This is a genomic window from Pseudovibrio sp. W64 (assembly GCF_001623145.1).
In the GTDB taxonomy this organism is placed as follows: domain Bacteria; phylum Pseudomonadota; class Alphaproteobacteria; order Rhizobiales; family Stappiaceae; genus Pseudovibrio.
Genome location: NZ_LMCI01000008.1, coordinates 409886 through 467556, shown reverse-complemented (window position 1 = coordinate 467556; position 57671 = coordinate 409886). Strand labels below are relative to the sequence as shown.

General features: G+C 52.4%; 51 protein-coding genes (2 of these 51 running past the window's edge). 23 read left to right on the top strand and 28 right to left on the bottom strand.

The genetic code is table 11. The features are described from left to right. Positions 1-284, top strand: partial view of a hypothetical protein gene (locus tag PsW64_RS06450; RefSeq protein WP_063303085.1) — the 3' portion only. The gene continues 91 nt to the left of window position 1, outside the view; the window shows 284 of its 375 coding nt (coding positions 92-375); its start codon lies beyond the left edge, outside the window; its stop codon occupies positions 282-284. A 123-nt stretch (positions 285-407) separates the two neighbouring features. On the opposite strand, the gene PsW64_RS06445 is transcribed toward PsW64_RS06450, so the two are convergent. Next, on the bottom strand, positions 408-1916 hold the full coding sequence (locus PsW64_RS06445; protein ID WP_063303084.1) for a malonate--CoA ligase: 1509 nt from the start codon (positions 1914-1916) through the stop codon (positions 408-410). Positions 1917-2120: 204 nt separating this feature from the next. On the opposite strand from PsW64_RS06445, the gene PsW64_RS06440 reads away from it, so the two are divergent. Further along, the gene (locus tag PsW64_RS06440; RefSeq protein ID WP_063303083.1) at positions 2121-2861 is read left to right on the top strand and encodes a class I SAM-dependent methyltransferase; all 741 of its coding nucleotides are present in this window, start codon (positions 2121-2123) and stop codon (positions 2859-2861) included. A gap of 2 nt (positions 2862-2863) precedes the next feature. On the opposite strand, the gene PsW64_RS06435 is transcribed toward PsW64_RS06440, so the two are convergent. From PsW64_RS06435 to PsW64_RS06420, 4 genes are all read right to left on the bottom strand, one after another. Next, positions 2864-3478 carry a LysE family translocator gene (locus tag PsW64_RS06435; RefSeq protein ID WP_063303082.1) on the bottom strand — a complete coding sequence of 205 codons (615 nt, stop codon included), beginning with the start codon at positions 3476-3478 and terminating at the stop codon, positions 2864-2866. Between the two features lie 84 nt (positions 3479-3562). Beyond that, positions 3563-4438: an RNA polymerase sigma factor SigJ gene (sigJ, locus tag PsW64_RS06430; protein WP_063303081.1), complete on the bottom strand. Its 876-nt coding sequence runs from the start codon at positions 4436-4438 to the stop codon at positions 3563-3565. After that, positions 4438-4869, bottom strand: a complete 432-nt coding sequence (locus PsW64_RS06425; protein WP_063303080.1) for a carboxymuconolactone decarboxylase family protein — start codon at positions 4867-4869, stop codon at positions 4438-4440. The genes sigJ and PsW64_RS06425 overlap by 1 nt, the downstream gene beginning before the upstream one ends. Positions 4870-4974: 105 nt before the next feature. Beyond that, positions 4975-5478: a GNAT family N-acetyltransferase gene (locus PsW64_RS06420; RefSeq protein ID WP_082831029.1), complete on the bottom strand. Its 504-nt coding sequence runs from the start codon at positions 5476-5478 to the stop codon at positions 4975-4977. Positions 5479-5747: 269 nt separating this feature from the next. On the opposite strand from PsW64_RS06420, the gene yghU reads away from it, so the two are divergent. Further along, on the top strand, positions 5748-6614 hold the full coding sequence (gene yghU, locus PsW64_RS06415) for a glutathione-dependent disulfide-bond oxidoreductase (protein WP_063303078.1): 867 nt from the start codon (positions 5748-5750) through the stop codon (positions 6612-6614). A 212-nt stretch (positions 6615-6826) separates the two neighbouring features. Here the strand turns inward: yghU and PsW64_RS06410 are convergent, their stop codons facing one another. Then, positions 6827-7591 (bottom strand): DUF2971 domain-containing protein, encoded by a 765-nt coding sequence (locus tag PsW64_RS06410; protein WP_153042344.1) that lies wholly within the window; start codon positions 7589-7591, stop codon positions 6827-6829. A gap of 284 nt (positions 7592-7875) precedes the next feature. On the opposite strand from PsW64_RS06410, the gene PsW64_RS06405 reads away from it, so the two are divergent. Further along, positions 7876-9411: a YjjI family glycine radical enzyme gene (locus PsW64_RS06405; RefSeq protein ID WP_063303076.1), complete on the top strand. Its 1536-nt coding sequence runs from the start codon at positions 7876-7878 to the stop codon at positions 9409-9411. Then, complete coding sequence (locus PsW64_RS06400) at positions 9383-10249, top strand: YjjW family glycine radical enzyme activase (protein WP_063301317.1); 867 nt, start codon at positions 9383-9385, stop codon at positions 10247-10249. The genes PsW64_RS06405 and PsW64_RS06400 overlap by 29 nt, the downstream gene beginning before the upstream one ends. Here PsW64_RS06400 and PsW64_RS06395 read toward each other — a convergent pair. Further along, entirely contained in the window at positions 10246-11154 is a 909-nt protein-coding gene (locus PsW64_RS06395) for a helix-turn-helix domain-containing protein (protein ID WP_108819721.1), read from the bottom strand. The two genes, PsW64_RS06400 and PsW64_RS06395, sit on opposite strands and share 4 nt — an antisense overlap. A 125-nt stretch (positions 11155-11279) precedes the next feature. Between PsW64_RS06395 and PsW64_RS06390 the strand changes: the two genes are divergently transcribed. Continuing rightward, complete coding sequence (locus tag PsW64_RS06390) at positions 11280-12107, top strand: cysteine hydrolase (RefSeq protein ID WP_063303075.1); 828 nt, start codon at positions 11280-11282, stop codon at positions 12105-12107. 110 nt (positions 12108-12217) lie between these two features. Further along, positions 12218-12700 carry a hypothetical protein gene (locus PsW64_RS06385; protein WP_063303074.1) on the top strand — a complete coding sequence of 161 codons (483 nt, stop codon included), beginning with the start codon at positions 12218-12220 and terminating at the stop codon, positions 12698-12700. 37 nt (positions 12701-12737) lie between these two features. Here the strand turns inward: PsW64_RS06385 and PsW64_RS06380 are convergent, their stop codons facing one another. The 9 genes from PsW64_RS06380 to PsW64_RS06340 form a co-directional block, all read right to left on the bottom strand. Next, complete coding sequence (locus PsW64_RS06380) at positions 12738-13493, bottom strand: SDR family oxidoreductase (protein ID WP_063303073.1); 756 nt, start codon at positions 13491-13493, stop codon at positions 12738-12740. Positions 13494-13595: 102 nt separating this feature from the next. Next, a complete protein-coding gene (locus PsW64_RS06375) occupies positions 13596-14075 on the bottom strand; it encodes a type III secretion system chaperone (protein ID WP_063303072.1) in 480 nt (159 codons plus the stop codon). 164 nt (positions 14076-14239) lie between these two features. Next, positions 14240-14878, bottom strand: a complete 639-nt coding sequence (locus PsW64_RS06370; RefSeq protein WP_063303071.1) for a hypothetical protein — start codon at positions 14876-14878, stop codon at positions 14240-14242. Between the two features lie 96 nt (positions 14879-14974). Then, a complete protein-coding gene (locus PsW64_RS06365) occupies positions 14975-15826 on the bottom strand; it encodes an ABC transporter permease (RefSeq protein ID WP_208980596.1) in 852 nt (283 codons plus the stop codon). After that, complete coding sequence (locus PsW64_RS06360) at positions 15826-16746, bottom strand: ABC transporter permease (protein WP_063303070.1); 921 nt, start codon at positions 16744-16746, stop codon at positions 15826-15828. Before PsW64_RS06360 ends, PsW64_RS06365 begins: the two co-directional genes overlap by 1 nt. A gap of 53 nt (positions 16747-16799) precedes the next feature. Next, positions 16800-18167 carry an ABC transporter substrate-binding protein gene (locus PsW64_RS06355; protein ID WP_063303069.1) on the bottom strand — a complete coding sequence of 456 codons (1368 nt, stop codon included), beginning with the start codon at positions 18165-18167 and terminating at the stop codon, positions 16800-16802. 34 nt (positions 18168-18201) lie between these two features. Further along, entirely contained in the window at positions 18202-19245 is a 1044-nt protein-coding gene (locus PsW64_RS06350) for an ABC transporter ATP-binding protein (RefSeq protein WP_063303068.1), read from the bottom strand. A 372-nt stretch (positions 19246-19617) separates the two neighbouring features. Continuing rightward, positions 19618-20517 carry a sulfotransferase domain-containing protein gene (locus PsW64_RS06345; protein WP_063303067.1) on the bottom strand — a complete coding sequence of 300 codons (900 nt, stop codon included), beginning with the start codon at positions 20515-20517 and terminating at the stop codon, positions 19618-19620. Positions 20518-20697: 180 nt separating this feature from the next. Next, the gene (locus tag PsW64_RS06340) at positions 20698-21180 is read right to left on the bottom strand and encodes a lysozyme inhibitor LprI family protein (protein WP_063303066.1); all 483 of its coding nucleotides are present in this window, start codon (positions 21178-21180) and stop codon (positions 20698-20700) included. A 742-nt stretch (positions 21181-21922) separates the two neighbouring features. On the opposite strand from PsW64_RS06340, the gene PsW64_RS06335 reads away from it, so the two are divergent. From PsW64_RS06335 to PsW64_RS06325, 3 genes are all read left to right on the top strand, one after another. Further along, entirely contained in the window at positions 21923-23623 is a 1701-nt protein-coding gene (locus PsW64_RS06335; RefSeq protein ID WP_063303065.1) for a Na/Pi cotransporter family protein, read from the top strand. A gap of 99 nt (positions 23624-23722) precedes the next feature. Beyond that, positions 23723-26029 (top strand): nitric-oxide reductase large subunit, encoded by a 2307-nt coding sequence (locus tag PsW64_RS06330; RefSeq protein ID WP_063303064.1) that lies wholly within the window; start codon positions 23723-23725, stop codon positions 26027-26029. A gap of 240 nt (positions 26030-26269) precedes the next feature. Further along, on the top strand, positions 26270-27682 hold the full coding sequence (locus PsW64_RS06325; protein ID WP_063303063.1) for an MATE family efflux transporter: 1413 nt from the start codon (positions 26270-26272) through the stop codon (positions 27680-27682). A gap of 9 nt (positions 27683-27691) precedes the next feature. On the opposite strand, the gene PsW64_RS06320 is transcribed toward PsW64_RS06325, so the two are convergent. Further along, positions 27692-28531 carry a helix-turn-helix domain-containing protein gene (locus PsW64_RS06320; RefSeq protein ID WP_063287741.1) on the bottom strand — a complete coding sequence of 280 codons (840 nt, stop codon included), beginning with the start codon at positions 28529-28531 and terminating at the stop codon, positions 27692-27694. A gap of 126 nt (positions 28532-28657) precedes the next feature. Between PsW64_RS06320 and PsW64_RS06315 the strand changes: the two genes are divergently transcribed. Then, entirely contained in the window at positions 28658-28894 is a 237-nt protein-coding gene (locus PsW64_RS06315; RefSeq protein WP_063287708.1) for a DUF2061 domain-containing protein, read from the top strand. 154 nt (positions 28895-29048) lie between these two features. On the opposite strand, the gene PsW64_RS06310 is transcribed toward PsW64_RS06315, so the two are convergent. The 3 genes from PsW64_RS06310 to PsW64_RS06300 all read right to left on the bottom strand — a co-directional run bounded on the left by PsW64_RS06310 (position 29049) and on the right by PsW64_RS06300 (position 31187). Further along, positions 29049-29321, bottom strand: coding sequence for an NUDIX hydrolase (locus PsW64_RS06310; RefSeq protein ID WP_206599543.1), 273 nt, complete (start codon positions 29319-29321; stop codon positions 29049-29051). A gap of 73 nt (positions 29322-29394) precedes the next feature. After that, on the bottom strand, positions 29395-30033 hold the full coding sequence (prfH, locus tag PsW64_RS06305; RefSeq protein ID WP_063303062.1) for a peptide chain release factor H: 639 nt from the start codon (positions 30031-30033) through the stop codon (positions 29395-29397). After that, a complete protein-coding gene (locus PsW64_RS06300) occupies positions 30030-31187 on the bottom strand; it encodes an RNA ligase RtcB family protein (protein ID WP_063303061.1) in 1158 nt (385 codons plus the stop codon). Before PsW64_RS06300 ends, prfH begins: the two co-directional genes overlap by 4 nt. A gap of 287 nt (positions 31188-31474) precedes the next feature. On the opposite strand from PsW64_RS06300, the gene PsW64_RS06295 reads away from it, so the two are divergent. Continuing rightward, on the top strand, positions 31475-32509 hold the full coding sequence (locus tag PsW64_RS06295; protein ID WP_063303060.1) for an NAD-dependent epimerase/dehydratase family protein: 1035 nt from the start codon (positions 31475-31477) through the stop codon (positions 32507-32509). 4 nt (positions 32510-32513) lie between these two features. On the opposite strand, the gene PsW64_RS06290 is transcribed toward PsW64_RS06295, so the two are convergent. Then, entirely contained in the window at positions 32514-33629 is a 1116-nt protein-coding gene (locus PsW64_RS06290; RefSeq protein WP_063303059.1) for an NAD(P)/FAD-dependent oxidoreductase, read from the bottom strand. A gap of 123 nt (positions 33630-33752) precedes the next feature. Between PsW64_RS06290 and PsW64_RS06285 the strand changes: the two genes are divergently transcribed. From PsW64_RS06285 to PsW64_RS06250, 8 genes are all read left to right on the top strand, one after another. Next, entirely contained in the window at positions 33753-34196 is a 444-nt protein-coding gene (locus PsW64_RS06285) for a MarR family winged helix-turn-helix transcriptional regulator (RefSeq protein ID WP_063303058.1), read from the top strand. Positions 34197-34288: 92 nt separating this feature from the next. Further along, positions 34289-34678, top strand: coding sequence for a hypothetical protein (locus PsW64_RS06280; protein ID WP_063303057.1), 390 nt, complete (start codon positions 34289-34291; stop codon positions 34676-34678). A 396-nt stretch (positions 34679-35074) separates the two neighbouring features. Next, a complete protein-coding gene (locus PsW64_RS06275; protein WP_082831028.1) occupies positions 35075-36577 on the top strand; it encodes an NCS1 family transporter in 1503 nt (500 codons plus the stop codon). A 111-nt stretch (positions 36578-36688) separates the two neighbouring features. Then, the gene (locus PsW64_RS06270; RefSeq protein ID WP_063303056.1) at positions 36689-37219 is read left to right on the top strand and encodes a GNAT family N-acetyltransferase; all 531 of its coding nucleotides are present in this window, start codon (positions 36689-36691) and stop codon (positions 37217-37219) included. A 104-nt stretch (positions 37220-37323) separates the two neighbouring features. Continuing rightward, positions 37324-37839, top strand: a complete 516-nt coding sequence (locus tag PsW64_RS06265; protein ID WP_063303055.1) for a YgjV family protein — start codon at positions 37324-37326, stop codon at positions 37837-37839. A 130-nt stretch (positions 37840-37969) separates the two neighbouring features. Next, positions 37970-39091 carry a type III polyketide synthase gene (locus PsW64_RS06260; protein ID WP_082831034.1) on the top strand — a complete coding sequence of 374 codons (1122 nt, stop codon included), beginning with the start codon at positions 37970-37972 and terminating at the stop codon, positions 39089-39091. Then, a complete protein-coding gene (locus PsW64_RS06255) occupies positions 39084-39584 on the top strand; it encodes an isoprenylcysteine carboxyl methyltransferase family protein (protein ID WP_063303053.1) in 501 nt (166 codons plus the stop codon). Before PsW64_RS06260 ends, PsW64_RS06255 begins: the two co-directional genes overlap by 8 nt. Positions 39585-39720: 136 nt before the next feature. After that, the gene (locus tag PsW64_RS06250) at positions 39721-41247 is read left to right on the top strand and encodes an aldehyde dehydrogenase (NADP(+)) (protein ID WP_063303052.1); all 1527 of its coding nucleotides are present in this window, start codon (positions 39721-39723) and stop codon (positions 41245-41247) included. Positions 41248-41435: 188 nt separating this feature from the next. On the opposite strand, the gene PsW64_RS06245 is transcribed toward PsW64_RS06250, so the two are convergent. Genes PsW64_RS06245 through PsW64_RS06215 form a run of 7 tightly spaced genes read right to left on the bottom strand, consistent with a single transcriptional unit; the run spans position 41436 to position 49591 of the window. After that, the gene (locus tag PsW64_RS06245) at positions 41436-42539 is read right to left on the bottom strand and encodes an ABC transporter ATP-binding protein (protein ID WP_063303051.1); all 1104 of its coding nucleotides are present in this window, start codon (positions 42537-42539) and stop codon (positions 41436-41438) included. 10 nt (positions 42540-42549) lie between these two features. Beyond that, entirely contained in the window at positions 42550-43419 is an 870-nt protein-coding gene (locus PsW64_RS06240) for an endonuclease/exonuclease/phosphatase family protein (RefSeq protein ID WP_063287695.1), read from the bottom strand. Next, positions 43406-44440, bottom strand: a complete 1035-nt coding sequence (locus PsW64_RS06235) for a LacI family DNA-binding transcriptional regulator (protein WP_063303050.1) — start codon at positions 44438-44440, stop codon at positions 43406-43408. Before PsW64_RS06235 ends, PsW64_RS06240 begins: the two co-directional genes overlap by 14 nt. 11 nt (positions 44441-44451) lie before the next feature. Beyond that, positions 44452-46548: an alpha-amylase family protein gene (locus PsW64_RS06230; protein WP_063303049.1), complete on the bottom strand. Its 2097-nt coding sequence runs from the start codon at positions 46546-46548 to the stop codon at positions 44452-44454. Positions 46549-46551: 3 nt separating this feature from the next. Next, complete coding sequence (locus PsW64_RS06225) at positions 46552-47373, bottom strand: carbohydrate ABC transporter permease (protein ID WP_063303048.1); 822 nt, start codon at positions 47371-47373, stop codon at positions 46552-46554. After that, entirely contained in the window at positions 47370-48323 is a 954-nt protein-coding gene (locus PsW64_RS06220) for a carbohydrate ABC transporter permease (protein WP_063303047.1), read from the bottom strand. The genes PsW64_RS06225 and PsW64_RS06220 overlap by 4 nt, the downstream gene beginning before the upstream one ends. Continuing rightward, positions 48320-49591: an ABC transporter substrate-binding protein gene (locus tag PsW64_RS06215; RefSeq protein WP_063303046.1), complete on the bottom strand. Its 1272-nt coding sequence runs from the start codon at positions 49589-49591 to the stop codon at positions 48320-48322. The genes PsW64_RS06220 and PsW64_RS06215 overlap by 4 nt, the downstream gene beginning before the upstream one ends. A gap of 1007 nt (positions 49592-50598) precedes the next feature. Between PsW64_RS06215 and hmgA the strand changes: the two genes are divergently transcribed. The 3 genes from hmgA to PsW64_RS06195 form a co-directional block, all read left to right on the top strand. Beyond that, a complete protein-coding gene (hmgA, locus tag PsW64_RS06205) occupies positions 50599-51963 on the top strand; it encodes a homogentisate 1,2-dioxygenase (RefSeq protein WP_063303045.1) in 1365 nt (454 codons plus the stop codon). 113 nt (positions 51964-52076) lie between these two features. Continuing rightward, entirely contained in the window at positions 52077-53603 is a 1527-nt protein-coding gene (locus PsW64_RS06200) for a Fic family protein (protein ID WP_063303044.1), read from the top strand. A gap of 386 nt (positions 53604-53989) precedes the next feature. Next, positions 53990-57671, top strand: partial view of a type I polyketide synthase gene (locus PsW64_RS06195; RefSeq protein ID WP_063303043.1) — the 5' end (the start) only. 3881 nt of this gene lie beyond the right edge of the window; 3682 of the gene's 7563 nt are visible here — the first part of the coding sequence; the start codon lies at positions 53990-53992; its stop codon lies beyond the right edge, outside the window.

Below are 57671 nucleotides of genomic sequence, written 5' to 3'. Positions count from 1 at the left end.
CTAATATGTGCGAGAAACTAAAAAGCTGCGCATTCCAGCAAATGGGCATCAACGCGTCTTCAAAACAAACCCCGACAGCAACCGCCATCAACAACAGCGTCAATCAGGCCTGTGCGCTGATCAAAGCAGATTTCACCAGTGCGGCGACAACGAACACCCAGAAAAGAAAGGCGATTGCCTGCGTATCCTCAGTCACAAAAAAGACCTGTAGCGAACTCAGCCAACCCAACGCCCCAAGCCCACCAGCCTGCAAAGGCTTCCAAAGCTTCAAACGCACAAAATAAGCAAGCCCAAGAGCCACTCACCGATTATCATGGAACTTACTCAACAATCTTCACTAGCCACCACCATACGCCTACCCAATATCGCATCGATTGATTGAGCTTTAGCACCCGAAACGGCTCCAATTACACAGCCTTACTATACTGATCACGCAGGATGTTTTTTTGGACTTTGCCCATGGTGTTGCGGGGGAGTTCCTTGATGATAAGGAGTTTTTGGGGGTGTTTGAAGCGGGCGAGGTGTTTTTTGACGGTGGTCATGATCTGCTCGAGGTCAGGGGTCTCACCCTTTTCAGCAACAATTAATCCAAGCGGGGCTTCACCGAAGTCAGCATGGGGTATGCCGATCACAGCACTTTCATGAACACCCGGTTGCTCATCCAACAGGAGTTCAATCTCTTTTGGGTAGATATTGAAGCCGCCTGAAATGATGAGGTCTTTGTTGCGTCCAACAATGTGAACATAACCATCCATATCCACCTTCCCCATATCACCGGTGATAAAGAAACCATCTTCTCGTAGTTCGGCGGCTGTCTTCTCCGGCATCTGCCAGTAGCCTTTGAACACATTGCGACCACGAACTTCAATGACGCCGATGCTGTCCTGGGGCAGTTCAGCACCCGTTTCAGGATTGGTGATCTTGAGTTCAACGCCGGGAAGCGGAAAGCCAACAGTGCCTGCGCGTCGCTCTCCATCGTACGGGTTCGACGTGCTCATGTTGGTCTCAGTCATGCCGTAACGTTCCAAAATGCGGTGTCCCGTACGCTCTTCAAACTGGCGATGAGTTTCAGCCAGTAATGGTGCACTGCCGGAGGTGAACAGGCGCATATGCTCTGTCAGCTCCTTGGTAAAACGCTCATCACCCAACAAACGGGTATAGAACGTTGGCACCCCCATCATGGAAGTGGCCTGCGGCAGAAACTGCACGATGGCATCCTGATTGAACTTTGGCAGGAAGATCATCGAGCCACCAACAGCAAGGATAACATTGGTTGCTACAAACAGGCCATGCGTATGAAAGATCGGCAGCGCATGTAGCAGAACATCATTTTTTGTGAAGCGCCAGTAATCAACCAGAACATCTGCGTTGGACAGCAAATTGTCTTGTGTCAGCATCGCGCCTTTGGAGCGGCCTGTTGTGCCTGATGTGTAAAGAAACGCTGCCAAATCCTGCAGATCTCGTTCTACAGTCTCAAAAGCAGTTGGGTGAGTTTTGGCTTCTGCCATCAAAGACCCGGAACCGTCTCCATTCAAGGTTTTGAGGAGGACACCTAGCTGATCAGCTAAGGGCTGCAATGTCTCTGCCTTTGCGCCATCACAGGCAAGAAGAGATGCTCCGCTATTGTCGAGAAAGTAAGAGAGTTCATCACTGGTGTAGGCCGTATTCAAAGGCAGGAAGATGAGGCCTGCCTGAACGCAAGCGGCGTAAAGAGCCAGCGATTCTGGCGATTTTTCAACCTGTGCAGCAACACGATCGCCCGGGTTCAAGCCATTCGCGACCAGCGTATGCGCCAGCTGCGCGGTTGTCGCCAAAAACTGCGCATATGAGATGGAGGTTCCATCTTGAAGAAACAGGAACGGCTTGGTTTTGGACGCATGGATCCCAAATAAGCGATCATAAAGCGGGTTTGCCATGAGACTGCCTTTCACTGTTGCAACAGACGTTCACCCGCATCTTGATATGAGACACTGGTATTGATTCATCGAGACAAGACTAGTGCGAACCTACGGCCCTGAACAGGGATACTTCTCCCCGAACTCTCGTAGTAACGGCAACGAATTGTCCAGCTGACATTTACGTTCTATGCTGCAAGAATTGACCAAGGATGCAATTTTCAAATGACTCATCGCACAATTTTTACTGATCCCGATCTGGCACAATTTTATGAGCTGACACCACGAGATCGCGCGGATCACACATATTGCAAAGTGCTTGCACGTGAGGCACGCTCTGTCCTCGACCTGGGGTGCGGTACGGGAGAGCTCACCGTTCAATTGGCTGAGGGTCGCCGTGTGGTTGGTCTGGACCCGGCCGAAGCTATGCTGGAGATTGCACGCAAGCGCCCCAATGGAGAACAAGTCCGCTGGGTACAAGCGGATGCCCGTTCATTTGATCTGAGAGAGACGTTTGACCTGATCTGTCTGACCGGACATTCCTTTCAGTTTTTCCTGACGGAAGAGGACCAGCTTGCAGTTCTGAAAATGATTGCAGCGCATCTGAGCCCCAAAGGTCAGTTTATCTTTGATACTCGCAACCCGAATTTTCCGGGCAAGAAGACGCGCCGCAAAGAGGAAACACTGAGCCGGACGCAACACCCTGCCCTCGGTGCAATTGAGAGCTGGAACATTTCAGAATATGACGAGACCACTCAAACGCTCAGTTTCATCAATGCTTACAGGCAGCTTGAGACTGGTGAGATTTTCAGCGCGCCTTCTGAGATTAAATATACGGCACAAGACAAAGTCGACCAGCTCCTCGAAGAAGCTGGCTTATGTGCTCAAACATGGCTGGGTGAGTGGACAGGTGAACCTTACCACGCAACCTCACGCGAGATCATTCCCATAGGCAGAAAAACTTGAAGCTATCGCTCAATACGCGCTAGAGCGAGACCAATGCCAGAACCAATGAAGAGCGTACCGGTGAGTTTATGTCGCAAATGACCTATGCTCTTGAAGAACGGAGTTGCAGAACGAGCAAGAGCCGCCCAACACAGATCTCCACCTAGAATAACGAGAAGGTAGATCAACGCTGGCTGGGCAAGAGCGTAACTCGTACTTTGATCCCCAACGAACTGAGGGAGGAAAGCCGCACTGAACACGAGCGTTTTCGGGTTGATCATAGCAAGCAACATGCCCTGCCAGAACAGCTTGCGCAAAGGGGTGTTACTGGCTTCAGCGTTTTCCAACATATCCGTCCGCTCTCGCCAGGATTTGATGCCGAGATAGATCAGATAGGCCGCACCAATCCATTTCACCCATAAAAAGGCATCGGCAACGAGTGCCAGTAGGGCAGAAAACCCAAGCACCACAATGCTGAGCTGGATGGCAACGCCGAGTGTTGTTCCCAGTACCGTAGCTGCTCCAAAGCGGAAGCCATGGCTGATGGTATTGGCTGCGATGAGCGCAACGTTGGGGCCTGGAATAGCCACCAGAGCGGTCGTCGCAATCACAAGCGCTAATATCATCTCAACAGACATGAGTTCCCCTCCCAAACATCAGAGGATAGTTTGGGAGGTTCTTTGTCACATTGCAAGCTATGCCTATGATTGGACTGCAAGTGCCTAATGGAAGGCAGCGAGCTTGTCCGGGTTTCGCTGCGCATAAATTGCGTCGACTTTCATGTTATCATCATAGCCAAAGGTGAAAGTCGTCGTGATCCCGCTTCCGTCGACCGTGACGAGAGACAGGCAAGAGTTGAGTTCTTCAACCCAAGCTTTGCCACTGTTCGCGGCTGGGGAGATCGCCTTTTCGATAAAGCCAAGCACTTGCTCCAGACCAACAAGTGGTTTTGGAACGGCATTGACCTTGCCGCCGCCGTCGGAAATAAGCGCAACATCAGCTGCCAAAAGTTTAGAAAGTTCGGCTGTTTCTCCGGTTTCCAGCGCGCTTTGGAATACACTCACCATCGCCTGTTGTTTTTCTGGCGGAGCAACAAAGCGTTGAGATTTCTGCTGAATATTGGCCTTTGCCCTTGAGACCAGCTTGCGGCAACTGGCCGGAGTAACCTCCAATATATCTGCAACGTCTTCATAACTGGAAGAAAACACCTCGTGCAGCAAAAACGCAGCCCGCTCTTTTGGGGCAAGGCGCTCCATCACCAAAAGGAATGCCATTGTGAGGCTTTCGGAAAGCTCAACTCTGTCTTCCGGTGTGTCCTGTGTGGTGGTGTGAAGCGGCTCAGGCAACCACATACCAACGTAATTTTCGCGTTTTTTGCGTGCTGATTTGAGCTGATCGAGTGCTTTACGGGTGCAAACCGTCGTCAGCCAGGCATCAGGGTTGGCAATGTCGTCTTGTGCGGCAGCTGACCAGCTGAGATAGGTTTCCTGCACCACATCTTCAGCCTCGGCCGTTGTGCCCAGCAAACGATAAGCCAGCCCCATCAACATGGGTCTGGCCTGTTCAAATACACGAAGTGATTTGTCTGAGTTCTTCATCAATGGTTCGATATCGCAATCCGGTTCCAAAGGTTGATCATACCAACCATCGCCGTCAGGGTGGAAATTTCCTGATCGCTGTAGTGCTTTTTCAACTCCTGGCGAAGACGTGACAACTGATCTTCCTTGTTGAGTTCTGTCAGTGCTTCGGTCCATTCAAATGCCAGCTTCTCTTTTTCCGAGAAGTCATCGCAATGGCGCCAGATGATGAGGTGGTCCAGACGCTCGTTGGTTTCACCAGCTTTGCGAGCATCACGGGTGTGCATCTTCACACAAAACCCGCAGCCGTTGATCTGCGATGCCCGCAGCAAAATGAGGTGATGCAGCTTTTCGTCAAACCCAGTCGCAGTAATAGTTGCTTCCACGCCCTGAAGGGCTGCCATGATCTGCGCACCGCTCTCGTAGTGATTGATGGTGGTGTGAACGTTCATCGTTATCTCCAGTGATTGTTTTGTTGCGTTCACTGGGTCGACGATACGGCTCCTTCAGATGTGACGTGGTGATGAGAAAAAAACAAACTCTACACCTCAAAAAGTTCAGGAGGACGGATGACGGTAGACAAGATCGACCGGATCGTGACGTTGCGCATCAGGATCAATTACAGCTCCCATCCGTTCAGCCAACTTCCGCGAACGATCATTTTTAGGGTCGATGTAACTGACGAGCGTTTTCAAACTCAACTTATCAAAGGCCCATTTACGCATGATTTGAGCCGCTTCCAATGCATATCCGTGTCCTTCAAAGCCCTCATAGAGGAACCAGCCCAACTCGTGCTCTGGAAAAAGTGGCCCGTGATTAAGGCCCACCTGACCAACGGTTTTGCCCGTGGTCTTATCGTCAATCATCAAAGCACCGTGACCAAACAAGACCCAATGCGCGATATCATGACTAAAGATACCCCAGGTCACATGCTTGGGTGTTGGGCCGCCCATAAACTGCGAACGCTCGGATTGCATCAACTGCTCATAAGCAGGCCAATCTTCAATTGTCATCGGCCTTAAGCGTAATCTTTCCGTTTCAAGTGTCGGTATCACAGTCATTTGATCAGTCCAGCAATGAAAAAAGGAATCTCTGAGCGTAATGTCATTGACGAACATTATTCCGGCAGATGCTTTGTAAAAAGCAATTTTTAGTCTGGCGCACAGGGAACTTTCAATATCGACTAAGCACTCAGGAGTGACATCCAAGATCTTGTTTTTGATTGCACACTTGATTTTGTTAAGGATTCACCCATCTGTTGAAATGAAAAAGGCAGCCCGAAAAACTGCTCGTTCCCATTTGCACATAATCAATACGGAGCCACAATTTTATGAGTGATAACCAAGAATATACCCCACCAAAGGTTTGGGTGTGGGAACAGGAAAACGGCGGCCAGTTCGCAAACATCAACCGTCCTATTGCTGGTTCAACCCATGACAAAGACCTGCAGGTAGGCAAGCACCCGCTGCAGCTTTACTCGCTGGCAACGCCAAATGGTGTGAAAGTCACCATTATGCTGGAAGAGCTTCTGGCAGCAGGTTTCAGCGAAGCTGAGTATGACGCATGGCTGATCAAGATTGGTGAAGGCGACCAGTTCTCCAGCGGTTTTGTTGGCGCAAACCCTAACTCCAAAATCCCGGCACTGGTTGATCACAGCACCGAGACACCAACCCGTGTATTCGAATCTGGTTCTATCCTGCTATATCTGGCAGAAAAGTTCGGCGCCTTCCTTCCGAAAGATCCGGCAGCACGCACAGAAGCCATGAACTGGCTGTTCTGGCAAATGGGGTCTGCCCCATATCTGGGTGGTGGTTTCGGTCATTTCTACGCTTATGCGCCAGAGAAGTTTGAATACCCGATCAACCGTTTTGCCATGGAAGCAAAACGCCAGCTAGACGTTTTGGACCGCAATCTGGCCGAGCGCCGCTTTATGGCTGGTGATGAGTACTCCATCGCAGACATCGCGATCTTCCCATGGTACGGCGCGCTGGTGCTTGGTTCGCTCTACAGCGCAGCCGAATTCCTCTCCGTTGACGATTACAAAAACGTCAAGCGTTGGGCAGAAGAAATCGCAGAGCGCCCTGCTGTTAAACGCGGCAAACGCGTGAACCGCACATGGGGTGATGAGGACCAACAAGTCCCAGAACGCCACGACGCAAGCGACCTGGACCCAAAACCAGCCTCTGAAAACGCATAATACGCGCGATCAGAACGCAAGAATACAAAACCCGGCTTCGATGAGGCTGGGTTTTGCTGTTAGGCATACTGACCTGAAAATATCAGGTCGAACCCATAATTTGAGAAATTATGAATCGCGCATATTTTCAGTGTGTTCCAAGCGTTCTCTTTCTCGTATCTCAGATACTGTCTAAACACCATTAATCGAACACTATACTGAGAAAAGCTTGATTAGTAGTCTCGAATTTGGATCTTTGACTTTTGAGGTTCTCCGCCAATTTCATGGTCTCGAAGCAGTGCTTTAGCTATGATCAGATTAGCAGTTGAGTTGGCTGGCCCGGTAAGAATTTCAATGTTTTTGAATGCCTCTTCCTTCAAACCAACATCAATATAATCACCATCAACCTTTAAAGTTTGCTGTGGTTTCTGAGTGACCAAGCTACCAGCTGGAATACGGAACCTCACCTCTTGTTCAAATGCCCAGTCAGCATGCTTCTTTAGCCCGACTTTATGAAACTCATCACTCTTCAGCACAGTATAATGGACGTGACGGAGATCATCAGGTTGGTAATTTATGTCATCAGGACCATAAAGTATGGCTTTTTGATATTTAGGTCCGTAGTGGATGGGTGCCGCAGTTTCAAAGTTTTTCTTTATATGTGGCCCACGTAGTATGTCCGTTATAACACGCTGCTTAATCTGCTTTTTTTGTCCGTCTACTTCAATTTCATGATTTGGTAGCTTTGTAGGATGGGTCGTAAACATATCTTCCGGTAGACCAATCCGCACACCATCTAGCCCTGCATAAAGCTTCCACATTGGGATTGAATCTTTTGATCTTCGTATCCAGCAAGAAACGAATATTTGCTCATTCATTTCCTGATTAAGCGGGCAGCCGTCACGAGGATCATTGACTTTGGATAGCTTATTGAACCGTATGGCTTTGGTTTTCAAAATTAGTGCGAGCGTCTGGACAGATGTGTAGTGATAAAGCAAGTCTTAAAACCTTTGCTCGGAGATTTTGAGGGTAAAGTAACTTAGCATGATGACATTCGCGACAAAAAAACTGAAAAGCTATCCGATTGCTTCTACGACAAGCAAAGACCAGCCATGCAATATCGCATCACTGGAAATCGCACTCTCCAACTCGAGTGCTTTTCCATAAGAAGCTCCAGCCCTGTGCACCATCCTTCTTTTCCAATCGGAAATTGCGGTAGTTCAATTCCTCGCCTGTCTCTCGGGTTTAAGATTTGTTCCAAAGAGCAAAAAGGAACGAACCCATGTCGGAGCTTCTCAAACGGTTTAAGGGCATTACGGAAGACCCTGGCCTCTCCTTTGCGCAAAAGGCGCGGTATCTCTCGCTGGAGGCAGAAAACTCTCTGCCCTACCCTGAGCTTGATGAGGAAACCGCCAAGGCGCTGGAAGAGCGTGTCATCTGCGACATGTATGAGGGGCATGCACCCTTCAAGCCGCGCTATGTGATGCCCGACTATTCTGTGGTTCTGGAAAAGGGGAGCACCTTCCTTGAGTTGGAACCAGCAACCACCTTGGATGAAGCTATCAACTCCCTCATGATTGCTTATCACCACGTGCCGTCTGTCACCAACATGCCGGTGTTCATTGGTCGCCTCGACAATCTCTTGCTGCCGTATTGCGATGAGGTCAGTGATGAAGAGCTTTACAAGAAGCTGAAGCTGTTCTGGCGCTATCTGGACCGTGTGCTGCCGGATGCCTTCATGCACGCCAACGTGGGGCCAACCGACAACCGCGTTGCCCGTACCATCATGCGCATTGATGCGGAGCTGAAGCAGATTGCTCCGAACCTTACGTTCATCTGGGATCCTGATGTCAGCTCTGATGCGATCTTTTCACAGGCTTGCGATAGCATCATTGAATGTTCCAAACCCCACATCGCGAACAATCCGCTGCATCAGCCTCTGTTTGATGACCACGGCTATGGTGTCGCCAGTTGTTACAACGTGCTGCCTCTATGCGGTGGCGCTTCCACGCTCACACGCATCAACCTGCGTGAAGTAGCGCGTCGCTCCAAAGATACTGCAGACTTCTTCGAGAACGTTCTGCCGAAATACATTGACCTCAACTTCCGCCTGACTGAAGCGCGGATTGACCATCTCTTCAACAAATCCGGCTTCTTTGAAAGCTTCCTTGTGAAAGAGGGCTGGATCAGCCGAGACCGCTTCACGGCCATGTATGGCATCTTTGCCATGGCGCAGTGCGTGGATGAGTTGCAGGCCAAGGAAGACCGCTCCGGAAAGTACGGACATGATGAGACCGCCAACCAGCTTGGTCACCGCATCTCCAAAGTGCTTTATGAGGCCGTTGAAGCGCGTCCCATGGAAAACTGTTGGCGAGGTAAGGCTATGCTGCATTCACAAGCAGGTCTCAGCGATGATGATGGCTGTACGCCGGGTGTTCGTATCCCTTATGGCAGTGAACCCGATCCAGTCACGCACGTTCAGGCACTGGCAGAACACCATGCGTTCTATCCATCTGGTGTCTCGGAGATCCTGACACTGGATGAAACCATCGAGAACAATCCAGCCGCACTGGAGCAGCTCGTGAAAGGTGCGTTCCAACTGGGCTTCCGAGAGTTTTCCGCCAACGTCTCCAACAATGACCTGGTGCGCATCACCGGTTACATGGTGCGCTTGTCAGACATTGCGAAGTTTAAAGAATGTGGCGGGTCTCGCATCAACACAACTGTGCTGGGTGCGGAAGCTGCTGAGACTGGTAAAATACTAGAGCGCGCACCACGGGTGATGAGCCATGAACTTGCCCCTCGCTACAGTCAGTAAGGTTTTAAAGTTCTCTTGCGTGGATGGGCCGGGCAACCGGCTTGTCCTGTTTCTGCAAGGCTGCAACTTTGCCTGCCCGACCTGCCACAACCCGCACACCATGAAGCTGTGCAACGATTGCGGTGACTGCGTGCCAGAGTGCCCGACCGGCGCTCTGACCATCGTGCAAGGCAAAGTGGTGCACGACGCGAGCATTTGCGACCAATGCGATAAGTGTCTAGACGTCTGCCCCATCAATGCCAACCCTAAGGTCACGCAATTCAGCGTTGATGATGTTCTGGCGCTTTTGTACCAGAACAAACCGTTCCTGAATGGCATTACGATTTCAGGCGGGGAAGCAACAACCCAGTTGAAATTCATCATTTCTTTGTTCACGGCCATCAAAACTGATGAGAAGCTGAAGGACCTCACCTGTTTCATCGATAGCAACGGCTATTTGCCTGCAGCTGCGTGGAAGACCGTTCTGCCCGTAACCGATGGCGTGATGCTTGACATCAAAGCCTTCAACAACACCTTGCACCGCCTGCTCACCACCCGCAGTAATGAACGCGTTCTGGCCACCGCTAAGCTGCTCGTTGACTCCGGCAAGCTGCATGAACTGCGCTATCTGCTCATCCCGGGCCGCACAGACAGCGATGAGGAAATCGAAGACCTCGCTAACTTCGTTCGTGCACTGGATACGGATACGCCCCTGCGCCTCAACGCCTTCCAACACCACGGCGTCAAAGGCGAAGCCCTCACCTGGCCCACCATGAAAGAAACAGACGTGGAACGTATTGCAGCGGAGCTGCGATCAGCAGGGCTAACGAATGTGGTGGTGCCAGCGGTTTATATTTAGCCCTTCCGCTCCATTCGAAACTTCTGCGGTGAAACGCCGATGGCGGCTTCGAAGGCGCGGGAGAAGGCGCTGCGACTGCGGAAGCCGATGAGGTGGGAGACGCGCTCAATTGGGTGGTCTGTTTCCAGCAGCATAGTGGCAGCACGGCGCATGCGCACATCTCGCAGAAGTTCCATCGGGCCACTGCCGTATGCTTCCTGAAAGCGTTTGGCGAAGCCGCTGCGGCTCATGCCAGCGAGGGAGGCGAGGCTCTCGACGGAGTGCGGTTCGCCCGGAGTGTCAAGGATATGCCGAAGCACCGGCCACATACGTGGATCGCGCAGCGCGGCCATCCATTCCAAACCACCGCGCTGATCGTTGAAGCGGCGGCGCATCAGCTCGATCATGCATTGCATCAAGAGTGCACGCACCATGGCGAGGCTTCCGGGCGCAGGGTTGGCAAGCTCCAACAGCAATCGTCGGATTGGCGCTTCACAGGCATCTTCGCCAGCCTGATTTTCGACAATCGGTTCCTGCACCAGATCAATCAGGTTCTCCATCTGCCGCAAGCTGAGCGAGATACGAGAGCAGATCGCGATGAGCTGGCCTTTGTCCTGTGTGTCACTGTTATGGATCAGGTGTGCCATTTTCAGCTTGTCAGGATTGCAGCTGGGGATTGGATCGTGAACCTGCCCGAAGCTGCGCAGAACGTGCTTTTTGAGCGCAGGTACGAGGATCAACGATCCTTTGCTCACCGGAATGGCAGGACGTCCCGGCAGCACAAGCTCACCTTCTCCGGCAAGCACATAGTGCAGCGTTGCCAAAGGGTCTTTGTCCAAATCAAGATCGCAGGCGCCATTCAGCTCGCACAAAGCAAACGGATGCGCTTGTATCTCCATTTCATCGAGAATAAAATGAATATCCATGCTGATCTCTATACGCGTCCAATCGATGAAATGATACATATCAGGACGAAAAGGTACCAATTCTGGACCATAAAGCACATAGCCTATTCCATCTTCTCTTCACCGAACAAGAGAAGGAACAGACGATGTGTAATGATCATGATCACAAGAAAACACTCAGTCGCCGCGATGCTCTGCGCGGCGGTCTGACCGCTGCAGCAGCTGTTGGCGGCGCAGCAATTGCGGGTACAGCACATGCCAAGGCGCAGGATAAAGTGAAGGATCCATATGCTCCACCAGCAAAGTCCGTTCTACCTCCAAGCAATATGAAGCTGGATCTGAGCCGTGCCGCTCTTGTGGTGACAGATCCGCAGAATGACTTCTTGTCTCCTGATGGTGTCACCTGGGGCGTGGTGGGCGAAAGCGTGACCCGCAACAACACTGTCAGCAACATTGAGCGCCTGTTCAAAGCCGCGAAAGCAGCGGACATCACCGTGGCTGTTTCTCCTCACTACTACTATCCAACGGATCACGGCTGGAAGTTTGAAGGCGCGCTGGAAAAGCTGATGCATAACATCGGCATGTTCGACCGCAAAGGTGCGCTCAACGTTGACGGTTTTGAAGGCTCCGGAGCAGACTGGCTGGACGTTTACAAGCCGTACATCAACGACGGCAAAACCATCGTCACATCTCCGCACAAGGTCTACGGCAACGACACCAACGATCTGTCCCTTCAGCTGCGCAAGCAGGGTGTTGATCAGGTTATTCTGGCGGGTATGTCTGCCAACCTGTGTACTGAGAGCCATATGCGCGAGCTGATCGAGCAGGGCTTTGAGGTAGCTGTGGTAAGCGATGGCACAGCCGCTGCAATTATTCCAGATGGTGACGGCTATCTGGCGGCGCTGACCAACTTCCGCTTCATCGCAAACGCGGTCTGGACAACAGACGAAGCTGTTAAGCTGCTTCAGGCTTAACCACCTAGCGCACCGCCTTACTCCTTAAGGTGGTGCGTTTTTTATCTCTCTGCTGTGCTTACACCTCAATTTGAACTGCATGTGCAATAAGTTTCAGTTAGAGAAGAGCTATGGCTCAAAAGACGAAAATTGGCCGCCGTGTTGGTGGTTGGCTCTATCTACATCGCTCTGGCATAGAATTACTCCCAGCGGAGGATGCTGAAAGGCTGGCTCAAGTCGTGGCACAGCATCCGGACACCTCATGGAACCTCTGCAAGATCAGCAAGGACAAAGTCTCGCTGCTGCATTACGAGGACTTTGAGGCCTCCGGCTTTCCCGCTTTGCTCCATTCCATCACGATTGATCTTGCAACTCAGACAAGCAAGGCCATCGACTATTCCAAGCGCGAGAACCCGCCAATCCTGCATCGCAAAGAGTTGCTGTTGCCAGAAGACGATCCCAACATCCTTCAGTATGCCGCTTTAACGAAAGCTGCAGAAGAAGCCGGTCTGTTCGAAAAGCCCGCAGGCATTGGAACGCGCAAGGCATGGGCAAAACGCATTGCTGTTGCTGGGTTAAGGTTGGAAGGTCACCATCTGTTGGTAAGCAAGTAAAAGGGAGGTTGCGCCTCCCTCTTGAGTTCGCATAGCTTCAAATCAGCCGGATTGAGACACCGCCATCAGCGGTCATCGCGCTTCCCGTCACGAAACTAGACCGATCCGAGAGCAGAAACAGTGCGGCTTGGGCGATTTCTTTCGGGCTTGCCATGCGCTTGAGTGGATGCAACCCAGAGATGAAGGCATGCCCCTCTGGATCATCACCCGCCATTGCTGTCTTGGTTCCGCCGGGGAGCAGCGCGTTGATGCGGATACCATCTGGTCCATGGTCTGCAGCCAGCGACTTCACCAACCCAACCAATCCCGCCTTGCTGGCAGCATAAGCCCCCATGCCCGGCATGCCGCTGTTGCAGTGCCCTACAAAGGAGGATGTGAACACAATCGCTCCCTTTGTGCGCTTCTTCAAAGCCGGAATCTGTGTTTTAGCCGCGTAAAATGCGCTAGTGAGATTGGTATGCAGCACATTTTCCCAGTTGGTACTGTCCATCTCTGGGATCGGCTCCATATTCCCCACAGTGCCGGCGTTGTTGAAGGCCCCATGCAGCACGCCGTAGGTGTTGAGCGCATGCTCCACCAGTTCGGAGGCATAGGCCTCTTTAGTCACATCCCCTGCAAGATAAGTCGCCGAACTTCCTTGTTTCGTGATTTTTTCTGCAAGTGTTGCCAGCTCTGCTTCGCGTCTGGCCCCAAGCACCACATTTGCGCCTTCAGCAGCAAACAACTCGGCTGCTGCAGCGCCAATTCCGCTGCTCGCACCCGTGATGATGATCGTTTGTCCGTGTAGTTCCATGTTCTCCTCCATCGGTTGACTGGAGGCACTATTGGCGGCAATGCGGACAAAACCCACCCGATTTGCGAGGTCCCAGATTTATCAGAAGCTCGCAGTGATCCCTTAAGGCATCAGATACTGCATTTGAGAGTTCAGGCTATCAACTGGCATGTTCTGCGCAGGAACAGGCTCATCAGAAGGGAACTTTGCCAATTCCACCAGCTCATGTACCCAGAAACTGGTGTACTTCACGAACAGTTTGACGGCTTCTGCAAACTCTTCAGCTGAAAGTTTGTCGACCTGAATAGCTTGGGTCAAAAGCACTTCGGAGCTGCGCTGGTTGATTGATAGCGCTGCGTGCCCCGTTCCCATGCCGTTGTAGTTGGCTTCCAGAAGATGCAGGTAAAGCGACTTCGGGACGTTGTTCAAACTTGCCAAACGGCTGTTGAGCCGAACCACGTTTGCTTTGAAGTCCAGAACCTGAAAAAACACCTCAATCTCACCATCAACAGTCAAAGAGCACATATTCTCTGAGTCTAGTTTCAGGTCAGGCAATCCTATCGTCTCACCAAACTGCCTGAGTGTGTTTTCTACCATTTCCATTTGACGCCCCTTGATGTGTAAGTGGTCTGCTGGCCCTACCCGCAGACTGCGCAAAACCCGGCACTTCCAAAGCCTTTACGAAAAGGCTGCAAAATGCCATGCCTGCAAAATGTGAGAGGGTGCCCCAGCAATCTGCGCTGCCTTTCCTCTCACGTATGATCAGATTACAGAGTGAGTTCTGTCTTAACGCCCCTCAGCGCAGATGGAATTTCACTCATAATGTCATCGATAAAGTGGATTTCTGAACTCAGGTCCCCGACGGACATGAGGCCGCCTTTCACAAGCCCTTCAAAGACATGAAGAGCGCGCTCTGCATGGGCAGAATGACCGCGGATCAGCCGATCACCATCACCTTTGAAATCATGCAGGCGAATTGCATCGCGCTCTTGTGTCGTAAATTGAGAGGCCGCATTTTGCAGCTGTTTTGAAACAAACCCACGAGGGTTATTGGGTTCCAATTTTTCTGCAGCGTGGTGCAACTTCGTAAAACTTTGATAAGCCTCAGCTAACCTGCCGTCTTTTAAATTGGAGAAAACGGCGGAAACAGCTGAACTTGCAGCTTCTTGCCGGCGGTCTGCCGCTGCATCTGCGTCGGTTTGGCTCCACACAATCTGCTTGGTTGCCATGCCTTCAAAAAATTCTGAAATCTTGCTCGTGGTGCTGTTCGAGCCTTCGCTAATACGCGTTGCGTTGGATTTAGAAACAGTGTGACCACCCAGCTCTGCCGCCTGAAGAGCTGCCGGTGCATTCACTTCCAGCGGAGCATGGTACGAGGACGCTCCGCCAACTGAAATACCCGTCATAATCTAATGCCTAAAGTTCTTCCCATGGATTCAACGTACCCAAAGGCTCACACTTCAGGTGTGTTGAACGAGACAGATCTCTAATTAATTTAGGGATTACTCAGCTAACGGATAGCTGCGAATAAAGCGATCTGTGAAAATCAGCAGGATGATACCGGGCACAGATGCGATGAGGGCAATGCCAGCTCCTGTTGCATCCAGTGCACCGCCGGATATTTTTGCAAACAGCAGCGTCGGCAGAGTGATGATCTGCCCCTGCCCGATGAAAAACGTAAGCAAAAACAGGTTGGTTGAGACCAAGAAGGTGAAAAGGCAACCTGCAATCACTCCGGGAAGGATCATAGGCAAAGTCACGCGGAAGAAAATCTGTCGGCGATTGGCACCAAGAACACGTGCGTGGTCTTCTGCGTCCGTTCCATGCCCCTGATAAACCGCTGTCAGCAGGCGCACCATGTATGGAATGGTTGGGATCAGATGCACCACAATGACGCCTGCATAGGTGCCAGCAAAGCCGAGCGCAATAAAGATCATCAGCAGAGCAATACCAATAGCAGCTTCAGGAATAAGAAGCGGCAGAGCGATCAGAAACTCAAGCTGGTTTTTACCGCGAAAGTTCCGCTGTGCCAGCACGCGAGCAGCGGGCAGACAGATGAGCAGGCACAACAGCGTCACTGCAATGCCGATACCAAGCGTGTTGATGGTCGCTTCTGCAACGCGAGAACTTGGCGAGAACACATAGTCCCATGCCAATGGAAACGGAGAGCGCTCCCGTTGCTCATGCCACCAGACAGTTGGCAAAATGTTCGGCCACGCCCAACGGAAGGCCAAAGACTGGATGATCAGCGGGGCAAACGGTGCGATGGTAAAAGTTGCCATGGCCAACACCAGCAGGCGCTGCCATGGACTGATGGATTTGATGTCCCGGAGGTTGGAGCTTGAACCGATCATCAGACGCGCCCCCTTGCCCGCTCATATCTGCGGTAACCCAACAGGTAAACTGCGAGGAAGATGCCGGAAACCAATGCCAGTGAAACGACCACGGCCATGCCCTGCAATTGGAACGCATAATTGGCATCCTGAAAATACCGCCAAGCCAACACAGGCAGAGTATCCGGATAACCACCACCCAGAATAAGCGGTGCTTCAAATGCACCGATGTTGAACGCAAAGCAAATCAGGGAAGCAGAGACAATGCCCGGCATGATTTGTGGCAGCGTGACACGCCAGAAGATTTGTCTGGAATTGGCACCCAGCACCATGGCTGCTTCCACCGTATCTTCGCCTTTTCGAGCCAGAACGGCGGAAAGGGTGAGCGTCATAAACGGCACCTGCTTCCAGACATAAACAGCGATAATCCCGCAGCCTCCATGGGTTTTGAGGATCTGTACAAACTGAGCCGGATCATCAATCAACCCAAGACCTGCAGAGATGCGCGAGAGCAGCCCGCCATTGCCCAGCATCACCAGCGCCAGTGCAATGCCAACGGTGTAAGGCACCATAAGTGGCAAACGGATGAGTGCCCCGAAAACCCGCGAGGCTCTGAACTTCTTGGAAAGAGCAATGCTGAGAGGGATCGAAATGACGAGGCCAATCAGTGTTGCTGCAAACCCGTAATAGAGCGTCAGGCCCAATGACACCCAAAAATCAACGGAGAGCCAGAGGCGTTCAAAATATCGGGTTGTTGGAAACTCATTGATACCAAACCACGGCGCATAGCCAAAGCTTTGCAGAATGCCCAGCACGACTGCTCCGCCAAACAACCCCAGCAAAATCACAAGCAGAGGCATCACCTCAACAACATCACGCAGGTTCTGCATGAGCGCGGGAGGTGCGGCCGTTTTGGAGTTTACTGGAAGTGCCTTGGGCATCAGTTTTCGTTTCATAAAAAGCGGATGGCAGAAAACCGCCACCCGCAAAGATGTTAGTTGTTCAGTTCGCCAGAGACCTGCGCAACGATATCTGCCAGGGGCTTATCGTCTTTGCGCTCGATAACCGCCAGCCAGGTGGCTTCGATCACATCAACAAGACTGGCGTTGGTATCTGGCGCGATGTTGTCGTCCACCTGTTGTTGAGTCACGCCGTAATGTGGAGGCGCGGAAGCTGCAACTTCTGCCGTTTCTTCCTCACTCAGGCGCCACAGATCCAGACCAACAGGCATGCCTGCGGTTTTCAGCTTGGAGGCCTGCGCTTCCGCCGAAGAGAAGTAGTTGATGGCCACAAGAGCTGCTGCCGGATGTGGACTGTTAAGTGGAACGGCAAGGTAGTTCTTGTTCTTGATCATGTTGCCAGCCGGGAAGATCATCTCTTCCGCCTGTTCCGGATAGGCACCGGTGATTAGGCCGTTATGGTTGCCAAACACACCAAACTTGCAATTGAAGTGCACTTCAGAATTGAGGAAGAGATTATCGAGTTCACCAGAATTTTCAGCATAACGTGGCTTGCCGGAAGCTCCGCCTAATAGCAATGGTTCGATGCTTTTCAGGTACTCAATACCCGGCTTCATCAGGCGTGCCAGCTCTTCGCCGCCCATCTCTTCAAAACTCTGCTGGTAAGGCGCAGCCCCGGTGCCGTCCGGATTGTGCGCATAAAGGACAGACTGCACAAAGGTGTTGCCCAGATAATGCGGAGGCTTCACATAAGTGAACTTGCCCGGATTGGCTTCCAGATAGGTCTTCAGCTGAGCAAAGGTCGCTGGTGTGTTTTCTGCAGAGACGTGGGCGCGGTTGACGGAGCACACATACTGCTCACCAGACCAGGGCATTTCCTGAAAACCGGTTTCAACGCCAAAATCACGCAGGTTGAGAAGTGAACGCGGATCGCTCTCATCCCACTCAAAATTCACAGAGTTGGGCAGGCGATTGGCAAAAGCACCCCACAGCGCATTCTGCTGCTTGAGAGAGTAGAAGTTTTCGCCGTTGACCCAGACCAGATCCACACTGCCCTGTTCTTCACCGCGACCTGCTGCCAGTTCGGCAATCACCACATCTACCGTGTCTTTGGTTGCTGTGATGCGCACAGGGTTCAGCTTCACCCCTTCGGCAGCCAATGCCGGTGTTGCCACCTGATCAACCCACAGGTTGATGATATCGGACCCACCCCAGTAATAAAAGTTGACGGTGCCTTCATCACGCGCTTTGGCGGTGACATCTTCCCACCCCAGATTGCCCTTCAGAAACTCACTGCGGAACATGCCCGGAGCGTCTTCTGCCTGCACAGCGCTGCTCCAGCTGACAACAGCGAGCGTGCTTGCAAGTAGCATCTGTTTGGTGCGTGACTTTGTGTTCTTCATAAATTGCCCCCAACCGGTTCTTCAGCCGCTTTTACTACAACAGCCAAATTTGCTCTGGCGGTAAGGTCACGGTGACCGCATCGCCTGTTTTTCTTTTGATTGTAGATGCTTCCTCAACGGTCAGAGATCCCTCTCCCACCTGAAGCGTGTAGCGCATCATCGCGCCAAGAAATTCTGCTCGTGTGATTGTGCTGGAGAACGCATTTTTCTGCGGTGCTTCGCGGCACTCTTCAATCTGTATGCTTTCAAACCGCAGCATAGCCTTTGATGGTTGTTTAGTGCCAAGGCCTGATCCAGCTCCCAGTATGAGCTGGCCATAAGGGCTCTCGATATGCCCATCAGATGTTGGTGTGCATGCAAAGATATTGGAATGCCCCATAAAACGGGCAGTCTGTTCATTAGCTGGACGCTGGTAAATCTCATCGGGTGCTGCAAGATGCGCTATTTTACCGTCAAACATCACCGCAATCCGGTCCGCCAGATCCATCGCCTCAATCTGGTCATGGGTCACCAGCAGCGTCGTCATGCCGTACTCATCATGCAGATCGCGGATAAACTGGCGCATCTCAGTACGCAGCAGCGTATCAAGGCTCGCCATTGGCTCATCCAGCAACAGCACTTCAGGCTTGGTCACCAACGTACGTGCAATCGCAACGCGCTGCATTTGCCCACCAGACAGCTGTGCAGGAAAGCGCTTGGCAAACGTTGAGAGACGGACGATCTCCAGCATCTCGCCCACCTGCCGCATCTGCTCATCTGCTGAAAGGCCGCGCACAGACAGACCAAACGCTACGTTCTGTTCAACCGTCATATGTGGGAACAGTCCAAAACGTTGAGAAACAAGGCCAACTTTTCGCTTCTGGACAGGCAGAGTGGTCACATCCCGCCCATTGAACCAGATGGAACCGGAGGTCGGTTGCTCCAAACCACAGACCATACGCAGGCTCGTGGTTTTGCCACAGCCAGACGGGCCCAGCAGCACCAGAAACTCACCGCACGCCACATCAAGATCAATGGCATCAACCGCAGGCGTTCCTGAGAACACTTTTGAGAGGTTTTTCAGCTGAACCTGCGTCACACGGCGCCTCTTCACTCATCTTGATCGGGACGTTTGCGTCCATCTGTTATTATTGTTGCTTTCAAGCTGCAGCGAAACCTGCGCAATAGCACAAGCCTACCCCATAAATCGGAGGAGGTCAGGTTTCTCCTGTCAGTTGAGTGATTTGCACACTATGCCAGTGCGTTACTGACGGTACAGTAAAACCGGCGTGAGTTTAACGTTATGAGGACTGCCATACAGGATATCAGCGACTTACCGTCATCCAAAGCCGCTCAGTTCGCACAGATATGCCGTCAGCAAGCGCACTGCTCGCCACAGGTATCCTCATTCAACTATTGGATAAAAGGAAAATTGAGAGCCCGACAACCCCGAAGCGATACACCAAGATGTTCAAGCATCAGATTTATCAAAAGCAAACCAGAACTGTTCCGCCACTGGTTTTGTCTGTGAATAGATTTTTCTGAAAGGCGCTGGAAAGTTTGCCTTAGCAAAAGAAATGTCTCCATCCAGAAAATGCTTGCGATAAATCCTCTCAACATCTTTGGAAAGAACTGTTGCTCGTTCACCTTGTTTGCAATAATCAAGCGCGCATTTGAGCAGCACACCACGAAGCCCTGCGTCCTCGATTGCAGAAAGCTGCGGAATAATCGATAGTCCAAGTTCACTCAGGCCTGAATTCGCTCGATGGCTGATATCATCGGGCTCCAGAAGTTTTTTCTCGTAGAACTTGTTTATGAAGTCAACATACTCAACCGGATATTTCTCCATCGCCTCCTGGGGCAGGTATATAACAGAAACCTTCTCAAGTTGCTCTGCAACGCTTTGCCATGCGAATGAGGGCGTGACCACCTTATTCGCAAATTCATGAAAGGTTTTTGGAGTCCCTTGCCACGACAGGCAATGAAGGAAAAACGAGACCAGAAAATCAGTGCGGTTTCGCACCGTGACCAATGTTTTAACTTGCACACCTCGTCGCTCCAGTTCTTTCACAAGCTGAGAGTAACGCTTGACGTTAGGATAGAACTGTTTGTGAACAAACGCCTTCCCCATGAGCCTTTCGTGAGAGATCCTATATGTGTCTGTCTCTGGCTTAGCAATTGCTTCCTGAAACAGATCCGCTAGTTCCTCTGCTTTAGGTTTGATCATACGATTTTCATAGAGCTGCAAAAATGGGCTAGTTTTGAAATCTGTTCGATCATCAAATAAATCGGGGTGTTTAGAATAGAGCTGCTTTTGCAGCGCGGTTGTGCCAGTTTTATGTGCACCAATATGAACAAGAACTTTTTTCATGATAAAAACCTTAATGCAATTCCTTACGAAGCAGACATTCATATTGAAAAACAGAAACTGCAATAGATTGTTAATCCAGCATCCGTTCAGCCTAACCACATTGGCCTGTACTACTATTCCCGAATATTGGCCCCTTTAAAGGGAGAGGCCATGTTCATCAGTGAGCCCTCTCAATCCTGATTAGTGCGGGCCGGCTTCGACAAGAAATTGCTGGAGCTGTAGGCTACGCATCGCAGTCTGGTCTCCCATGCAAACAGACATGGCGAGCGATGCGTTGCTGCCTCCCTCATAAATCAGCGCATTCGCGGAACACGTGTCATCGCGAAACTTGATCCAGTTGCGTTGCGCATTCTTCAGGCTGGCTTTCACATTGGTGCTGGCCACCTTCATAATCTCAGCATACGCAGTGTTGAGGCGCTGGTCCCAAACCATGTATTCCTGCACAGCGCAGAAAATCATGTGGCTGTTTTGGTACTGACTGCCGATACACTGCTCCATCACCTCTCCAAAGCAAGCCATAGCCGGATAGCCACCGCCCTTCTCTTCTACACACTTTGCGATAATCGCGGCCTGTTCCTCCGTTGGCTCATCAGCAGCATGAGCAAGAGAACAGAGTGAAAGAACCAATGAGAGCGAGAACAGAGACGTGCGCATAAAACTCATAGAAACCTCAAAGTATTTTTCTCTATAAAAAGTGATAGGTGATCTACTATGAGAAATTACTAAACCAACTCACTGAGAATAGCCTAGTCATTCTGAGCAATACCTTGCAGATTTCCCATCATAGTTACATGACAAACGCGTTTGGTTTGAAACATCACACAAGATCGAAGCGGGTCATTCAACTTGACGCGCCTTTGCGGTCGGTCCTCAAAACTGGGCGAAACCGAGTCAATTACAGGAAGTACTGATCAAAAGGCGCCATATTACGCTTTTGTGAGAGGCTGGGGAAAACGCACGTCGTGCGCATTTTGCGAGCACTGCTTCCCAATGGTTTGCCAACTAATAAATATTCAATTATTTCAGAGCCTTGCGAGAGTTCATAAAATTCCACCTCATAAGTTTGCTGTGATCACGCAACATCTCAAAAAACGCAATTATTGCGCAAATTTCTCGTCATAATTGAGCTAAGCATATTGAGTTATTGGCATAAGTGTCTTAAGTTATTTATTAAATCATTGAGGTGGCTAATTTGGTTGCCGGATCGATTTCAAGAATCCGCTAAAGCTCCCAAGGCACGCGAGCGATCCCTTGCTTCCCTTCTCGTCCAAAAGGGGAAGCGAGAGATCTCGCATATTCTGATAGTCCGACAACTCCTGCTTAAAGACCTTTGCCGTGCATCACGACAACTGCGTTTAAGTGAGCCTCCTATTAATAACCGCGAGAGCTGAATCCGGAGGCTGTGATGGGCAGTTTTGAAATACTTCTACACCTTGCTGCCGGCATTTCCCTATTATTTTGGGCCACCAGAATGATCCGGACAGGCGTTGAGCGAGCAGTTGGTCAAAAATTCCAAGGTTGGATGCAGCAAGCTTCTAAAAACCGCTACACCAGTTTCACAACCGGCTTTTTAGTCTCCATCATCTTGCAGAGTGCAACGGCCACAGCCATTCTTGCGCGCGGGTTCATCAGCAAAGGCTCCATTACGCTGGCAGCTGGTCTTGCCATCATGCTTGGCGCAGACCTTGGCTCCACCATGGTCGTTCAGGTGCTCTCATTGGACCTCAGCTGGTTGCTACCGGTTTGTCTTGTTGTTGGTGGCGCCCTGTTCTCGCGCGGCAGCACACGCACCATGCGCCAGACGGGCCGCATCATCATTGGCGTGGGCCAGATGCTGATTGCACTGTCTTTCATCGGCATGGCCTCCGAGCCCCTGCGTGAAAGTGGAGCTCTGCCAGTCATCCTGAACCTGCTGATCGGTGATCCATTTGTTGCGATCATCACTGCAGCTGCTTTGACCTGGCTGCTGCATTCATCCGTTGCAGTGGTTCTCATGATCATGACACTGGCAAGCACCGGCGTACTGCCAATGGAAGGTGCTCTGCTCTTCATTTTAGGCGCAAACATTGGTTCCAGTATTATCCCACTGGTCCTTACCATGAGCGATAGTGCAGATGTGCGCCGTGTACCGCTTGGCAATATGATCTTCCGCGTGGCAGGTGTGTTGATCACATTGCTGCTGATGCGCTTTGATGTGTTCACCATCGACATGCTGGGCGATGATCCGGCACGCGCGATTGCAAACTTCCACAGTGGGTTCAACCTTGCTGTTGTTCTGCTAGGCATTCCAACCATTGGCCTTGTCGCACGCCTGACCAAACTCATCATCTCTGATAGCGCAGGCCAGTCTGACGAAGATGCTGTTATGGAGCGCCTCAGCCTGCTTGACCGCAAGCTGCTGGAGACCCCCGACCTCGCCTTTAACGCTGCTACCCGTGAAATGCTGCATATGAGTGAAAAGGTGGAAGCCATGCTGCGTGGTGTGATGGTGGTGTTCCGCGGCGATGATGCAAACACAGCCAGACGGTTGATGAAGATGGATGACGAGATCGACGATCTGCACCGCTCCATCAAAGAGTATCTGACTGATGTGACCACCAAATCCATGAGCGACGAGGACTATCAGAAGTATACGGAATTGATGAACTACTGCGTTTGTCTGGAACAGATGGGCGATGTCGTTCAGCGTAACCTGCTTGTTCTGGCAGAGAAGAAATCCGGTCTCAACAAGGAGTTCTCGCAGGAAGGCTGGAAGGAAATCAAAGACCTCCACGCCGCAGTGCTGCAAAACCTGCAACTCTCTCTGCGTGTGCTCATCACTCGCGATGCTGAGCTTGCACGGGATCTGGTTGCTCGCAAGGTTCTTGTGCGTGAGTTGGAATACAAGAGCCGCGATGCACACCTGCGCCGCCTGAGCCAGAACCGTCAATCCAGCCGGACAACAAGCTCCATTCATCTGGAAACCATCAGTGATCTGAAGTACCTGAATGCGCTTTTGACCACTGTCGCCTACCCGATTGTTGAGGGGGAAGGCGAACTACTGCGTAGCAGGCTCACCAACGAGCCACAGAAAAACCCGGTTAGCGCCGTACCAGTGGGCACATAAGCGCCTCTCCTAACTTTGAGGGAGGCACGGCCGAAGTCAGATTGATACTCTGATTTGAAACGCAAGCCAGTGTTTCCCCCGAGGTCAGGAGCTACAAGCATGTTTGACAAGGACTATGATGTAACCTTTTCACTCAAACGGCTTTGGATATTCCTCGCCGTTGGCATGGTCCTCTCATTTGGTGTTCTGCTTTTTTTTGGCGCTGAAATTTACCGCTTGAAACCGCCGATCCCGGACATGGTGGTCTCGGACAATGGCGATATCATCTACACAAAGGATGACATCGAAGAAGGCCAGAATGTTTGGCAGTCTTTAGGTGGCATGCAGCAGGGCAGCGTCTGGGGGCATGGCAGCTATGTAGCGCCGGACTGGTCCACCGACTGGCTGCACCGTGAAGCACTGGCTCTTCTGGATGTTTACCACCGCGATCGAGTTGGTTCCGGTTACACCCCACCAAGCGATGAGCAACGGGCCTTCCTTCAGGTCCTCATAGAAGACGAAATGCGGCGCAACCGCTACAACCCTGCCAACGAAACCATCACAATTTCAGACGACAGGGCAATTGCCGTCAGACATGTGGAAGATCACTTCACAAGGCTGTTTTCGTCCTATGACAACATCGACGGGCAAAACCTTCGAGACGATTACGCCTTCCCTCCCAACATCCTGATCACACCCGACCAAGCCAAAAAACTCTCCGCCTTCTTCTTCTGGACCTCCTGGAGCTCCGTCACCAACCGGCCAGATGATACAATCTCCTACACCAGCAACTGGCCTCATGAACCACTGGTCGGCAATCAGCCCACCGGAGCCGCCTTCATCTGGACCATTGTCAGCATCCTTCTGCTGCTCGGCTGTGCAGGAGCCCTGTGCTTCTATTACGTGCGCCAGTATGATTTATGGCGCGAGCGCATTGTGCCCGAAGGCGGTGCAGCAACAAAGAACCCACTGGCGAATGCCAAACTGACACCATCCATGCGCGCGACAGCCAAATACTTCTGGGTGGTTGTAGCCTTGATGGTTGCTCAGGTGGCTCTGGGAATTCTCACCGCTCACTACGCCGTTGAAGGACAGGATCTCTATGGCATCCCGCTGGCGGAGTTCATCCCTTATTCCATCTCACGCACCTGGCATACTCAGCTGGCTGTGTTCTGGATCGCAACGGCCTGGCTGGGCACAGGCCTTTTCATGGCACCGTTACTTTCCGGCAAAGACCCAGCCTATCAGACACTTGGCGTCAACTTCCTTTGGCTCTGTCTCATCATTATCGTCGTAGGTTCATTTGCTGGCGAATGGCTCGGGGTCAATCAGTTCTTCTCCCGCACAATGAACTTCTGGTTCGGTCATCAAGGCTACGAATATGTTGATCTGGGGCGCTTCTGGCAGATCTTCCTCTTCATCGGCCTGCTGCTGTGGACTGGTCTGGTCCTGCGTGCTCTCTATCCCGCGTTGAAGGGCGGTCATAATCGCAGTCTCATTGCTCTCACACTGCTGTCCGCTGTTGCCATTGGTTTGCTTTACGGCGCAGGCCTGCTTTGGGGCCAGAACACTCATATCAGCGTCATGGAATATTGGCGCTGGTGGGTGGTTCATTTGTGGGTTGAGGGCGTCTTTGAGGTGTTCGCGACAGCCATCATTGCACTCATTTTTGTGAACCTGAAACTGCTACGCGCCTCAACCGCAGCTGTCGCCGTCATTTTCGCCACCATTATCTTTATGGCCGGCGGTGTGCTGGGCACATTCCACCACCTGTACTGGAGCGGTACTCCAATAGGCGTGCTCGCTCTTGGGGCAGTGTTCTCGGCGCTGGAGGTTGTTCCACTATTGGTTATCGGCTTTGAGGCCTATCAGACCCACAAGCTGGAACAGAACACTCAATGGATCAACCACTACAAGTGGCCGCTTAACTTCTTCGCCTCGGTTCTGTTCTGGAATCTGGTTGGCGCTGGCTTGCTCGGCTTCTTCATCAATCCACCGCTGGCGCTCTATTACATGCAAGGTCTCAATTCCACACCAGCCCACGGCCACGCCGCCATGTTTGGCGTGTATGGCCTGCTGGGTATTGGCCTCATGTTGTTCTGCCTGCGCTCCCTCATTCCAGACAATCGCTGGAGTGACAAGTGGCTGCAGCAAGCGTTCTGGGGGCTCAATATCGGCCTTGCCATGATGCTCGGGCTCTCGCTGATCCCGCAGGGGATTTACCAGGCCTACATCAGCTTTACTGAGAGTTACTGGCTCGCCCGTGCACCAGAAACGATCCATGGTCCGGTTATGACTGCATTGGTCTGGGCACGCGTGCCCGGAGACATTGTCTTTAGCTGGGGTATCTTTTCAATCGTCATGTTCATGTATCGCGCTTACTTTGGCGAACCAGTAAATGAAAAAGAACAGACGGCAAAAGCTTAAGGCCTCAAACGCACTCTCATGCTGAGCAAGCGCTTATAAAGCCATAAAAAACAGGCCTCGCCTCATTAGCCGGCGAGCCTGAAAACGTAGCGGTCTACACCGTTTGTGGCGGAGCAGCAACACATACTCTCATTCATGTGTATAGCCATGTGCATTGCGTAAAAGTGTATCTACAACTAGAAAGAGCTATATATACTGGCTACGATTTTTAGTTTTATTTCCGTAAGGTACATTTCTTAGTTGCTTAGATTTCCGCTGTTCCATCATGAACTGACGCGGGTTCTGCGCATTTCAGGTCCTTTGATGCTGGCCATGTCCGGCAGAACTCTGATGATGATCGTAGACCGACTGTGTCTCGCCGCCTATTCCGAACAGACCCTCACGGCCTCTGGCCCGGCGGTCTTCATGGGCATGTCTGCAATCTCCTTCTTCTCCGGCGTCACCCAAATTGGCCGATCAGTCATCGCAGAAGCTTATGCCCGCAGCGGAATAGAAGCGGCACACAAGATGGGTGGCAGACTGTTCGCCGTCGCAATCCTGTGCGTATTGGGTCTCATCCTCACGCTGCCTTTACTGATGAACCTGTCACAGTTCAGCTCAAGACCGGGCGAAATCATTGCACTGGAGAATATTTATCTCAGTTGGGCCATGCTGTTCGGGTCCATCATGATCCTTGACGGCGCAGCGAGTTGCTATTTTGGCGCTGTTGGAAACACACGCCTCATTTTTAAGGCCAGCATTGCAGGCCAGTTGGTGTCCATGCCCATGACCTATGTTCTGGTGTTCGGGCTCTATGGATTTCCCGAGCTTGGCATGGCGGGTTCCGCCATCGGCACGGTGCTTGGGTCCCTTGCGGTATTGGTTGTCTATCTCACTCAAACACCTCGCGCTTTGCGGGTTGCAGCGTTGAATGAGGCGAAGGCGTTGATCAGTAAATCACGCCGGGCTTTTGAGGTGATTGCGCTCTTCAAACGCGGTGTTCCTCTGGGCGCACATGATAGTACGGATGAGATTGGCAACACCGCCATTATCTGGGCTGTGTCCATGGTGGGGGCCACCGCACTGGCGGCCAACAACTTCAACGTCATTCTCAATTATGTCGGCATCATTCCGGTGATCGGCATTGCCAATGGCGCGACGATCCTGTCCTCACAAGCCATTGGCCGCAATCAGTTTGAGCGAATTCCTAAAATTGCCAGCGCCTCCCTGTTCGTGGCGTTTTCCTACGTGGCAGTCGTGACGGTGCTGTTGCAGAGCTTTGATCGGGAAATCACCTCTCTGTTCTCGCTTGGCAATTATGGGCAGGACATTTTCGAGCTGTCAGTCTCCGTCACCTCACACATCTGGTATTATGCGGTGGCTTTTGCTGTTTCCTTCATCGCCAGCGGCATGTTGCAGAGCTTTCACCAAAACACATATGTTTTCAAAACCCGCATCCTCACCATGTGGTTTGGCAGCGTCCCGGCCTCCTATCTGATTGCTTACAACTGGAGCATTGAGGAGTGTGCGCTTCAACTCATCTGGATCTCCCTGAGCACATTCGAGCTGGGGCTCGGCCTGCTGTTCACAGTCAAGATCTTTTCTTGCCTGAAAGAGCACAACCTGCCCGAGCCTGCATGGGAGACCGAAATTGAGAGAACCGAAGTGACTTGAACCGCAGATCTACGCGATCAGAGTCTCCACATAATCTGCGACGTCTCTGGCATCCACGGAGGCCTCGCGAACAAGCCAGTCGAAATGATCAGTGAGCGAGCTGACCCTTTCCGCTTCACGAAAAGCCAGATAGCACTGCCCCACATAGACCACCGCCAGATTTGGTCCGAAGATGGTGATCGGTGCGCTGAAGACTTTGTGCGCATCAAAGAGAAACAGACGCAAGCGGGGGAACATCTGGCGGCAGGTATCTGCCACGAATTTCAGCTGCTCAACCCGCGTTTCCTTATTCAGATGAGCATAATAGCCAATGCCTTGCGCGCAGGCTTGTATCTCATGAAGCGGGATGGCGATTTCATAATCAGACTGGCGCGAGCGCAGCCAGTCCAGCTGTCCGCTGATAGACCCAACCACCTCTTCAGGGTCCAACCCGCGAAATGAGGCATACTCCCATGCCAGCATACGGTCTGTCTTTAAAATGTCAGGCAGTGTGGCTGGCACATGGCGCACTTTCAGTCCGGTTGCTTCCTTGTGCCAGTTGAGGATTTGCTCATCAACGGAGGATCGCTCCGCCGGGCTCAGGGCCATTGCAGCTGCAATGATATCACCCGGACGCTCTGGCCTGTTGGTGAGCCCTAGCAACCAATCCGCACTCACCCTGAGCGAGGCTGCCAGATCGGCCAGCAACTGGCTGTTGGGCAACCGCGGGTTTTCATTGTTCAGCAACTGACCAACGGTAGAGCGATCAACACCCGCATTGCGAGCCAGTTGGCTGCGCGTCACATCGGCCTCAGCCATCGCTTCAAACAACCTGTTTCGAAACAAAGTCGCTCTGTCGCGCTTGTCCATCAAAATCACCATTGCAGATTATAATCAACAAAATGAATTTATTGCAGCTAATTTACCAAATGTCCAATCTGCATTTTCTCCGGTAGCAACAAGAGTAGGAATTACATTCTTACCTGGACATCTTATATGGACACTGCATCACGCATTTTTACAAAATCAGTTACCTGGCAAGTCATGGGGCTTTTCTCTATGACGTTGATCGGATTTGTTTTTACGGGCTCCGTCACGCTCGGCGGCGGCATTGCTATCGTCAGCTCCATCCTCGGCTTCATCTTCTATTTCCTGCATGAGATGGTTTGGTCCAACATCCAGTGGGGCCGCAAAATCACCGAGACAAACGCACAGCAGGATACCCAGAACTGACTTCACTGAGCTGTCCTCACAGCTCTCCTCTTTCTCACAGCACGTCAAAGACTTCCCGATACTCAGGAAATGCAAGGTCAGGCAGGCTGACAGCTTCCTCAAAACCCACCCACCGCAGTTCAGTATGTTCATCACCAAGGTTCTCAGCTTCACCCTACCATTGGGTCACAGTGAACAGGTGAAAGACAATTGCGTCTTGCGGATCGTCAGCTTGTGTTCTGAATTCGGTGATTTTTGCAAAGGCTTCTGCCTGAATGCCAGTTTCCTCTTTCAGTTCACGTAAAAGAGCCGCCTCCAGTTTCTCCCCGGCTTCAACATGACCGCCGGGGAAACTCCAGACATTCGGGGAATTCTGCCGTGTTGGCGACCGGAACCCCATGAGAACATGGTTGTTCTGCAGCAGCAGCCCATTCACAATGTCAGTCATTACCGGACTTACCCCCAAGGCGAATCTGAGCCACGAAGTGCCAGTTTAAAGAGGCACTCCGTGGTTGTTCAAATCAGATTTCCTTAAAGCGTGCACCTTTAAAGCAACGCACAGGATTTCCGCGTTCCAGTTCGTGATGGAGTTGTCGTTGTGATCTCCGCAGGCGGTCCTCCTCTGTCACAGAAAGACCCGCAAGTTTTTCCTGCAAGCGCTGCACAGCGAGTTGCTTGTTGCGGTGTTGCGAGCGTTCATCCCGAGCCACGACAGTGAGGCCTGTCGGCACGTGGGTCGCACGCACCGCGCTTTCGGTCTTGTTCTGATGTTGGCCACCCGGCCCACCAACGCGCAACGTCTCAAATCGAAGCTCATCTGGTTTCAGTTCACCGCGTTCCTCTGAGAGGGGCGGCAACTCAAACACACCGATGAACCAGTTCTGCCGTTTGTGGTTGGGGCGAAACGGGCTCTGGCATGTCCACTTGATTGTGCCATGCCACGACTTGGCGAAGGCCTCGTTGCCGCTGCCTGAGAGCGTGACTGCAACAGACGCTACATCAGCAGACATACCGGAGATCTCAGGATCACACACTATGGAAAGCCCAAGCTTTTTCGCCTCTTTTTCCATGGCACCAAGTGTATGCCGAATGGCGAGCCTGCATTCCGCAGGTCCGTCACCGGATGTTACCAGCAAGCGCAAAGATGCATTCTTTGTCATCGTTTGACCCTCCGCTCATCCGCACCACGTGCCGTCTTCAACGTAACGACAGGTGTCATGACACCAACACACTTAGCAAGCTCTGCCTCAACCAACTGATTGAGCACATCCTCAGAGTTTTTGTAGGCCTGCGGAGCTTCTTCCACCAGGAGCTGTTTATCCTCACAGACAACGCGCCCACCGTAAGACGTGCGCGCCAAAGCATTGCGAACAGACTTCTGCTTTGCGATACGCCCATGCATGGACGCGCGGTCATATTTGCGCCCTGCTCCATGTGCCAGTGAGGACAGTGCCTCTGGAATGTTGCCGGTTGGTTTCAGCAAAAAGCTCTTTGCATCGCGAGAGCCTGCCAGCGGGACCAGATCCACATCGGCTTTGGCTGCTCCTTTGCGGTGAAGAAACGCATCACCATACCGCTCAATGAGGTTATGGCTGCTGTCCACCACCAACTCCGCATCGCAGCGCAGAGCAGCTGCTGCCCGCTCTGCGATCACTTTGCGGTTCAGGCTTGCCCATCGCACAGCAAGGTCATGCCACTTGAGATAAGCGTGAGTGCGCTCGTCCCCAGCTGGTATCCCTTCCGGGCCAAGCGCTGCATATTCTTCAAAGATACTGGCTCCCAAGGAGCGGGAACCGGAATGCATGAAGAGCAGTACGTCGCCTTTTGCAATGCCAGCTCTCGAGGCAAGGTCCGGATCCGGCGTCTCAGCCAGAACCTGCACCTCGCAGAAATGATTACCCCCGCCGATTGTGCCGATGGCATTGGGAGACAAGTCCTCTGGCAAACCAGCAGATCGCAGATGCGCCTGTCCTTCTTTCAGATCAGAATAATCCTGAAGCATACGCAAACGATCCGCCAGTTTTTGCGGTTTTAGTTTGTGAGCACTGAGGGAGGTGCGAAACACGGTCATGCCGCAGCCGATGTCGTTGCCGATCATATGCGGATGCACGCGGTCAGACAGGATAGCGACACCGACCGGACCGGGGTGAAGGTCAGGAAACGCGGCGATCTGTTTGACGGCTTCAAGCTCAGCGAGTTTGTTAAGTTGGACTTCTGCATCCCCAAGGATCCAGGCGGAAGTCCCATAGAATTTATGGATTGGCGCAGGCGCACAGGCAGCACGGGTCGCGCAATCCAAGCGTAAATTGCCCATAAGAATGGCCTATAGTTCTTGAAAGTATTTCCGAGCAATGGCTCGAAAGAAGATCCTAAAGGCCGCTAGCGCTAGCTCTGAGAAGGATCAGTGCCCTTTGAAGGGCGAAACGCGGAAAGACATGGTTCGCTCCAAACTGTGCTGCGCACCAATTGCTGCAGCTGAGGGCTGGGGAAATAGCAGAGGGAAGCCGCAACGTCAATGTGGCTATCCTCGTCAATCCGAGCACCGTGGCTGGACAACCACATCAGGACGTCTAGGGTACTTTGCAAACAAGGGGGACAGTCATGCGGGTTTTGGTCGTTGGAGGCACCGGTTTTTTGGGCGGCGCAATTACGGATGCGCTTGTCAGTGCAGGCCATCAGGTTGCCGTGCTGGTGCGCGGTAGCACCAAACGATCGTTACCAGAGGGCGTTGAAGCAATCACAGCTGATCGGTACGGTGAGCTTAGCGCTTTGAAACAACATACGTTTGACTGGGTCTTTGACACCTGCGCCTTCTCACCTGATGCCGTGCGCAGCTTGCTTGCTGCGCTTGGAGACCAACTTCAGCGCTATGTGTTCATCTCCTCAATTTCAGCCTATGGCACATTTGCAAAACCGCACCTGAATGAACAAGACCCTGTGCCCGCTGCGACTGAGGGTGATCTGGCTGTTGCTCAAGGCCTTTCACCTGCCGAGCTTAGTTCAGCGGCTTCTTACGGGGCGTCTTATGGTGCCCTCAAACGGGCATGTGAGCTTGCTGCAGAAGAAGTACTTGGTGAGCGGGCAACCTCCTTGCGCGTGGGTCTGCTGGTTGGCGCTGACGACTATACAGATCGGCTGACCTGGTGGGTCCGCCGCATTGACCAGGCCACACGGCAAGCCCCTGCGATCCCAGCTCCGGCTCCGGCTTCAAGACAGGTGCAGATGATTGATGTGCGGGATGTGGCTGATTTCGCGCTGACCTGTGCGCAGACCAAACGCGGAGGCATCTGGAATGTCACCAGCCCTCCGCTTCAACTCGGAGATCTCCTGCAGGCCATCATATCAGAAGCGAACTCCCCTGCTCGCCTGCACTGGGTGGAGGAAGAGCATATCATTGATGCAGGCATTCAGCCGTGGATCGATCTGCCCGTCATGATGCCCTCCCTTCCAGACTATGCGCACTTCATGAACGTGGACACCACCCGTGCAGAGGCAGCCGGTTTAACCTGTCGCCCACTGAACGAAACGCTCAGTCCGTTGCTGGCGTGGGACCGTACCCGGCGCGATACAGCTCTCAAATGCGGTTTGACAGCTGATCAGGAAGCAGCTCTGCTCAAGCAACACACCACAAGCTGAGCGTCTACGCCTTGGCAGCAGCACCGAGCGCTTTGCGGTACATGGGCACCAACATGGTTTTTGCCTTTGCCATGCGTGTGAACCAGCTGGCTTTTACTGTACCGATTGGCGGCACATCAGAAACACCGGTTTGACTGCCAAGGGTCACGACCATCATGTTATCGTTGGTTTTCGGCTTGTAGCTCTTCAGCTTGGCCTGCGGGTTCTTCAGAATTTGCAACACGTTATGGCTCACAGTTTTCACATGACCGCGCACGTACAGTGCCTTCTTCACTTCATCAATCCCAGCGATGTCGCCAAGCACAAAGACGTTACTCTGGCCCTTCATCTGGAACGTGTCTTCAACCGCAATATAGCCGCGTGTATCAAGCAGATGAGCAAGATCCTGCTGCATGTAATCCGTATTCGGCTTGCCGCCTACACACCAGATGATCAAGTCGTAATCTACCACCTCGCCGCTGGAGAGTTTGGCTTGCCCGGCCTCAGCTTTTTGTGAACTGGATGGCGCAGGTGAAAGCACGCGTTCGCCCAGCATGAACGTCACCCCGCGCTGCTGCAGCACTTTCACGGCATGGTTTGCCGTCTTGCGGGAGGTGCCTTTGAGGACTTCACCGCTGGATTCCACCAGAACAATAGATTTTTGCGGGAACCGCTCGGTAATCTCACCTGCCATCTCAACGCCAACAGGGCCACCGCCAACAAGCAAGATTTTCTGCGCAGACTCAATCGCATTATGGGTCGACTTGAACGCGGCGTGTCGCTCCTTCGTTGAGCCAGAGGTCGGGCGGATCAATTCTGAGGGAAACCGGCTACCAGTTGCCAGAATGGAGATATCAGCCTCCAACATATGCTCAGCACCATCAACACCGATGACATGCCCGACTTCACCAGTAAACCGCTCCAGCTTGCCGTGAATGAAGTCCACGCCCTTCAAAAACGAATGAAATGGCATAACTGCCTGGTGCACATAGTCTGGCTGCACCGCTACACGGGGCATGGCCATTGGCACCTCAAAATAATCAAGCGAGCTGACAAGCTTCACATTGGCATGCTTTGAAAGCTGGGTTGCAAGGGTCGCTCCGGCGATTCCACCGCCATAAATCACAACTGACTTGGACATGTCTTTACTCCGTTCTGTTGCGTTTTATATACTACAATGATTTAATAGTTCAATATTATAAATATTACTTTTTTAAAGCAAACCTGATATGACGCCACCTGCAGATTTGAGGACGTGAATGAAATGAAAGACTTACCGGCAAGCATGCTTGTGCTTTTCCAGTTTCAGGAAATTTTGGGACGTATCCATAAATCCTACTCGGAATACGCTGATAAGCTCACACCGACAGAAACCAATATGCTGCTGCATCTGGGTGAACCGGTGCGCATGGGCAAGCTCGCAGACCTGTTGTTCTGCCTACCATCTAACGTGACTGTGCTGGTTGATAAGTTCGAGAAACTCGGTTTGCTGCAGCGTCAACGTTCCGCAGAAGATCGCCGCGCAATCGAGGTCGCACTGACGAGCAAAGGTCAAGCGCTCCGCACTCAGACCATCAAACACATTTCAAAGGTCATTGAAGAGCAATCCGGTCTTGAGCAGCAAGATTTTGAGAAGATCTTCGACGTACTGAAGCAGAAGTCTATGATTGACGGTTCTTGTGGAGCCTGTCCTTCAGCGGAGAGTTAAGGCTTACCCCGCCATCTCGTCCGCTTCACAAAACCATTCTAACTGCGTCTCCTGAATGCCCAAGGTTGGGCCAATAAGAACAGGAGAACCACATGAAGCTTTCACAAATGATTCTGGGCGCGTTTCTCGCCTCAACAATCGTAGTTTCTGGCGCGCAAGCGGCGGTCTACATTGGAGACAAACTAGCGACGGCGGAGCAACTGGCTTCTAAATCCTCCGACAGCGATAAAACCACGATCGCAGAAACGCTTTCTAATTCCGTTCAAGAGTCTATCACGAACGGCTACAACTCCATCGGCAACACAGACCTGGAGATCACCAAGGGCTGGCACAAAGGCGGCAATTTGCCATTCGACAGTACGTTTGAGCACGTCACGGTCCAAGTCTACAAAAATAATCAGTATGTTAAAACCTGCCATGCCTACTCTTTTCAAACTAAACTGGATGGTCCGTATCAGGCCAGTTGCGTAAAACCAAAGTAAGTTATCCATCTGACAGCGTGTCTCTATTCCTGCTGAGGTTTAGGGGCACGTCCCACAAGAATTACATCAATCAATACTTTTACCAATTGATCAAAAAACTTAGTTTTGAAGTTTTATTCGCACCTTATAAATATTTTCACGCTAATACTTTTGCGAAAATCTAGTAAAATTTGCTCTGACCTACTTGCGCAATACATATTTTCAGGTTAGTTAGCCGACTTTAGCAGAACAATCTCATCAGGCTGTATTCAGCCTCGCAGTGCATGTAGTGCAACTACCGGCAAACGGTAATGTTATTTCTACTTCTTACTGTGAGCGCTGTTTTTGCACGCGCATACTTGCGCCCTGCTAAGATTTACTGTCTCAAAAGAGTTAATATACATCAGGATCTAGAACATGGCACAAACCCAAGTTATGGATGAGACTTCACGCGGCCAATCCCGCCTCATGGAGCCAGCCATCCTTCCCGTCTGGCTTAATCAACGTGCCATTTCCAACCGTGGTTACATTGGACTTTGGATCTCGATGGCGGTGATCATCGCAACCTTCCAGCTGGGTGCTGGCGGTGTGGCGGGTCTCCCTCTCCCAATCGTTATTGCAACAATCTTCTTCGCCAACCTGCTGCTTGGCATCGTCATGGCGATGACCGCCGACATCGGCACCGAGCACGGCATTTCCTTCGCAGTTTACCTCCGCGCCCCGTTTGGCACTGTGGGCACGCACATTCCCTCCATCACACGCGGTGTAGTCGCGGCCATCTGGTTCGGCATTCAAACCTACCTTGGCGCGCTGGCGCTGAACGGTATCTTTTCTTACCTCACCGGGTTCGATAACTGGGTGGTTTGGTACATCGGGTTTGCCGTGCTGCAGGTGGCCAACACCGCCATGGGCATTCGCGCTGTTGAGCGTCTTGCGAAAATCGCCGCTCCAGCCATCATGGCAATCTCTGTGTGGATGTACTTCACACTCGACAACCTTGCCACAGCAAGCGGAAAAGACATCTGGTCCTTTGCTGGCGATGCGGAAATCTCCATCGTTGCCCTCTTCGTTGCCAACATGGCCTTCTGGTCCTCATTGGCAGTCGACATTCCAAACATCACGCGCTTCCTGCATGTTGAAGCGGGCACCAAGAGCTTCTTCAAGCGCAACAAGAACGTGTTTCTGGCGCAGTTCGTCGCCCTGCCAGTCGTACAGAGCTGGATCGCACTGATCGGCGCAGTGTCCTTCATCGCAGCTGGTGACTGGAACCCGATCACCGTTATTCAGGGTCAGGGTACTGGCATCACGCTGGTGGTTCTGCTGGTCATGGTGGTGCTGGCGCAGTGGTCCACCAACACAAGCGCCAACCTCATCCCGGCAGCACTGACCTTCGTGAACGCTGGCGCTCCATGGATCACTTACGCCATGGGTCTGGTTCTGGCGGCCATTGTGGGCACGCTGGCGATGCCTTGGCTGATCCTTGATCACCTCTTCACATATCTGGGCCTTTACGGCGCCATGCTGGCAGCGCTGGGTGGCATCATGATCTGCGATTACTTTGTGATCCGCAAACGCCGCCTCAATGTACCTGAGCTTTATGAGGAAGACGGCCAGTTCAAGTACATCGCAGGCTGCAACCCGGCTGGTCTGATTGCCTGGGCTGTCGGTGGTGCGCTGGCGATCTACGTGATCGACCTCTCCTACTTCGTCGGCTTCTTCTCCGCCTTTGCGCTCTACTGGGTCCTGATGAAGGCGTGGATCCTGCCGAAGTTCAAGCAGGATGAACTGGTGCATGCAGATGATGAGAAGTATCTGGCAACCAGCGTCAACCGCAACTGGGTGTATCTGGATGGTCAGGGCATGGTGAAAATGGATTGCGCCAGCATTCCGGACCACGCACTTTCTCGCGAAGATCTTTAGACGCTGCTGAAGCTTACAATTGAGAACCCCTTGCGCCTGCCCGCGTGAGGGGTTTTCTCTTTTGAGATTACCCGTTAATGTTTAGGGGTCATTTTCAAAAGTGCATGTTTTATGAATACACCCACACAGCTTGCCACCCCACGCGTTTCCCTTCACGAAATCTGTGAGGCTGATGCGCTCGAAGTCCTGGAGTTTGAGAGCAGCAACAGCACTTTCTTTGAAAAGTGGGTACCCGCCCGCGGGCCCGAGCACTTTGAGGAAATATCGCTCCGACAGGTTATCAAAGACCTGATGGCTGATCCTGACCGGTTCTATCTGGTCCGCTCTGGTACAGGCGAGCTGGTGGGCCGCATCAACCTGCGCAGATTGGACAAAGAGCCTCTGGACACTGTTGAGCTGGGCTACAGAGTTGGCGAAAAGCATCTGGGCAAAGGCTACGCCAAAGCGGCTGTTCTTGCCGTTGTGGAGCAAATGCGAGCAGATGGCGCGATGAAGCATCTGGAGGCCTTTGCAGCAGACAACAACCCAGCCTCCTCCAACGTACTATTGGCCTGTGGCTTCCGCTGGGACAAAACAGGCACCAAAACCGTGCAGCTTAATGGCAACCCATTGACGTTGCACCGCTTTGCTCTGACGCTCTGAGATTGGACTTATCCAGCCCGTAGTATCTCTGACCCGCGCAATTACAGACGATCTGAGCGCCAATCACGCCTACACTCCTCTTCCAATAAGAAAGAAAATGGAAGATGGATCCACTCGTCATACAGGGTTTTGGGCTGGCGGCCTATGCTGTCAACATAGTTGGCTTTTCCACCAGACATGATCAGCTGTTTCGCAGCCTGCTTTTTGTCAGCTGCTCCCTGTTCTGCATCCATTATGTGCTGATGGGCGCTTATGTTGCAGGGGCAAACCTTGGCATCAATGGTGTGCGATCCTTCGTTTCTCTGCGTTTTAAGGGCTACACATGGTTTAGCCTCTTTGCCGTCATCCAAACTGGTATGAGTGTGATGGTGTATGAAGGGCTCATCGACCTGTTACCGTGGTCCGCCTCTCTCATGAGCGGTTTTGCGCTGTTTTGCCTGAGTGGAATCCAGATGCGCTTCGCCATGCTCATTTGCGCTCTTACATGGATGGTCAACGCCCTGATCGTGGGCTCCTGGGGCGGATCTCTGAACGATATCACCAACGCCACCCTGCTTGCTTTCACGATTTACCGTATGAAAACCGCAAATGAACGGGAGGCCCAAACCGCTTCCCTCTGACATTCCATAGCACTCAATCTCACCCCACCAAAACAACCCCAAAAAACGCCGGATTTTCAGCGGCTTGGTCAAGGCCTATAAAGTTGATGATGCATTATCTGGCAACAATGAAAGCAGGGTTGGAGAGCCGATGCCCGTTTACCTGACCGGCCTTGCAACAGCGGTGCCGCCCTATGAATTGCCCCAGACGCTGGTGTTGGACTACGCCCGCCGGATCCTCGGGCCAAAGTTCGCACAGTTTGAGCGCATGGCTGGCACCTTCCTGTCCGCAGGCGTGAAGAGACGTTATTCCTTCGCCCCGTTGGAGTGGTTTTTGGAGCCACAAGACTGGAAAACTCGAAATGAAACCTATCTGCGCGGTGCAACGGATCTGTTTATTGTTGCCGCCCGCAAAGCGCTGATTAAAGCAGGTCTGCGCGCAGATGAAATCGACTGCGTGGTGACGGTGTCCTCAACCGGCATTGCAACACCAACACTGGAAGCTCAGGCCTGGAAACAGATGGGCTTTCGCACTGACATCCTGCGTGTACCCGTGTTTGGTCTTGGTTGTGCAGGCGGTGTCTCCGGCCTTTCCATCGCGCAGCAACTGGCGCAGGCAAAACCGGGCAGCAACGTGCTCGTGGTCGCGTTGGAGGGCTGCACGCTTTCCTTCCGCAGTGACCGGCTCACGAAAGCAGATATCATCGCCACGGTTCTGTTTGGCGACGGCGCAGCAGCTGCCTGCCTTTCCACCAGTAAGCCCGAGAGTTCAAAACAGTTGTTTGTACTGGGCACGGGTCATCAGGAGATGTGGCCGGACACACTCAACATTATGGGTTGGAATGTGGAAGAGCATGGCCTTGGCGTTGTGTTTGACCGTTCCATTCCCGATTTCGCAACCGAGCATTTTCGTGATGTCACCGAGCGCAGTTTGAATGCACTCACCATGGACATGGATGGTGTTGATCGTTTCGTCTGCCATCCGGGCGGCGCGAAAGTGGTTCAGGCGCTGGAAGGTGCCCTGGATCTACCTGCCAACACACTGGATGTAGAGCGTGAAATCCTACAGGAATTCGGCAACATGTCCGCCCCAACCGCCCTGTTTGTACTGGAGCGGGTTCTGGAGCGCTCCCCACAAGGCAACATGGTCCTGTGCGCGCTTGGCCCCGGCTTCACAGCTTCTTTCCAGCCAGTGTCCGTTGTTGCCAATGAGGCAAGCGGGCGCTGGGATACCACCCGTTTCCAGAGACCAGAGGGGGTGATCAATGCCTGACGCTTCCCTTCCTGCCGTACTCTTTCTGGCGTTCATCGTCATTCAACGTCTGTCCGAGCTCGTCATTGCCCGCAGCAACACAAAGCGTTTGCTGGCTGATGGGGCCTATGAGGTTGGCGCTTCGCATTATCCACTGATCGTCAGCGTGCATGTGGCGTGGATCATCGCACTCGTTGTGTTGGGCTACGACAAACCAGTCTCCATGCCGTGGTTGCTCGTCTTTGTGGTGCTGCAGGTGTTCCGCCTCTGGATATTGCTGAGCATGGGTCACCGCTGGACCACGCGCATTATTGTGGCCAAAACCCCGCTGGTGACGAAGGGACCGTTTGCGTTTGTGCGCCATCCCAACTACTTGCTGGTGGCTCTGGAGATTTTCACCGCCCCTATGGTCCTCGGCCTGTTTCCAATCGCCTTCCTGTTCTCGGGCTTTAACGGCGCTCTTCTTGCCCTGCGAATTCGCGTGGAAGATGAGGCCCTTACGGAGTTGCGATAGAAAAGACCTTTGCACAATATGAAGTTATTGGCTTGAACCTGATAGCAGATAGTGATATATCACTGTCAAATTTAAGTTGTGGGCTGCACAACAGGATTGCAGCGCCTGCCAGATAACTTCATGTGCCGAGGAAACGATGCTAACAGGTTGCCATCTCATCGCCGGAGAATGGGTCGATAACGCCCAAAAATTCCAGTCATCCCCGTTCTCGGGCCCTGCCAAAAGCTATGCATGCGGCACAACCGAACTGATTGATCGCGCCGTAAAGGCCGCCGAAGACGCCTTCATGACCTTCGGCTGGACCACGCGCGCAGAACGCGCCAAATTCCTGCGCTCGGTCGCGGACGAGATCGATGCACGCGGAGCAGAAATCACAGAAGTGGGCTGTGCAGAAACCGGCCTGCCAGAAATGCGCCTCAACGGTGAGCGTGGCCGGACTGTTGGCCAGCTGCGTCTGTTCGCCGACCATATTGAGAAAGGCGAGTATCTGGACCTCACCCACGATGAGGCTCTGCCAGACCGTGCTCCTCTACCGCGTTCTGACCTGCGTTTGAGCCAGCGTCCGGTTGGTCCGATTGCCGTGTTTGGTGCCTCCAACTTCCCGCTCGCGTTCTCCACTGCAGGCGGCGACACCGCCTCTGCGCTGGCAGCTGGGTGTCCGGTGGTTGTGAAGGGCCATGAAGCTCACCCGGGTACTGCTGAGATCGTGGCACAAGCCATTGATGCGGCGATCAAATCCTGCGGCATGCATCCAGGTGTGTTCTCACTGGTACAGGGCGGCAGTCGTGAGGTTGGTACAGCGCTGGTGCAGCATCCACTTATCAAAGCCGTTGGCTTCACTGGTTCCCTTGGCGGTGGTCGTGCACTGTTTGATCTGTGCGCCTCCCGCCCTGAGCCGATCCCGTTCTTCGGCGAGCTGGGCTCCATCAATCCAAACTTCATCTACCCGAACGCGCTGGCCAACCGCGGCGACGCGATTGCGGCGGGTTGGGCTGGCTCCCTGTGCATGGGCGCAGGCCAGTTCTGCACCAATCCGGGCGTGGTTCTGCTGGTGGAAGGTGCTGAGGCGGATGCTTTTATCGCCAAAGCTCAGGAGGCATTGGGCGCTGCCGGGGAGCAACCAATGCTAACAGATGGCATTGCAGCGGCTTACCGTTCCGGCGCTGAGAAAATCGCTGGCGAGGAGGGTGTTGAGGAGCTGGTGGGCACCGCCTGCGCAACCCGTGGTGCCAAGCCGTATATGTTTGTGACAGACGCTGAAAACTGGCTTACAAACAAAGAGTTGCAGGAAGAAGTGTTCGGTCCGCTCGGTATCATCGTTAAGCTGAAAAACATCGAGCAGATGCAGGATGTGGCGCGCACCATTGAAGGCCAACTGACCTGCACCATCCACATTGATGCAGCAGATCATGCAGAAGCCCGCAAGCTGATGCCATTGCTGGAGCGTAAGGCAGGCCGAGTGCTGGCCAATGGGTTCCCAACTGGCGTGGAAGTGTGTGATGCCATGGTTCACGGTGGACCTTACCCGGCCTCCACCAACTTCGGCGCAACTTCAGTTGGCACCATGGCGATCCGCCGCTTCCTGCGCCCGGTTTGCTATCAGGATATGCCGCTTGAGCTGGTTCCGGGTTTTGAAATGGAAGAAATGGAAGAAATGGCTTAAGCCAGCCTCCCTATAGGCTAAAAAAGCAAACGTACTCCTGAAAACCGGAGCCACTTTTCGGGAATTCGCGATAACAGCAAAAGCCCTGAGCACATCCGCTCAGGGCTTTTCTTTGTTTACGTCAATCTGATCGATCAAGCGCGTCTCCCAAGGAGGTATCAAGTCCTCGGGAAACGCCCCAAAAGTTCTTAAGCGGTCAGATTGCGCAGGCTTTCACCATCAAACACATGGCATTTATCAAGCGCCATGTTGAAGCTCAGCGTTTCCCCAGCATGCACTGTGCGCGGATTATACATGATGGACTGAACCGGAGAACCTGCCAGCTCCGTAAACAAAGTTGCCTCTGAGCCCAGATCTTCTGAAAGCGACACAGGCAGCTGCAACTGCGCAATTTCGCCCGCTGTTGGCAACGCATTGCCTTCTGGCGAGATATCCTCTGGCCGCACACCCAGCTTCACCGCTTTGCCTGCTTCCAATGTGTTACGCAGGCGTGCCGGAGCACTCAGCTCGCTGCCATCGCCCAGTTTCAGCACAGGGTTACCATTGCTGCTGGCGACATGCGCGTCGATCAGGTTCATCGGCGGAGAACCAATGAAGGTCGCCACAAAGGTGTTGTTCGGCTTTTCAAAGACCTCGCGCGGGCTGCCCACTTGTTCAATGATGCCATCACGCATGATCACGATGCGGTCCGCCAATGTCATGGCTTCCACCTGATCGTGGGTGACGTAGATGATGGTGTTGCCCACGCGCTGGTGCAGTTTCTTGATCTCAATGCGCATCTGGGTGCGCAGCTTGGCATCCAGGTTGGAGAGCGGCTCATCAAACAAATACACATCCGGGTGGCGCACAATCGCACGGCCCATGGCAACACGCTGGCGCTGACCGCCAGAAAGTTGACCCGGCTTGCGCTTCAGGTAGGGTTCCAGCCCCAGAATAGCCGCCGCATCTGCCACACGCGTTTCGATCTCACTTGGAGATACGCCTGCAATCTTGAGCGAAAACCCAAGGTTTTTGGCAACAGTCATATGCGGGTAGAGCGCATAATCCTGAAACACCATGGAGATGTTGCGCTGGCGCGGTGGCATGTCGTTGACCACACGATCACCAATCACCAACTCCCCGCCAGAAATCGTTTCAAGGCCAGCGATCATCCGCAGCGTGGTGGATTTTCCGCAGCCGGACGGGCCAACGAAAACAACAAATTCCTTGTCTTTGATCTCCAGATCAATGCCATGAATGACCTTGGTTGGACCATAAGACTTCTCGAGATTTTTCAGAGTAACTTGTGCCATGCTTTCCCCCTCAGGCGTCTTTCAGTTCCAGCCAGACCGGCAGATGGTCAGAGCCCTTCGCCTCTTCATCAACCCGCATGCCTGCAATGCGGTGCCGCAAAGAGGCACTCACAAACAGGTGGTCGATGCGGCGGGTATCAAAGTGAGCGGTCTTGCCACTTTCTTCCTCATTGCCCAGCCATACCCACGGGTCGACAAAACCATCGAGTGTCTGCACACGGCCACCTTCTTCTGATGGCGGGCCAGTGAACACCTCATAGACAGGCGTGCCCGGCCCGTTGTTCATGTCCCCCAGCAAAATGCAGTCGGTTGGCATGGTTGGCTGTGGTTCGTCATTGAGCCAATGGGCGTCGATGCCCGGGCCACCACACCATGCTCCCCCCTCAGACGGAGCTGTCTTGATGCGGTCTCTCACAAACTGTGCCTGCACCAGCGCAAAGTCTGGCGACCAGTAGAACAGGTGGGTGTTGTAGACCCGCAGCGGACCTCCCGGCGCGTCGATAACAGCTTCCAGAAGAGCAGCCTGAATGGCATGGCGGGTGATGGAGCCCATCTTGGGCAAAGGATAGGTACGGGTGGAAATGATCGGGTATTTGGAAAGGACCATTTCCCCATGCTGACGTCGGCGGTTGACCAGCTTGCCGTTTTCATCATGAAATGACGCGTCCATATCAAGGCCTGGGCCATAGACCCAGCGATATCCGCCAAGCAGATCCGCCAGTTCAGCGGCCTGATCCACATTTCCGTTTCGTTTCCAGAAGCGGTCAACTTCCTGCAGGCCGATGATGTCGGCCCCTTCAAGTTCTCCTGCAATTCTTTCCAGATCGACTTTACCGTCGATGCCGGTACCAAATTGAATGTTGTAGCTAACTATCTTCATGGGTTTTTCCGGAGGCTTTGTGAGCAACTCCTAAGGAGCCGCGCAGCTTGAGCGCGCAATTGACGCGAATATTGCGGGGGTGGTCAGGCGCCGTTCCATCCAGCCGGCTCAGCACGATTTCCGTCAGATGACGGGCAATCTGCTCAATGGGCTGTTCAATGGCAGTGATGCCCGGAGGGATCAGCCGGAACATGTCCGGGTCATCAAAGGTGACAAGATCAATGTCTTTGCCCACCTGTTTGCCGTTGCTGGACAAGCAATCCAAACCACCAATGGTCATCAGGTAATTGGAGAAGAACACAGCACTTGGCGGACTTTCCATGCCAAGGAACCTGTCCATGGCAGTGTATCCATCCAGCTGGCCCCAATTGCCAACGTAAACCAACTCCTCATCAACACTCAGGCCAGCTTGCTCATGGGCTTTTCTGTAGCCCTGCAACCGGTTTTGCCCTGTGCTTCCATTCAGGTCCCCTGTCACCACACCAATGCGGGTGTGGCCAAAGTCAATCATGCGGCTCACTGCGTCTTGCGCAGCCGCCTCATCATTCACCAGCACCTTATCCGTTTCCACGCCCGGCACATCGTTATTGAAGATGATGACCGGTTGTTCTCCGCTCAACAGCTCCTGCACCTTCTCCGTCACCTCATGGGTGCCGGACAAGATGATGGCATCGATGCGCCGCGAGGAGGCTGATTCCAACGCCTCGTTGATGGCATCCGCTTCATCAGAATGGTGAAAGGTTACAATGGAATACCCACGGGCACGCAGAGAACGCACCAGTTGGGTCAAAATCCCCGAGTTGAACTCGTCAAACTTGGGAACCAGATACCCGACTGTGTTTGTGCGCTCTGTTTTCATGGCGCGGGCAAGTGTGTTGGCCCGGTATCCCAGATCGGCAATCGCTTGTTCGATCCGGGTCCGGTTGTCCTTCCTGATGCGTTGATCGTTCAGATAACGCGAGACTGTGCCGACAGCGACGCCTGCGGAATCTGCTACATCGAGGATGGTTGGTTTTTTCACTGCACTGCCCTTTATTCCGCAGCCACTGCGTCATCTGCCTGTGAGATGACGGCGGCCCCATGGATATGAAGGCTAGGAAAGACGATGTGCAGCTTTTTGTCGAGGCTGTCATACTGCCATGGCAGTGTTTTACCCGAATAAGCGCAGGTTACATCGGCAGGCTCTTCGTCCATACGCACCCACGCTTTGGCCTCTTTCAACTCCGGCGCATCCTCGATGATCTCAACCGCACGGGTCTGACCGTCATTATACGGCACACCGCTGCCACGCAGCTGAGTTGGTGCATAAAGCACGTGCAGCACCTGACGCTGCTCGTCCGCCTGCTTCATCAGCGACATGCGTGTGGCTGATGGCAACTCGGTGCCAATCAGCTGGTTTGGCATAAGGCGGTTGATGAGCCCGCGCACCAGATACTTGTAAAGCGTCTGGCCCGTTGCGCCATAAAGGCGGAACAGCGGATACGTCACATAAGCCACATTGCCTTTTTGCACGATCGCCGCGCCAATTGGCTCGGCATCCGGGTCTTCCGGCGTGTGAAGGTGTGAGCAGAACTTGTCCCATGTGCGGTTGAAATAGGATGGACGAACATCAGCCAGCACATCACCATCAGTTGCACGCAGAGATGCCCCCTTCTCGTACATAACAACAGAAGAATCGACCAGATCATCGTCCAGCTTTCCCCGACAGGACAGATAACTCGGGTCATACTCCATTGGTGTGTCAGACAGTTCTGCTCCGATGTCGAGGAGGTATCGCTTGCCCTCAACATCAAGACCGGACTCGCCAGTCGCCAGAATGGCACCACCAGCGTCTGTAAACGCTTTGAGGCGAACCGCAAGATCATCACTCAGGCGAATGCTGTCCGGCAAAATAATCAGCTTGTAGTCATCAAAGCTGCTGGATGAGGAGATGAGATCAAACGGGATCTGCATTTCCAGCAGCATACGGGCAGAGGCGGAATCGCTCGGCTCGCTGCGGTGTCCAAGGTGGCTACCAAGCTGGGAGACCTGCGCCTCGACAGAAAGGATCGCCACTTCCCGCTGATAGGTCGCGTTACTGGCATAAGGCTCCAGTGCTTTAACGCGGGAATATGCCGGGCGGATCAGGTCATAGGTGGCAAAATCCATATGTCCATTCGGGTGCAACTGGTCGCCGATGGAACAACGCGCACCCAGAGACACCATCAAACAGCACTCATAGGACAATGCATCAGCCCGCTTGAAGCCACCGAACTCACCCCAATGCGTGTGGAAGCGTCCCGTCATGCCAAGAAACGGCAGGTTCAGTGTATCAGCGTACCGTGCTGAGACAGGGAAATGGTCATAGCCCCAACCGCCGGTCGGCAGGCTCTCCAGCTCCAGATGACCGTAATACTGGTAGCGCTCATCCTGCCCTTTGTAGATGTGGCCAGAGTTGAAGAAAATTCGTGTATCCGGGAACTCGCCGTTGACGGCTTGCGAAAACCTTTCAAAAAAACGCAAAAGAACGCGTTTATCGTTGCTCTTACGATCGTCCGCCTTCAGCGGGTCCAAACCCTCTGATTTCATTGAGGAAAGGCAGGCGTTGCAGGTGCACTCCCAGGAGGCGAGGATGTCCATAAACAACGCAGGCGGATTATAACGAGCGCAAACTTCCAGAGCGATGTCGATCTGTCGCTGAATTGCGCCTTCGTGGTTCAGGCAGATGGTGTGCCAGGTGGGCGTAAGTTGGTTCATCGCGGACGGCTCTGTGCCCGGATAATTGGCAGCCGTGTTTTGCGACTGCATCACACGCCATTCCGGATGCTCCCGAGCTGTCAGCTCATCCCATTGAACTGTCAGGTAAATCGGGGTCGCAATGTCGGCCTCATGACAGGCTGTGATCATGTCACCCAGCAGGTCCGGGTTTTGCAGTTCCGGATGCGGCTTGCCCACGTTGGTGGGGTAATAACTCCAGCCGTGATGACAGCGGGCGAACAGCGTGACGGAGTCTACCTCGCCATGCTTCAGCGTTTCAACAAACTGCTTCGGATCAAACTTGGACCCGATCCCCGGAATATGCTCGGAACTATGAAAATCCAGATGAATCTGGCGGTATCGGAAGTCTTTTACTTCTTTTTTATGGCACATGATTTAGCCCTTGGAACCGCTGTTATTTTTGCCGTCAGCGGAGAAATACTTCTGGAAGAACAAGAAGATAACGAGTGGAAGGATGGAGGTAATAATGGTCGCAACAGCGCGCTGATCCCAGTTGGGTTCATAGGCGCCAGAGATCGTGGAGAGCATCACCGGCAGCGTTGCATTTTCCCGCAGGAACAACATTGGCAGCAGAAGGGAATTCCAGGTCCACATAAACTGCAGAATGCCAACTGCTGCCATCGCCGTAATCGTGTTTGGTAGCACGATAAAAAAGTAGGTCCGTAAGTGCCCACACCCATCCACCTGCGCCGCATCAATCAGCGACCGCGGGAAGTTGGAGAGGAAGTTTTTGACCAGCAAAACAGCCCAGGCAAACGACAGCCCAACAAACGGAATGACCACAGACCAGTAGGTATCAATGAGCCCAGTCTCTCGCCACAGCTTGAAGAGTGGGATGATAACCACCTGATTTGGAACAACAAATGCATTCACAAGGATGAGCAGCAAGATCCGGCGAAACGGGAACTTGAGGTAGTGAAACGCATAGGCCGCAGCTGGTGCAAACAGAACTGGAAGGACGGTTGCGAAGCTGGCAACGGCCAGAGAGTTGAGAAACGCACGGCCAATCGGGTAGTTGACCCAAACCTCACGCCAGGCATCAAGCGTGAACGTAAACGGTTCGATCGTCCACCATCCGCTGGTGATTTCCCCTTCGGGGCGAATGGACATGGCGATGATGCCAACCAGCGGAATGATCCAGACAAGTGCCACGGCCCCCAGCACATACACAGGCCATTTTGGAGTTTGAGTGATCATTTGCTCTCCGATGCCTTGTCCAGAATGAGTGGGATGGAACAGACGATAACCGCAAGCAGAAGCACCACCGTACTTGCAGCGCCATAGCCCTGCTTAAAGTAGATGACGGACTCCTGATACATAAAGTAACCTACTGTTTCCGTTGCTCTAATCGGACCTCCAGCCGTTAGAATATGGATCATATCAAACGCTTTGAGGCTGTTGAGCAGGTTGATGAAAATCGCAATGCGCACACCGGGAAGGCTAAGAGGCGCCATGATGTACCGCAGGATCTGGAAGTGAGAGGCACCATCCATATGAGCCGCTTCAAGCTGGCTTTTCGGGATCGCCTGAATAGCCGCATAGCAGGTGAGCAATGGCAGACCAGCTTGCGTCCAGACATAGGCAGCAACAACGCCCCAGATTGCGGTAGATGGTTCACCCAACCATGGCGAGGTCCAGCCTTCCAGCCCAACAAGGCGCAGAATGCCGTTGAGGAGGCCAAAGTCCGGTTGCAAAATACCCAGCCACATCAAGCCACTAGCAGTCTCTGAAATGCCATAGGCTGCAAAGATTGCCACACGGAACGGCGCGGTCTGCTTGGGAGCCAGACCAGAGATCAACGCAACACTCCAGCCAATAGCAACGGAGATGCCCGTACACGCCAACGTCCAGGTGAGTGTCACACGCAAGGCATTCCAAAAGTTCGCATCACTGAACAGCTTGGTATAGTTAGAAAAACCCGCAGGCTTGGGCTGGCTCAATCCGGTCCAGTCCAGAAAACTCACACGGATCGTCTCAAAAAGCGGATAGAGCACGCCGATGCTGAAGAAGATCAATGTTGGCGCCAACAGAGCAAATGCAATCCAGTCAGCGCGGCGCAGGTTACCTCCGAAGAGCCGGGTGGCGAGGCCCGCAAAGGGCCCCGCCTGGGTCTGGGAGGTTAAGATAGACCCATGTTGTACACTCATTGATAAAGCTCACTCGCTTTTGCTTCGAGTGCTGCTGTGACACTATCAATGCTCGCATCGCTTGGGTCGCGAAGGAACTTTTGCAAGCTAATACGGAATTCACCGCTCAACTCAGCTGGCAAAAGGTCATCAAGAACAAAGAAAACATCGACGAGCGGCAAAATCTGAGCGTATTTGCGCACAATCGGATCATAGGACGAGGGATCCACATTTGCACTCGGGGTTGCAAGGTTCTGCGCCGCGATAATTGCAGAGCCTTCCTTGCTCAGAACGAAGTCGATAAACAGTTCTGCCCCTTCCGGGTTCTTCGCTTGCTTCATCACAAGGAAGTTCTTGCCATCAACACTCATTGCATTGCCGTATTCCGGCTTGATCACCGGGAACTGCATGTATGAGTAGTCTTTGATTGGCGTCAGCCCATACTCATTCTTGGCGCGCTGGTTTGCCCAGGAGCCAATCAGCATGAAGCCTGCCTTTTTGTTTTTCAACACGGCATCCGCAGCATCCGTCCAGTGAGAGCTAAGCATCGCTCCCGGCTCAGCACAGCAGTCAGCTTCCAGCATGTCACGCAGATTGCGGAAGGTTTCCTTCACCCGGTCATCGGTCCAGGCCACCTTGTGTTCAGACAGCTCTTTCGCAAATGCAGGGCCAGCCGTGCGCAAAAGTGCGTTTTCAAACCATTCAGTCTGCGCCCAGCTTCTCGCACCGATGGAAACAGGCAACATGCCGATTTCTTTCAGGGCACTGAAGGAACTCAGGAAGTCTTTCCACTGAGTAGGCTCACCAGCGATGCCCGCCTTTGCCAGCGTATCTGGACGGTACCAGACGCCGGAACGGTTGCCCGCGATGAAGTAAGCGCCATAGGTTTTTCCGTCATGCTTCGCCAGATTACGCCAGCTGTCATTCAGCGCTTGAGACCAGCCATACTGCTCCCATGCAGCATCAATTGGGCTGATCAGGTCGGCGGCAACCAGTTCCTTCTCAAAGGAAGGCCATGTGTTGAGCAGCAGATCAAACTCTTCTCCAGACAACATCGCTGAACGAATGCCAGACCGCGGATCATCCCCACCTGCTGCCGGGTTGATGTCCTTGATCTCATAATCCGGATATTTAGCTGTGAAACCCTCTTCGAGTGCGATGATCAGATCACGCTCTGAACCACCCAACCAGTTGAAGATCACCAGCTCTTTTTCAGCTGCAAATGCGGCCCCCCCCGCAAATGTCATGGCGGCAATCGCAAGGGCGGATGCCGAATTCAATATTTTCATAACAAGCTCCCAAATATGAAACGTTGTCAACTTAGTTAGATTTCATGAGAGTTGTCTAGAAAAATTTACGTATTTTTGATGAGAGGTTAATGCTTGCTACGTCGAATTAGCAATTTTTATAAGACGTTATTGCCATTTGTGATGATCAAAATTTCTCATACATAAATTTTGGATAAATGTACTTTTCGACTAATCAGCCGCAGAATCTGACTCGTATTCTTGATGATATTAGCAACTTAAATCAGTTCTAATTAGAAAGGTTTCAACTTTTATTTTGCTGAAAAAACACCATCCGCACCTAAAATAAGATGCTCCAATTACAGCCTTTTGGGCTGACGATCAGCTCAGTAATGATGAAAAGAAGATTGAATATAGACAGGCCTGAAACATCGCTATTTTCACATGAGCCACGGCAATTTACCTTGGCAAAGTGTACTGCCACTGCCTGAAAGCTTTGAGAGGTGGAAGGCCCGTCTTCAGGCTGACAACCACGATGGCAAGCCCCCACTCACCAACGTTTTTACGCGCCCAACTCAACCTGAAAACGGACCTAAACGGAAGCATCGCCTCCTTTATCTGAAACAACCGGGAAACCCTGATCTCCAAAAAGCCGAAGCCGATCCAGCTGCAGGATCCACACCCTTTGCATAAAAACAGGCGATAAAAGGCACACCTGCTCCTTACGAGGTGAATGACATCCTGCTGTCAGCTTCATCAGACAAGCTGCCCGGTTGCTGGCTATCACCCTACTGCCACTGAGGATTTAGCCAATCCACGGATCATGGGTGCCGCAGTTTGAAGGGTCAGGATTGTTAGCAGGTAAATCAGTAAAGGCTCATGGCCCTGCCATTATCGTCACGTAGTTTTCAGGAGATGAATTACCTCCCTCAGATCGCGTTGATTGCGCCGATCCGGTTCTATGGTCTGATGCCTCCACCCAACCCAGGTCCAGAGATACTGCGGCGCAGCCCTCTTTAAAACTCGTTGGTGACGTTTTGGAGTGAAACATGGAAAATCCGACAGATCAAAACACAGCAACCACCCATGACAGTCGCTACGGAACTCAGCCAGGATATATGGTTGGGTTCGGAAATGATTTTGAGACCGAGGCTTTAAAAGGCGCCCTGCCTCAGGGACGCAATTCTCCACAGCGCGTTGAATACGGATTATATGCTGAGCAGCTCTCCGGCTCACCCTTTACCGCCCCTCATGCAACGCTCGAACGATCCTGGCTTTACCGCATTCGCCCATCGGTTAAGCACTTGGGCCGGTTGCAGAAAATCAATCATCCTTACTGGATGACCGCACCCAACAAAATCCCAGGTGTTGTTTCACTCGGCCAGTACCGGTGGGATCCAGCACCTTTCCCTGAGGACCAAAACCTCACTTTCATTGACGGCATCCGCACCATGACAACAGCCGGAGACGTGGGCCTACAAATGGGCATGGCCGCGCATGTTTATCTCGCGAATTCGGACATGGAAGACGAGTACTTCTACAGCGCCGATGGAGAACTGCTGGTTGTGCCTCAGATCGGGCGATTAAAGATCGCAACCGAGTTTGGCGTGATTGATCTTGAACCGCTTGAAATCTGTATTTTGCCACGTGGTATGGTGTTTAAAGTGAGCTTGCCTGACGGCCAAGCCAGAGGTTTCATCTGCGAGAATTATGGTGCCAAGTTTACCCTTCCCAACCGTGGACCAATCGGCGCCAATTGCCTTGCAAACCCAAGAGATTTCAAGACACCAGTCGCGCAGTTTGAAGACATTGAACGCCCATGTCATGTGACTATAAAGTGGTGCGGTGAGTTCCACCGAACGACTATTGATCATTCACCGCTGGATGTGGTCGCATGGCATGGCAACTACGCCCCCTATAAATATGACTTACGCCACTTCGCCCCCGTAGGCGCCATCAGTTTTGACCACCCGGATCCATCAATCTTCACCGTCCTCACAGCTCCCACAGCGGAAGAAGGCACAGCCAACATCGACTTCGTGATTTTCCCACCTCGCTGGCTGCCGCAGGAAGACACCTTTCGCCCGCCCTGGTACCACAAGAACATCATGTCAGAGCTGATGGGCAATATTTACGGGCAGTACGACGCTAAACCACATGGCTTTGTTCCCGGGGGCATCAGCCTCCACAATTGCATGCTGCCCCATGGCCCGGATCACGAAGCTTTTGAGCAAGCTTCTCACAACAGCTGGGACCCAGTGAAGCTGAAAGACACCATGAGTTTTATGTTCGAAACTCGCTTTCCGCAGCAACTCACTGAGTTTGCAGGCAAGGAAGCTCCGCTACAGGACGATTATGTGGACTGCTGGTCAGGTTTAGAGCGCAAGTTTGATGGCACAGCTGGCCTAAAATAACGCTTTTTCATGAGCTCTGTCGGTTTTTCAGGGTTCAGACTAAAAAATGACAGGTATTCACAGAGCTTACTTATAGCGCTATATTCGGTGATAGTTTTTCACGGAGATAGTGCATGAATAAGCCTTTTTCACAGGCTGTAACAGTTTTTCACGAAAGCTGGCTTCCTGTGCCCGCAACTCCGGCGGGCTATTCAGCACTTATTGATGCATACGAATTGAGAGTGCCGATCCCGCACACTCTATGCGCCATTGGCAATCGCCACAAGATCATAGAGCAGGACGGCTGGCGGATCTTCACACCTCGTCACGCACCAGAACCAACATTACTGGGTCACCTCACTTTTGCCTTGAAAAACGAAGGACTGGACCTCGCGGTATTGAAGCGCCTGTTCCTTGCATGCGGCCCTGAGCCTGTTGAGGAGTTGGTAAGATCTCGCCCGACGGGCCGTTATACAAGACGCATCTGGTTTCTCTATGAATGGCTTCTGGATGAACTGTTGGACTTGCCAGATGTTGAAACTGGCGCATATGTGGATGCGCTTGATACAACAAAGCAATTTGGCGGCAGCACAGTACCTTCTCCACGTCACCGCGTACGCAACAACCTGCCCGGCACACCTCAATTCTGCCCTCTCATCTTTCGCAATAAAGATTTGGAGGGCTTTCAGCAGGCCAAACTGCAAGAAAAAGCTATGGATGCGGCGGCATCCGTCCCTAAAGATCTGCTCGCCCGCACTGCAGCCTTCCTGCTTTTGAAGGACAGCAAATCCAGCTTTGCCATTGAAGGCGAGCGCCCTGCCCATGACCGTATCCAGCGTTGGGGCCGCGCCATTGCTGACGCCGGAAAAACACCACTGAGTATCGAAGAGTTTCTCCGCCTGCAGCGCGTTGTGATCGGCGATGACCGTTTCGTACATATGGGCTTACGAGAGGAAGGTGGCTTCGTCGGTATGCATGACCGCGAGACCCGCATGCCAGTGCCAGACCATATCAGCGCCAAACCGGAAGACTTGAGAAGCCTGATGAAAGGCATGATCGACTTTGCACAGGACTACGCCAAGCATCTGGACCCGGTTCTCGCCGCTGCTGTTCTCGCCTTCGGTTTCGTTTATGTGCACCCATTTGAAGACGGCAACGGAAGGTTGCACCGCTACCTGATCCACCACGCACTGGCACAACGCGGCTTCAATCCACCCGGCGTCGTCTTCCCGGTATCTTCGGTTATTCTAGAGCGAATCGATACTTACCGACAGGTGCTGGAGGACTACTCCTCCCGCCTTCTTGGCAAGATTGACTGGCACCCCACGGCGCATGGTAACCTGACCGTGACAAACGAAACAGCCGACTTCTACCGATTCTTTGACGCCACCGCCCACGCAGAATTCCTCTACGCCTGTGTAAAACGTACGGTTGAACACGATTTACCGGAGGAAGCGCGCTTCTTGCAGAACCATGACCACTTTCAACGCGAACTAAACCAAGTCGTAGACATGCCTACCCGCCTTGCAGATTTACTCTTCCGATTCCTGAATCAAAATAACGGAAAACTCTCACACCGAGCCAAGGCCAAAGAATTCGCAGCGCTTACAGATGAAGAGACAAAGAGAATTGAAGAGATTTATGAACGGTTTTTTGAATAGAAACACCTTAAACCTCATCAGAAACTTAGAGAAAAAAACTTCTCGACTTCGCATTCAAAAGTATAACTGAAGTCAGAACAGTTATCCTGACACGAGAAAAGAAACTAAAAAATAAAACTACATCAAAAAACATTTAAAACAAACACATACCATGCACTCCTTAAGCAACATAGAAGTTCATATTTTTATAAAATTCAACACAATTAAACTAACCACTTAGTTTGGAGAAACGAAATCTCCTCCCCTACATCAAGTGATATCAAAATATCTGTTGATGCGTTCTTTTTTGAAAGTACATTCGCGTCTAGGTTATATATGGAACTTTAAGTTTAAATGCAGGCATCACAAATCTAGATGCTATCCCCTGTTTGAGTGAGTTTTGCTGCGTGTTGGAAATTGTAGGCCTTTCAGTTCGTGTACCCGGAGCTTCAAATAAAGAAGCACTATGGCATTTGCTGAAATCAGGACAGAATAGCATTTCCGAAATCCCTGCTGATCGTTGGTCGCACTTCAGATATCTGCATCCACGAATTTCAGAACCCGGCAAAGCGTATACTTTTAAAGCGGGTGTCCTAGATAATTTGTGGGACTTTGATCCTACAGCTTTTGGCATTTCTCCCCGAGAAGCAGAGCAAATGGATCCTCAGCAGCGTATTTTGCTGCAGCTCACCTGGGAAGCGATTGAGGACGCAGGCATATCGCCAGATACCATAGCTGGTGATCATGTGGGCGTCTATGTTGGGGCATCTGCGCTTGATTATGCCAACGAAAGCCTGTTCGACCCTAATGTAGCAACCGGTCATTTTATGACTGGCAATACGCTTTCTATTATCTCAAACCGCCTCTCTTATATATTCGACCTTAAAGGCCCAAGTTTTACTGTCGACACCGCTTGCTCGTCTTCTCTGGTCGCGCTCCACGAAGCCTACCGTGCGTTGAACTCCGGCAGAATTGACTGTGCCATTGTCGCAGGTGTCAACGTGCTTGCCAGCCCTTTTCCTTTCGTAGGTTTCGCGCAGGCAACTATGCTGTCTCCTGATGGGCAATGCAAAGCTTTCGATGCGGGTGGTAATGGTTATGTACGCTCTGAAGGTGGCGTTGCACTTGTCATCAAAAGAAAAGACGCGCCGCGCTGGAAAGGTCAACGGTCTCATGCGGATATCGTCGCAGTTGACGTAAACTCTGATGGTCGTACCGTGGGTATGTCGCTTCCATCGGATGTCGAGCAGGCAAATCTTCTCGACCGTGTCTACAAGGCACACGGAATTGATCCCAATCAGCTTGCATTTGTCGAAGCTCATGGCACAGGAACCCGCGTTGGTGATCCGGCAGAAGCCGGATCAATCGGTCGTACGATTGCGCAGAAGCGACGCGCACCGCTTCCTATCGGCTCAGTTAAAACCAATGTAGGCCATCTGGAACCGGCTTCAGGACTTGTAGGTCTAGCGAAGTCTGTACTGGCACTTCAGAACGATCATTTCCCGGCAAGTCTTCACTTTAACGAGCCAAACCCAGACATTGACTTTGATGCTCTCAACATTCATGTCGCGAGCGAAGGTGTAGAGCTACCACGGAGTGAGAGCCCGAGATATGCCGGAGTGAACTCGTTTGGCTTTGGCGGAACGAACGCACACGTCATTCTCAAAGATCCGGAGTTAAAGACAGATAATGTCGAGCAACTCACTCAGCCAAAAACCGTAAGCTCATTGTTCTTATCAGCACCGACAAAGGAAGCACTGGTTGAGCTTGCAAGTGGTTATGCGCGTGATGGGGTTCTGACAGAGCAAAGCAACCAGAAGATTTGTGCGGCGGCCTTTCATCGCAAACGGATTTTTCCGGAAAAAGCAGTGTTTTCTGGGACTGATGTCGAGGCTCTTAAAAATACCTTGTCAGACTTTGCATCAGGTCAGAAGAATGCAAACGTCATTTACTCCAATAAAGCGACAAGCCCAGGCAAGTGCGCTTTCGCGTTTTCTGGCAACGGAGCACAGTGGGCTGGTATGGGTCGCGACGCCTATGCTGCCAACCAGACCTTCAAGATTGCTTTTGAGAAGGTTGATGAGCTCTTCACAAACCTTTCTGGCTGGTCTCTAAAAACCGAACTGCTCAGCGAGACACTTGACGATGCGCTGAAAAAAACGAGCATTGCACAGCCATTGCTGTTTGCGGTTCAGGTTGCTCTTTGTCAGGCGCTTGAGGACTACGCATTAAAACCAGACATGGTTCTAGGTCACAGTATCGGCGAAGTTGCTGCAGCACATGTCGCGGGCGCCCTCACGCTGGACGCTGCTGTAGCGCTGGTCTATCACCGTTCAGCAGAACAGGAAGTCGTCGCGGGCCACGGAACCATGGCAGCACTTGTTCTCCCTGCTGATGAGGCTCGTCAACTCATCTCCAAAAGTGGATTTGGCTCCCTTGAAGTTGCCGCGGAGAACAGTCCGAAATCCGTCAGCTTATCTGGCACAAAAGAAGACATAGACGGGTTTGCGAAGTTTGCACGGGCCAACCATGTCGCCTTTAGAAAAGTCGCGCTGAATTACCCCTTCCACAGCCAGCTAATTGAGCCCGTTGAACATCCATTCCGTAATGCAGTCGGGACTGTGACTGCCAAGTCTGCGCAGGTGCCATTTATCTCGACCGTTTCTGGGGCAGTCTCAGATGGCAAGGACCTCAATGCGGACTATTGGTGGCGGAACCTTCGCAAGCCAGTATTGTTCTCCAAGGCCGTTGCAACCGCTCTTGATCTTGGCGCTGAAACGATCATCGAGATTGGTCCAAAACCAATCCTGCAAAGTTATCTACGCCAGGTCGCTGCTGAAAAAGGCGGAAAAGGATCTGTACTTTCCAGCCTTTCGAACGAGCAACTTGGTGGAACAGACCCAATTATCAATCTCGTCGCCCGTGCTTTTGTTGCAGGCATCAATGTTGATACGGATAAACTCTTCAGCAAGAACCCGGATGAACCCGTTAATCTGCTCCCTCTCCCCTGGCAAAATAAAAGCTTCCGCTTTGAAAACAGTGGTGAGGCCAATATGGGCATTTTCAGGGGTGGAGATCATCCGCTTTTAGGTTGGCGTCCGAATGCCACCTATAACGTCTGGACCACTCATCTAGACCGCTTCACGGTTCCATTTCTAGAAGATCACGTCATTAACGGACAAATGATTTTCCCTGGGGCTGGCTATGTTGAAATGGCTCTTGCTGCCGGTTCCGCTCTTTATGGAAGTGTCGCTGTAGAACTGCGATCTATGGATATTTTGCAGGCGCTCGTATTGAGCGACGAATATCTGACCGAAGTTCAAACCGAAATCTCCGAGGAAACAGGGACTGTTAAAATTTCCAGCCGCATGCGCCTGAGCGGAGATGACTGGACGCTGCATGCCGTCGGCAGGGTTGCAAAACTGGAGACCCCTGCACCAAACATTCAACTCAACTTTGAAGCGGCCCAACTCATCAATACAGGTGAGGAGATTTACAAAGCGGCACTCACATACGGACTTGAATTTGGGCCACGTTTCCAACGCACCCAAAATGTCTCTCAGGTAGATGAGGGTACATTCATCGTCCACCTGTCTGCACTTGAACATGACGAGCAGGTTTCTTCCTTTGGCATTCATCCTGCTGAACTTGATGGATGTTTCCATGGCTTGCTCTCGCTGTTCAGGGAGACAACATCCCAGAACAGTCGCCCAAAAGCGTATGTTCCAATTTTCTTTGATAAGGTTCGCCAGTATCAATCAGGCGCGTCCCCAGCCTATGTTCGCATTCAGGTCAAACGTGCTTCTGAACTCTCTATTTTAGCAGACTTCCAGATTTTCGATGAAGATGACAACGTCATTATTGCAATTTCTGGTGGCCGCTTCCGTGCAACCGAACTGGGTCGTAAAGATAACCCGTCTGACCTGATCTATCGCGTCGAAGCAGAGCTGCAGCGAAACCCAGCGACCACAGTTGCAAAACTCAACCATAACTTCCCGGCAATTGAAGACTACGTTGCTGAAAAGTTCCGTACTGTTGAAGATGAAGCTGAGCGTGAAGCTTATCTGCTGCTCAATGCTGCGGCTCAAA

What these genes read in the sequence shown, in the direction of transcription:
- PsW64_RS06370 (WP_063303071.1), bottom strand. Translation starts at nt 14,878, where the DNA reads ATGACGGGTATTTCAGTTGGCGGAGCGTCCTCGTACCATGCTCCGCTG.
- PsW64_RS06285 (WP_063303058.1), top strand. Translation starts at nt 33,753, where the DNA reads ATGAAAGACTTACCGGCAAGCATGCTTGTGCTTTTCCAGTTTCAGGAA.
- hmgA (WP_063303045.1), top strand. Translation starts at nt 50,599, where the DNA reads ATGGAAAATCCGACAGATCAAAACACAGCAACCACCCATGACAGTCGC.
- PsW64_RS06445 (WP_063303084.1), bottom strand. Translation starts at nt 1,916, where the DNA reads ATGGCAAACCCGCTTTATGATCGCTTATTTGGGATCCATGCGTCCAAA.
- PsW64_RS06380 (WP_063303073.1), bottom strand. Translation starts at nt 13,493, where the DNA reads ATGGAACTACACGGACAAACGATCATCATCACGGGTGCGAGCAGCGGA.
- PsW64_RS06440 (WP_063303083.1), top strand. Translation starts at nt 2,121, where the DNA reads ATGACTCATCGCACAATTTTTACTGATCCCGATCTGGCACAATTTTAT.
- PsW64_RS06315 (WP_063287708.1), top strand. Translation starts at nt 28,658, where the DNA reads ATGGACACTGCATCACGCATTTTTACAAAATCAGTTACCTGGCAAGTC.
- PsW64_RS06240 (WP_063287695.1), bottom strand. Translation starts at nt 43,419, where the DNA reads ATGAAGATAGTTAGCTACAACATTCAATTTGGTACCGGCATCGACGGT.
- PsW64_RS06220 (WP_063303047.1), bottom strand. Translation starts at nt 48,323, where the DNA reads ATGAGTGTACAACATGGGTCTATCTTAACCTCCCAGACCCAGGCGGGG.
- PsW64_RS06425 (WP_063303080.1), bottom strand. Translation starts at nt 4,869, where the DNA reads ATGAACGTTCACACCACCATCAATCACTACGAGAGCGGTGCGCAGATC.
- PsW64_RS06295 (WP_063303060.1), top strand. Translation starts at nt 31,475, where the DNA reads ATGCGGGTTTTGGTCGTTGGAGGCACCGGTTTTTTGGGCGGCGCAATT.
- PsW64_RS06275 (WP_082831028.1), top strand. Translation starts at nt 35,075, where the DNA reads ATGGCACAAACCCAAGTTATGGATGAGACTTCACGCGGCCAATCCCGC.
- PsW64_RS06280 (WP_063303057.1), top strand. Translation starts at nt 34,289, where the DNA reads ATGAAGCTTTCACAAATGATTCTGGGCGCGTTTCTCGCCTCAACAATC.
- PsW64_RS06245 (WP_063303051.1), bottom strand. Translation starts at nt 42,539, where the DNA reads ATGGCACAAGTTACTCTGAAAAATCTCGAGAAGTCTTATGGTCCAACC.
- PsW64_RS06360 (WP_063303070.1), bottom strand. Translation starts at nt 16,746, where the DNA reads ATGCCCAAGGCACTTCCAGTAAACTCCAAAACGGCCGCACCTCCCGCG.
- PsW64_RS06250 (WP_063303052.1), top strand. Translation starts at nt 39,721, where the DNA reads ATGCTAACAGGTTGCCATCTCATCGCCGGAGAATGGGTCGATAACGCC.
- yghU (WP_063303078.1), top strand. Translation starts at nt 5,748, where the DNA reads ATGAGTGATAACCAAGAATATACCCCACCAAAGGTTTGGGTGTGGGAA.
- prfH (WP_063303062.1), bottom strand. Translation starts at nt 30,033, where the DNA reads ATGACAAAGAATGCATCTTTGCGCTTGCTGGTAACATCCGGTGACGGA.
- PsW64_RS06400 (WP_063301317.1), top strand. Translation starts at nt 9,383, where the DNA reads ATGAACTTGCCCCTCGCTACAGTCAGTAAGGTTTTAAAGTTCTCTTGC.
- PsW64_RS06330 (WP_063303064.1), top strand. Translation starts at nt 23,723, where the DNA reads ATGTTTGACAAGGACTATGATGTAACCTTTTCACTCAAACGGCTTTGG.
- PsW64_RS06225 (WP_063303048.1), bottom strand. Translation starts at nt 47,373, where the DNA reads ATGATCACTCAAACTCCAAAATGGCCTGTGTATGTGCTGGGGGCCGTG.
- PsW64_RS06390 (WP_063303075.1), top strand. Translation starts at nt 11,280, where the DNA reads ATGTGTAATGATCATGATCACAAGAAAACACTCAGTCGCCGCGATGCT.
- PsW64_RS06230 (WP_063303049.1), bottom strand. Translation starts at nt 46,548, where the DNA reads ATGTGCCATAAAAAAGAAGTAAAAGACTTCCGATACCGCCAGATTCAT.
- PsW64_RS06255 (WP_063303053.1), top strand. Translation starts at nt 39,084, where the DNA reads ATGCCTGACGCTTCCCTTCCTGCCGTACTCTTTCTGGCGTTCATCGTC.
- PsW64_RS06310 (WP_206599543.1), bottom strand. Translation starts at nt 29,321, where the DNA reads ATGACTGACATTGTGAATGGGCTGCTGCTGCAGAACAACCATGTTCTC.
- PsW64_RS06260 (WP_082831034.1), top strand. Translation starts at nt 37,970, where the DNA reads ATGCCCGTTTACCTGACCGGCCTTGCAACAGCGGTGCCGCCCTATGAA.
- PsW64_RS06355 (WP_063303069.1), bottom strand. Translation starts at nt 18,167, where the DNA reads ATGAAGAACACAAAGTCACGCACCAAACAGATGCTACTTGCAAGCACG.
- PsW64_RS06385 (WP_063303074.1), top strand. Translation starts at nt 12,218, where the DNA reads ATGGCTCAAAAGACGAAAATTGGCCGCCGTGTTGGTGGTTGGCTCTAT.
- PsW64_RS06435 (WP_063303082.1), bottom strand. Translation starts at nt 3,478, where the DNA reads ATGTCTGTTGAGATGATATTAGCGCTTGTGATTGCGACGACCGCTCTG.
- PsW64_RS06215 (WP_063303046.1), bottom strand. Translation starts at nt 49,591, where the DNA reads ATGAAAATATTGAATTCGGCATCCGCCCTTGCGATTGCCGCCATGACA.
- PsW64_RS06375 (WP_063303072.1), bottom strand. Translation starts at nt 14,075, where the DNA reads ATGGAAATGGTAGAAAACACACTCAGGCAGTTTGGTGAGACGATAGGA.
- PsW64_RS06320 (WP_063287741.1), bottom strand. Translation starts at nt 28,531, where the DNA reads ATGGACAAGCGCGACAGAGCGACTTTGTTTCGAAACAGGTTGTTTGAA.
- PsW64_RS06290 (WP_063303059.1), bottom strand. Translation starts at nt 33,629, where the DNA reads ATGTCCAAGTCAGTTGTGATTTATGGCGGTGGAATCGCCGGAGCGACC.
- PsW64_RS06395 (WP_108819721.1), bottom strand. Translation starts at nt 11,154, where the DNA reads ATGGATATTCATTTTATTCTCGATGAAATGGAGATACAAGCGCATCCG.
- PsW64_RS06300 (WP_063303061.1), bottom strand. Translation starts at nt 31,187, where the DNA reads ATGGGCAATTTACGCTTGGATTGCGCGACCCGTGCTGCCTGTGCGCCT.
- PsW64_RS06365 (WP_208980596.1), bottom strand. Translation starts at nt 15,826, where the DNA reads ATGATCGGTTCAAGCTCCAACCTCCGGGACATCAAATCCATCAGTCCA.
- PsW64_RS06335 (WP_063303065.1), top strand. Translation starts at nt 21,923, where the DNA reads ATGGGCAGTTTTGAAATACTTCTACACCTTGCTGCCGGCATTTCCCTA.
- PsW64_RS06405 (WP_063303076.1), top strand. Translation starts at nt 7,876, where the DNA reads ATGTCGGAGCTTCTCAAACGGTTTAAGGGCATTACGGAAGACCCTGGC.
- PsW64_RS06420 (WP_082831029.1), bottom strand. Translation starts at nt 5,478, where the DNA reads ATGACTGTGATACCGACACTTGAAACGGAAAGATTACGCTTAAGGCCG.
- PsW64_RS06200 (WP_063303044.1), top strand. Translation starts at nt 52,077, where the DNA reads ATGAATAAGCCTTTTTCACAGGCTGTAACAGTTTTTCACGAAAGCTGG.
- PsW64_RS06340 (WP_063303066.1), bottom strand. Translation starts at nt 21,180, where the DNA reads ATGAGTTTTATGCGCACGTCTCTGTTCTCGCTCTCATTGGTTCTTTCA.
- PsW64_RS06270 (WP_063303056.1), top strand. Translation starts at nt 36,689, where the DNA reads ATGAATACACCCACACAGCTTGCCACCCCACGCGTTTCCCTTCACGAA.
- PsW64_RS06345 (WP_063303067.1), bottom strand. Translation starts at nt 20,517, where the DNA reads ATGAAAAAAGTTCTTGTTCATATTGGTGCACATAAAACTGGCACAACC.
- PsW64_RS06265 (WP_063303055.1), top strand. Translation starts at nt 37,324, where the DNA reads ATGGATCCACTCGTCATACAGGGTTTTGGGCTGGCGGCCTATGCTGTC.
- sigJ (WP_063303081.1), bottom strand. Translation starts at nt 4,438, where the DNA reads ATGAAGAACTCAGACAAATCACTTCGTGTATTTGAACAGGCCAGACCC.